Here is a 57,671-nt window from a genome sequence, read left to right as displayed (position 1 = left end):
GCAATGCCTTTTGCCCAATGGCATTATCCTTTTGAAAATAAGGATTTATTTGAAAAAACTTTTCCTGCTGATTTCATTTCCGAAGCAGTAGACCAAACGCGTGGCTGGTTCTATTCACTGATCGCCATTTCAACACTCCTATTTAATAAACCGGCATATAAAAATGTAATAGTCCTAGGCCATGTACAAGATAAAAATGGCCAGAAGATGAGTAAATCCAAGGGAAATGCAGTGGAACCAATGGCCGCGTTAAAAAAACATGGTGCCGATGCAATCCGCTGGTATTTTTACGAAAACAGTGCCCCTTGGCTGCCTAACCGTTTCCACGATGACGCAGTGCAGGAAGGACAGCGCAAGTTTTTAGGCACATTATGGAACACCTACGCATTTTATGTGCTTTACGCTAATATTGATAAATTCGTTCCTTCCGAACATAAGCTTGATTATGCTACTCTGTCAGTAATGGATAAATGGCTGCTCTCACGTTTAAACACCCTGATAAAATTTGTCGATGAAAATCTGTCAGCTTATCGCGTTACAGAAACAGCCAAAGCATTACAAGACTTTGTGGATGAACTGTCAAACTGGTATGTACGCCGCAGCCGTGAACGTTTCTGGGGAAAAGACATGACCCAGGACAAAGTTAATGCTTATATGACTCTTTATACAGCATTATCCACCTTTATCAAGCTGGCTGCCCCTATGATTCCTTTTATAACAGACACCATTTATCAAAATCTCGTAAGAAATTCTTATGCTGATGCCAAGGAAAGCGTTCATTTGTGCGATTTTCCTAAAGTTAATGAAACTTATATAGATAAAGATCTGGAAAAGAATATGCAGCTTGTATTAGAAATAGTTTCATTGGGACGTGCTGCACGTAATACTGCAAATATAAAAAATCGGCAGCCTATAGGACAAATGTTTGTGAAAGCACCGTTCATTTTAAATGATTTCTATAAAGCAATTGTTGCTGACGAACTCAACATAAAATGCGTCGATTTCACAGATGATATGGAAAAATATTTATCCTACAGCTTTAAACCGCAATTTAAGGTGCTCGGCCCTAAAGCGGGCAGACAGATCAATGAAATCAAGAAAGTATTGGCTACGCTTAACGGTCATGCTGCCAAAGATGAGCTGGATAAGACCGGTACTTTAAAAGTAACATTAGCCTCCGGAGATTTCACACTTACCCGTGAAGATGTAGAAGTCTCAGTGACCCAGACCGCCGGCTTTGCTACTGAATCCTACAATAAGGTTACCGTTGCTATTGCCACAACACTTTCGCCCAAACTGATAGAAGAAGGTTTTGTCCGTGAAGTTATCAGTAAAATACAGACCATGCGCAAAGAAAATGGTTTTGAGGTTACTGACAGGATAAAAGTTTATGTGAACGGCAATGAAAAGATTGCTTCTATTGTAAAAGATAATTGTGCTGAGATACAAAAAATTGTTCTTGCCACTTCGATAGAAACGGGCAAGACAGACGGATTCTCCAAAGAGTGGAATATAAATGGAGAAAAAGTTATTTTAGCCATAAAATAAAAAAAGAGCCGTACCGCCCGTTACAAGATGGGCAGTACGGTTTTCTTTTTTGCCATTGAGCTTAAAAAACCTTCAATACGCTTATTTATAGTGTGGTTTTACCTTGCAATATAAGGCATATATAAAATTAAAAATAATTATTTTAGAAAAATAAATAAATACTTGCAAAAAGTCAAAAAGTCAAATATAATATACTATAATATAAGTAAGATTTGAAGGTGGTTTTTATGAGTAATATAGCTGATCTTATTGAACACTATATATTGCAGCGTCTCGCTGCACAGCAAAATTGTAATGTAATATTGAAACGCGCAGATATAGCTGATGTCATAGAATGTGCTCCTTCGCAAATCAGTTATGTTTTAAACACACGGTTTACTTCTGATAAGGGATTCATAGTAGAATCGCGCAGAGGTCTCGGCGGGTTTATAAGGATAACACGTGTTCCATTACAAGATTTGGTTTATGGTGATTTAATCAATAAAATAAATAACGAGACCACTGTAAAAGACCTTCATAATATGATAGATTATATGTTAAAGCACAATCTGATTAAAAACAGGGAAGCTGCTCTAATCTATCAGTCATTCAACAATATTTACAATAAGATTTCAGCATCAGACAGGGCGAATTTTCTTCGTTCTTTGTTCATAACTCTGGCTGATTTTACAGAGGAGGAATAATAATGTTATGTGATAACTGCAAAAAAAATGATGCTTGTATCCATATCACTCAGATAAATGGTAACAATAAAATTGATCGTTATCTCTGCGAGGAATGCGCTGCTAAATATGGCGATTTTATAATGCAGGAACAGTCTGAAAACCAATCGGAATTTTTTTCCGTCAATGATTTTCTTTCCGGTATTTTCCATAATTCCTCACAACATGATACCAAAAAGACAAATGCTAATGAACCTTCCGCAGGAGAAGAAGAATATACATGTCCTTCCTGTGGTATGACATATATGGATTTTACACGTTCTGGTAAAATAGGCTGCAGTACATGCTACAGCACATTTAAGACTAGATTGGAACCATTATTGCGACGTATCCATGGTTCCAGCAAACATACCGGAAAAATCCCCCATCGTGCAGGAAAAACATTAAATATACAGCAGGAACTGTCCTTGCTCCGCAAACAGATAGAAACATATGTAAACAATGAAGAATATGAAAAAGCTGCGCAGGTACGCGATTGTATCCGGCGGCTTGAAAAAGAAATCAAGCCTGAGTGAAGGGAGGTTTTAAGATGATGTTGAATAATATCTTTACAGACAATAACATTGCATGGCTGGACGGTAAAGGAACAGAAAGCGACATTGTCCTATCGAGCCGTATTCGCCTTGCTAGAAATTTCAAGGATCTTCCTTTCCCTAACAGAGCTTCATCAGTCCAGCTGGCTGATGCCAAAAACAGACTTTTAAGCGTTCTTGATGACATATCAGCATTTACTAAAAATAATTATATGTGCCTTGATATGGATAAACTTACTGATTTACAAAAGAGAGTGCTCGTTGAAAAGCATTTTATAAGTAGAAATTTCATTAAACACGTGGAATCAAGAGCTTTGATTATAAGTGCTGACAGTAATATTTCCATAATGGCTAATGAAGATGACCATTTGCGTATCCAATGCATGAAAAGCGGCCTTGATCTATCTGAACCGCTTGAAATAGCTTTCCAAGCCGATGATTGCATTGAAAAAACATATGATATTGCCTTTGACGACAACATGGGTTATCTCACCGCCTGCCCCACTAACTTAGGAACAGGCCTACGGGCTTCAGTCTTGCTACATTTACCAGGACTGGCTGCCACTAACCAGATTTCTAAGATAGTAAACATCTCCCCCCAATTAGGGCTTGCTGTAAGGGGACTATATGGCAATAATGCTCTTGGTAATCTTTTTCAAATATCTAATCAGCTTTCACTTGGTTTTAGTGAAAAAGAATTAATTGAAAATTTATCGCGTGCTGTCCAGGAAATCGTTTCGCATGAACATGAAGCGCGAAGAGCTCTTATGGCATATGCTGAAGACAAAGTTTGTGACCAGGCATGGCGTGCCTTAGGAATATTAAAATACGCACGCAGTCTTTCGGACAGGGAACTTTTGTCACTGGCCAGTAATGTCCGCATCGGCATAGATGAAAAAGTAATCACCGGAATTAATGCCGAAGTCTTCAATAGGCTTATTGTTGCCGGACATACTAATTATCTAACAAATTTACAAGAAAAAGAAAATATGTCTCAGCGGGAAATTGATAAAAAAAGAGCTGATATCACCCGTGAAATAATTGCTGACAGCTCATCTGATAAGGAAGTGATTTCTCATGAATAACAATAAATTGACTTTTAGTGCGGAAAAGGTATTAGAGCTCGCTAATTATGAAGCAAATAAACAACGTTGCGGTTATATCGGTACAGAGCACATTTTACTTGGCCTTGCTCGAGAAAAGAAAGGATTGGCGGCAAAGGTTCTATCTTCACTTGGTATAACAAGGGATATGGTTAAGAGCCGCTTAAATAATATTATTATCATTCCGCCAATAATGGCAGGTGATCCTCTGGCCTATACACCATTGGCAAAAATGGTAATGAACTTTGCGGAAGACGAAGCAATAGAACTCGGTCACGACTATATTGGCACTGAACATATTCTGCTCGGCCTCATTCGCCAAGATGATGCTATAGCCTCTAAAATCCTTGTATCACTGGGTGTAGACCTCGATATCGTCCATTCAACAATTATGGATATGATCAATAATGGTCAGCATGATACGGAAGGTAATGTTGGTGACCAAACAGAAAATGACAGTGATCTCGTTTCTAAAAAGACCCCTTTCTTAAATCGTTATTGCCGAGATCTAAAAGCACTCGTCCTGAAAGACAAAATAGATCCTGTAATTGGCCGTACTAAGGAAATTGAAAGAGTTATTCAGATTTTGCTGCGCCGCACTAAAAATAATCCTGTACTTATAGGTGAACCTGGTGTTGGTAAGACAGCTGTTGCTGAAGGTCTGGCACGGCGTATGACAGAAGGTATAATGCCTAAAATACTTGCCAACAAGCGGATAATGAGTCTCAGCATGACTTCGTTGGTAGCCGGTGCCAAATATCGCGGTGAATTTGAAGAACGCTTGAAAAACATTATTGATGAAATCACACAAACCGGTAATGTTATTTTGTTTATAGATGAATTGCATACATTGATTGGTGCAGGCGCTGCCGAAGGGTCAATAGATGCTGCAAATATTTTAAAACCAGCTCTATCCCGTGGTGAAATACAGGTGATAGGTGCAACAACCCTCAATGAATACAAAAAATACATTGAAAAGGATTCTGCCCTTGAAAGACGTTTCCAACCTATTTTACTTGATGAACCAACAGAAGAAGATGCGATCAGTATCTTAATGGGCTTGCGCAGCAAATACGAAGAATTCCACCAAGCCAAAATAACGGATGAAGCAATCAAGGCTGCTGTTAAGCTTTCTGCTCGGTATATCAATGATCGTTACCTACCTGATAAGGCTATTGATTTAATGGATGAAGCTGCCTCCAAAGTTCGTTTGGCAACTATTTCCTATCCTGTAGAATTAAAACAGTTTAAGGAACAGCTTGATAAACTTGACCTTGCTAAAAAAACGGCTATAGATGCACAGGATTTCGAAAGGGCTGCCCATATCCGGGATGAAGAAAGCAAGATAAAAGATAAACTCAAAAATGCTGAAGAAGAACTCAAAGCTAAAGAAGAAAAGCAAATTCTCGTCACCGATGATGATATAGCAGATGTTTTATCATCATGGACAGGAATTCCTGCAAGACGCATGGCCGACAAAGAAGCCAAACGCCTTCTGCATATGGAAGACACTCTCCATAAACGCATAGTTGGGCAGGAACCTGCTGTCACAGCTGTAGCAAAAGCAATCCGCAGAGCCCGTGCCGGCCTGAAGGACGTCAAAAGACCAATCGGTTCGTTTATGTTCCTCGGCCCAACCGGGGTAGGCAAAACTGAACTGGCCAGATCATTGGCTGAAGTATTGTTTGGCGATGAAAACGCCATGGTTCGGTTTGATATGTCAGAGTACATGGAAAAGCATACCGTATCACGCATGGTGGGAGCGCCTCCCGGCTACGTTGGCTACGAAGAAGGTGGCCAGCTTACTGATACCATTAGAAGAAAACCTTATTCGGTTATTTTGCTTGATGAAATTGAAAAAGCCCATCCCGATGTCTTTAATCTGCTGCTGCAAATCCTTGAAGACGGACGATTGACTGATGGACAAGGCCGGACAGTTGATTTCAAAAATACTGTCATCATCATGACCTCAAATGTAGGAGCACAATTATTGAGAAAACATGCTTCTGCTATGGGATTCAACACGGGAGACACCGCAAAGGAAGACTTTGCCGCTCGTTCAAAAAAAATAATGGATGAAGTAAAAAATATTTTCAAACCAGAATTTTTAAATCGTATTGATGAATTGATCGTCTTTAAACCACTGGATAAAGACAGCCTCATGAAAATTGTGGATATTCTTCTTAAAGGCGTGACAAAACGGCTTAAAAATGTGGAATTAAACATAACTGTCGACGACCGTGCAAAACAGTTCCTGCTTGATAAAGGAACAGATGTGAAATTTGGGGCCCGGCCTTTAAAAAGAGCTATCCAAAAACATCTTGAAGATGAATTAGCTGAAAGCCTTTTACAAAAACGCTTTACCGCGGGAGATACCATTAAGGTTTCTTATGATGAAAAAGAAGATAAACTTTCTTTTTCCCGCCAGGAAATTCCCCCTGTAAAAGTAGCTGATGAATCTGCACAGGTAACTGCTGATGTTGCGTCTAATGAAGCTGCTCCAAACCTGCAAGATGAATGAACAAAAGAATCTTTTGCAAAAAAATGAGTCTGGTATAAAGAGAGCAGTAAATTTTTTATTAAATTTTCTTATCGCCTTATTATGGTTGGCGCGCTCTCTTTATAAGCTTATTGTTTCAAGTGTTCGCAAAAAAAACGGGAAACGGTGATGTCGTTGCCGAAAAAGAAAAGTGTTTTTATTTGCCAAAGCTGCGGGTATGATTCACCTAAATGGATGGGAAAATGTCCAGGATGCGGTTCATGGAATACGATGGTTGAGGAGATTGTAAAAACAGATACAAAGCACGGTTTAGCACTGGGCTTGAATGAGCAACCCCAACCTGCACAACTACTTTCAGATATTTCCTTGGCCAAAATGCCCCGCTTTTCTGCCGGTTCATCTGAACTTGACCGCGTCCTCGGCGGTGGTATCATACCCGGCAGTTTAGTGCTGGTGGTCGGTGATCCCGGCGTAGGTAAATCGAGTCTTAATTTACAGGTCTGCGCCCACGTTTCAAAGAAAAAGAGCGTCCTCTATATTACAGGGGAAGAAAGCCTTCAACAGATACGCATGCGGGCAGAAAGAATAAATGCATTATCTAATACGCTAAAGGTGCTCAGCGAAACGGATATGGAACGGATTAACGTGCATGTAAATGCTGAAAAACCAGAACTGGTTGTCGTTGATTCTATCCAGACTATTTTTCATCCCGATGTACAGAGTGCTCCTGGCAGCGTCAGTCAGGTACGTGAGTGTGCAGTTGAACTTCTACGCATAGCCAAAAGCAGCGGTACTGCTGTCTTTATAATAGGTCATGTCACTAAAGACGGGACACTGGCCGGGCCACGTGTTTTAGAGCATATTGTTGACACGGTACTTTATTTCGAAGGGGAACGCAATGCCCAGTTCCGTATTCTGCGGGCTATTAAAAATCGTTTTGGCAGTACAAACGAATTAGGGTTATTTGAAATGTGCGATACGGGATTAGTTGATGTTCCTGATGCATCTAAACTCTTTTTATCAGAAACAGTGCTGGGGTCAGGCATCGTTATAGCTCCTACTATTGAGGGCACACGACCTCTCTTGGTAGAAATACAGGCTTTAGTTGCCCCCACTCCCTATATACCACCGCGCCGCACTTCCGATTCAGTAGATATCAAGCGTATCCAATTATTGTTGGCTGTATTAGAAAAACGAATAAATTTAAGTATAGGTGCCTGTGACGTTTACGTTAAAGTAGCAGGCGGCATAAAGATAGACGAACCAGCGTGTGATTTGGCTCTATGTATAGCACTTGCCTCAAGTTTTACTAATAAAATCGTGAAGGAAAAGACTATTGTTTTTGGCGAAGTGGGTCTTGCTGGTGAAGTAAGGGCAGTAAACGGTGCCGATCTACGAGTCAAAGAAGCCTGCAAGCTCGGCTTCAAGCACATTATTATGCCGCAAAAGAATATAAATTCATTGGGAACTGTAAAAGACGTATCCGTTACCGGTGTAACCACTGTACGGGAAGCTTTAAAGGCAGTATTTTAAATACTGCCTTCCTCTTTTTTATTTACCATTTACAATATGCTGTTTATTTCCGTATTTTGTAGATAGAATTTAGGAATTATATATTTATTTTTGACAAAAGCTTTTTCATTTAGTATTATAAGTCTATTAATTCACATATTTAGGAATGCTTTTATCCGTAAATTTGGTCTTATATTATAATATGATTATTTTTCGATAATGTTCCAGATCCGTACTTTAGTTTGAGAACGGATCTAAATTTTTATGATTATAGTTTATTATTTTGGAGATGAGTCTGTGTTAGAAAAAATATTACGCGTTTTAATAGTACTACTTGCTGCTATATTCGGTTTAGCGCTTATGCAGTTGATCAGTCCACTAATAGCCCTTGTGATAAGCACCGAATATCTCAATATCAATCTCGACGTTTTTGGTATTACTCTGGCACATTTGATAATAGGCTTGTGCGGTATTATTATTGGCGGAGTTATCGGCTATATAATTTCTCCCTATTTGATAATTTTATTAAAACGTTTTTCAGTATGGGTAGAAAATCAACTTAACAAAATGAAAATCCATGATGTTATTGCCGGTGTATGCGGGCTTGCTATCGGTCTCGTAATTGCCAATCTTCTGGGTGTAGCTTTTTCGGGAGTGCCCATAGTGGGTAGTTACCTGCCAATTGTCTTTAGTATTGTTCTTGGTTATCTGGGAATACATATAACAATAAAGAAACGCAACGAAATCGTAGCACTATTTCCGCGTTTGTTTAGAGAGCAGACAAAGGAAAAGAAAGCTATTGTAGAAAAACCAGTCTTAGTTGAAAATTATAAATTACTTGATACGAGTGTTATAATAGATGGGCGTATAGCTGACATCTGCCAAAGTGGTTTTATTGAGGGAACATTGCTAATTCCTGTATTTGTACTGGAAGAATTACAGCATATCGCTGATTCTTCTGATCTTTTAAAAAGAACAAGAGGGCGCCGCGGTCTTGATGTTTTAAAAAGAATCCAAACTGAATTTAATATGTTTGTCAAAATTGATGAACGTGATTTTGACGATATAAGTGAAGTAGATTCAAAGCTTATAAAACTTGCTCAGGTTGTAAACGGAAAGATTATAACCAATGACTATAACTTGAACAAAGTAGCCGATTTGCAGGGTGTTTCCGTACTGAATATCAATGAATTGGCAAATGCCTTAAAACCTGTAGTAATCCCAGGCGAAATGATGACCGTCACGATAGTAAAAGATGGTAAAGAGCAGGGACAGGGCGTGGCATATCTTGATGATGGCACAATGATCGTAGTCGAAGGCGGCAAAAAACATATGAATACTACGCTTACTGTTGCAGTGACATCGGTTTTACAAACTGCGGCGGGAAGAATGATTTTTGCAAAACCTAAATAAGGACTGCTTTCAGTAGCGATTATATAGAAGTTAGCTTATAATGACATACGAACTTTATATGGATGAAAAATCTGTTTGCTGATATATTAAAGTCAATAAGCTGCGGTGGTGATGCCGCAGCTTTTTTGAGAAATGAAACATAAGAAGGGTGATATAACGTGATAACGGCTATTTTTCCAGCCGCTGGAAAGGGTAAACGTATGGGGGCTCCTTTCAATAAAGTTTTCGCTGCTTTATCTGATAAACCTATCCTTATACATACGCTTTTAAGTTTTTCACGCTGCAGCGCTGTTGATAATTTTATTGTAGTGGCGGCACCGGATGAAGTGGAACCGGTAGCAAAGGTTTTGCATTCTCTGCCGGGAATTAAGCCTTGCAAAGTAGTCGCAGGTGGAACGGAGCGCCAGTATTCTGTTTATAATGGACTGCGCCAAGTTTCTCCCAAAACGGATATCGTGCTTGTCCATGATGCTGCAAGACCGCTCATCAGCCCCAATGTAATAAACAATGTCATTAGTGAAGTCGTCCGTTCTGGTGCAGCTGTTGCAGCTGTTCCAGTAACAAATACAATAAAGGTCATTGGTGATGATAATATGGTAGTGAACACCCCGGACCGAAATACGTTATGGATGATGCAGACACCCCAAGGGTTCAAAAAGGATTTGCTTGTTGGCGCGCACGAACAGGCACGGCAGGACGGCTATCTTGGCACAGACGATGCCAGCTTGGTCGAACATATTGGGCATCCGGTCAGAGTAGTTATGGGCGATTATAAAAATATTAAAATAACTTCACCGGATGATCTTATATACGCAGAGGCCATTCTCGGCAAAAAAGCTGTTTCAAAAGTTAAAGCAGAAGTTTCTGTAGCTATTTCTAATGCTTTTGAAGAAATGAAGGCAAAAATATTTAAGACGAGGATTTAACATGATAAGGATAGGGTCCGGTTACGATGTACATAGATTAGTGAATGACCGTAAGTTAATTATCGGCGGGGTAGACATCCCTTTTACCAAAGGACTGCTTGGCCATTCTGATGCAGATGTACTACTGCATGCAATTGCCGATGCTTTATTAGGCGCGGCCGCACTTGGCGATATTGGTCGTCATTTTCCCGACACTGACAAGGAATATGAGGGAATTTCCAGCATAATCCTCCTACAACGAGTTGCTGAACTGCTCGCCAAAAATAATTTTATTATTTGCAATATAGATTCCACTATAGTTGCCCAAGCTCCTAAAATGCTGCCCCATATTGAAAAAATGCGCATAAACATTGCAGCAGCTTTAAACATCAATATAGACCAGATAAATGTAAAGGCAACTACAGAAGAAAAGCTGGGCGTTACCGGCAAAGGTGAAGGAATATCGGCAAATGCCGTAGCACTTATCAAAACTAACGGAAATACATTGTAGTATAATGGTATTTCTGCTAAAATATACTATACAAGTATTATTTGGAGGTAATAGTTAAATGTCAGAACAAATCAGGGTTCGCTTTGCTCCGAGCCCGACCGGACCCTTTCATATCGGCGGGGCACGCAGTGCGCTTTTTAACTGGCTGCTTGCTAGAAAATATCCCAATGGCAAATTTGTGTTGCGCATTGAGGATACCGACAGAGTAAGATCAAGTAAAGAATCAGAAGAAAATATAAAAGAGTCATTAAAATGGCTTGGTCTTGATTGGGACGAAGGCGTTGATGTCGGTGGTGATTATGGGCCATATCATCAAATGGAACGCCTTGATATTTATAAAAAATATGCACAACAGCTTTTAGATGAAGGCAAAGCGTACTATTGTTATTGTACGGAAGAAGAAATTGCCGCAGAACGCAAAGCTTTAATGGCAGAAAATAAAATGCCTATTTATCAGGGACACTGTCGTCACCTCACTGCTGAACAAATAGAAGCATACAAGGCTGAAGGCAGAAAACCGACAATAAGATTTCGTACACCAGAAAATAAAACAGTAGAATTTGAAGACATGGTACGCGGTCATATGCAGTTTGATTCAAATGGTGTTGGCGATTTCGTCATTGTAAAAGCTGATGGTATTCCCGTATATAATTTTGCAGTGGTAATTGATGATGCCTTAATGAAGATTTCTCATGTTATACGCGCAGAAGAACATTTATCCAATACACCAAGGCAGGTTGTCTTATACGATGCGTTGGGCTTTAATGTTCCGACCTTTGCCCATATTTCTTTAATATTGGGTAAGGATCATTCCAAAATGAGTAAACGGCACGGTGCTACTTCCGTTGAACAATATAAAAATTTAGGTTATTTGCCCGAAGCCATAGTCAACTTTTTAGCACTTTTAGGCTGGGCACCACAGAATGAACAAGAAATTTTTTCTATTGATGAACTAGTGAAAGCTTTCTCAATGGACCACGTTGCTAAAAATCCAGCTGTATTTGATATAGATAAACTTAATTGGCTAAATGCCCAGTATATGAAAAAATTGTCTACAGAAAAAATTACAATGATGGCTATCCCGCATCTTGTTGCCAAAGGGTATTTAAATGGTGCTTTATCTACTGCGGAAATGGCACAATTAGTCCGTTTTACAGAAATTATACGTGATCATTTAAGTTATGGAGCACAATTCTTGGAATTTGCTGATCTCTATTTTAATGATGATATTGTCGTTAAAGATGATGAAGCCCAGAAAGTGCTTGCTGATGAAACAGCTCCCGCAGTTATTAAGCTTTTTAAAGAAAAATTGGACAGTGTAGAAGATTTTGATGCTGCACATATTCAGCCTATCTTTAAACAAGTAACCAAAGAATTAAAAGTAGGCGGTAAGAAAGTTTATATGCCGCTGCGTATCACTATAACAGGACAGATGCACGGTCCTGATTTGGCAGGAATTATTGAAGTATTAGGCCGCGACAGAGTCTTTAAACGTATTGATAAAGTGATGCCTTTATAATTTATTATTATGGTACCTGCCCTTATTATATTTATGTATTCAGCTGAAGGCATATTATACTTTAGTGGTCTTTGTTACAGCTGGAAAAGTCCTAAAACAGATGGAGATTTATTTTAGTGGGAAACCTAAAGGTGTGGCCTAAAAACAGTTTACTGTGTTTTTTTGCGCACCTTTTTCTTTAGGAGAATGCTATGAAATTATTGCATATGTTAAGAAAAGATATCAGGGTAGTTTTTGAACGTGACCCTGCGGCTAAAAGTGTTTTAGAAGTGGTTCTATGCTATCAGGGGCTTCATGCCATCTGGCTTTATCGCATTGCCCACTGGTTTTATTGTCGTAATTTTATACTTATTCCCCGACTTATATCAAATTTTGCCAGATTTCTTACCGGCATAGAAATTCATCCCGGAGCTACTATCGGACCAGGACTTTTCATTGACCACGGAACAGGAATTGTTATAGGTGAAACAGCTGAACTTGGCCGCAATGTAACCTTATATCAAGGCGTCACTCTCGGTGGTACAGGGAAAGAGAAGGGTAAGCGTCATCCCACCATTGGTAATAACGTAGTAGTTTCCACTGGTGCAAAGATTCTTGGTTCTTTTACGGTTGGCAACCACGCCAAAATTGGTGCCGGCTCTGTGGTTCTTAAGGAAGTTCCCGCCTATGCCACAGTAGTAGGGATTCCAGGGCGTGTTGTATTGATGAGAGGTAAACGCGTAAACGATCCTACGCTATCAAATGAAGTCATAAAGAACAAGACTATGTCTGCCGCAATGAAAAAAGAAATGGTCGAAGAGCTTGATGTAGATCTGGCACATGACAAGCTGCCCGATCCTGAACTTGATATGATCAAAGCACTTTTAGAAAAAGTTAAAAATCTTGAAGAAAAAGTAATAAAATTGGAAAAAGAAGTGAATACGAAAAATGCTAAAAGTATATAACACATTAACCAGAAGAAAAGAAGAATTCAAACCGGTTATTCCAGGGCAGGTAAGTATATATGTCTGCGGCATAACACCATACAATGATTCACATATCGGCAATGCCCGTCCATTTGTTACTTGGGATGTCATAAAGCGTTATTTCCGTAAACTCGGCTATAAAGTAAAACACGTACAAAATTTTACTGATGTCGACGATAAAATAATACGTGCAGCAAATGCCAACCATATGACTTGGAAGGAAATTTCTGATAAGTATATCGCAGGCTATTTTACTGTGATGGATAAGCTCAATATTGAACATGCTGATGTATATCCGCGTGTTTCAGAAAATATGAGTGACATTGTCAAAATGATTGAAGGACTCGTCAATAAGGGTGTCGCTTATCCTCTTGACGGAGATGTTTATTTCAGTGTCGAAAAATTTGCAGGGTATGGTAAGCTCAGCGGCCGCAAACTTGATGATATGCAGGCTGGGGCACGTGTAGAAGTAGATAGCCGTAAACACCATCCTATGGATTTTGCCCTATGGAAGACAGCAAAACCTGGTGAACCATCCTGGGACAGCCCTTGGGGAAAAGGACGTCCTGGTTGGCATATTGAATGCTCTACCATGTCTTTAAAATATTTGGGCAAAACTTTCGATTTTCATGGCGGCGGCAGTGACCTTATATTTCCGCATCACGAAAACGAAATAGCCCAGTCCCAGTCATATTGCTGTGATGATCATTCCTTTGCCCGGTATTGGCTGCATAATGGTTTCATCACAATAAACCAAGAAAAAATGAGTAAATCGCTGAACAATTTCTTCACTGTAAAAGATATTTTAAAGAAATACCCAGCCGAAGTATTACGCTACTTCCTCGTAGCGACTCATTATCGCAGTCCGCTTGATTTCAGTGACGAACGCTTGAAGGAAGCTGAAGCGGGACTTTCCCGCCTGAGCAATGCCAAAGACAGCATTTTAGAATTGTTGTCCACTGATGCCGCTGATTCATCCAGCGCAGCTTCTCTGGTGCAATTTGCCGAAAAAGCAAAACAGAATTTTTACAGCGCAATGGAAGATGATTTTAATACAGCACTTGCACTCGCTGCTATGTTTGATCTGGCCAAAAAAATAAATGTATATTACCAATCCGTAACTGCCGGTACTATAACTGCCGACAAAGAAAATCTGCGCAAGGTACTTTCGATATATACTGATATGACTGACATCCTTGGTATTTTGCAGACAAAGACTGATAATACCGGTGACAGCCATCTTGTCGATGCTTTAATGAACATATTGATTTCTATTCGTCAGGATGCCCGTAAAAATAAAGATTGGGCAACTGCGGATAAATTGCGTGATGAATTGAAAAAAATTGGCATTACCATTGAAGATTCGCCTACAGGGGCGCGGTGGAAAAACTGATGCGTTTTGCTCAATATAAATATTTGTGTGAACATATATTTGAAGCAGATGAGTCGGGTAATATCAAGCAGCATTACGACAAAATCGAAGCTGCATCACTACCGCCGCTTGTTCTCGCATATATAGGCGATGCTTATTTTCATCTTTTTGTGCGTACCCGGCTCTTATTCTTTGAAAAGAACAAAGTGCATATTCTCAATGATTTCAGTGCCAAAATAGTATCAGCGACATATCAGGCTTATGCTTATAGAAACCTGCAAGATGAACTTACCGCTGAGGAAAAAGACATCTTTCGCAAGGCCTATAATGCTAAGTCACATGCCCCACGTGTTGCCAGTATTGTTGATTATCATACCAGTACAGGAATTGAAGCAATTATTGGCTATTTACAACTAACTGCGTCTGAAGAAAGACTTCGTTTATTATGTGAAAAGTCTTTTCAACTGATTATCAAAAAAATCAGGCAGGAACAATCTTCAACTGACCAATAAGTTTCATTATAAATTTAATATTTAGCAGAGTAAGTGATTGTGCGTCAAGTGTCGAGTGAACGGGGAGTTGTCATTCGGACGAAAAGCTTTAGGCTTGCGGTACATTCATTGCATCCCGCTGCTGCATCAAAGAAAACATCTTGATATGCAGTGACGTCATGCTAAACATATGGAGGTGTTTTTTTTGTACAATTTTAATTCTAAAATGATTGTATTAAGCGGTATATTCATTGCCTTAATTATTATTTTTACTCATGTATTAGCTATACAGACACTATTCTTGCGAATAAGTTTTGGTTTCTTGCCTTTAGCTGTTTATGCCAGTATCTGTGGTCCATTATACGGAGCTTTTATTGGCGCCCTTGCCGATATATTAGGCTGTTTAATTTTTTCACCGGGGTTTTATTTTCCTGGATTTACCATCAGTACTTCCTTAAGCGGTTATATATATGGGTACTATTTTCACGACAAACCAGTTTCTCTAAAAAGAATATGTATTGTTTTCATATTTTTATTTTGTTCCGTGGACATGTTGCTCAATACATTTTGGCTCAGCCTTCTTTACCACAAAGCAGCAACGGCATTTTTACTAAGTCGTTTTATAAAGAATATTATTTTCTTACCAATTAATATTATTGTCTTTAGTGTAGTATATAAAGCCATCCAAAAATATTTACAAAAAAATTTTGTCATACTGAACAAAAAATCTTAAAAGCATTTTTCAGTACGACAAAATTTACATTTCTTAAGCAAATTTCACTTGAGTTGTTTTATTATTATTCATCTTGACATTTTATTTCTATTCCCGAATGCTTATTTATTTTGATATAGCCTTTATTGCGGAATTTACCTAATATATTAGTTATAGTTTGACGGCAAGCACCGATCATATCCCCCAATTCCTGATGGGTTAAATGATAATTAAGGCGATATGTTTTCTGCTTATAATCTTTATCATCAGCAAGATAATAAAGCAGTTTGGCTAATCTGCTTTCAGTATCAGAAGCCAGCAGCGTTTCCAGCCGAGAATAGGACTTATTGATATATAAGCATAAAAGCCGTGTTACATTATAAGCCATTTCAGCATCTTGTAATAAAAGCTGCTTAAAGTCTTCCCCCGCTATTTTCCATACAACGCAATGGCTTATTGTTTTAGCAAAAGCGTTATGCTTTTTATTTAATAATATGGCTGGCAGGTCTATAAGTTCATTTTTTTTATTTATTGAAATTATAATTTCCTTGCCGTCGGCAGTATTGTAATAGCATTTAATATAGCCTTCATGGATATAATATATATAATCTGCCGTACTGCTTTCAGCAAAAACTATCTTATGGGGAGGTAATGAAATAATACAGGATATTGATTCCAACTTTTCTAATTTATTGTCTAACCAGTTTAAATCCTGCATTACTTCCACACTCCTTATATTAAAAAAGCCGCAGGAATGCCTTTATGGCAATCATGCGGCTTGCAGTTTACTGCTCAGCATTTGTTAAATAATAAAATTTTTTATGGCAGCTTTTATTTCATCAACTTTATTTAATCTAATTAATACTGCTTTAAAACAAGACGGGGATATTCAGGTTCAATGCCTGGATATCCCCGTCTGCAGTCTTCTGCTCAACGTAGTATTCATTGATATTAGGATATAGTATATTACAATTCAGCTTTAATGTAAGTCGTTTGGGCGACACCCCTTTAAACAATAGCCATATTAAGAGACTTGTAAAAAGAATCGCACTTATTTTACGACAATATAATCGGCATTTTGTTGCACTTTTTCTGTAATATCCTGACCTATACCGGGAAGTTCAGGTACAGTATAGCGGCCATGCTGCGGCTGATAATTATACAAGCATAATTCCTGATATTCTGGTAGCAATGTCTTTTGATGGTGCTCATGTATGCAGAAATTAGGAATAGCTGTTTCTATATGTAAAGCCGCTGCTTCGGCTACGCCGGTGCCAGCAACATGTGCTTGCACCGTCACTTCATAGGTATGCGCCATATCAGCTATTTTCTTAAACTCAGTAAAACCACCGCATGATCCTAGATCGGGCTGAATTACATCGATAGAACGATCTTGGAAAAAAGGCAGATACCCCCAGCGAGAATATATTCGTTCACCCGAGGCTATAGGAATATTTATTTTTTCTCGTGCTTTTTTCAGTAAAGATGGATTTAATGGTGTATTTATTTCTTCGTAAAATAAAATATTATACTGTTCTATTGCTCTGGCAAACTGAATAGCGCTAACCAAGTCAGTGTTTGCATGATTTTCAATAATTATATCGACATTTTCACCAACAGTTTGTCTAATTATTGCAACGCGTTCAACACCCATACGTATAATATCATTTGTCAAAGGTCCTTCTAAACGAGAAATTTTCTTACCTGTCCGATCATGGGCAAGTACATCTATTTTTATAGCATCATAACCTTCGGCAACAGCTTTTTCAGCTTCAACGGCATATTCTTCTTTAGCACCCCTGGCACCACGTGTTTTTCCCCAGCCAAACTGAAGCTGTGAAGCATATACCCGCAAATCTTTATGGCATTTTCCTCCCAGCAATTGGTATACAGGAACATTTAGTGCCTTACCTTTTATATCCCATAAGGCTATATCAAGTGCTGATATCCCAGAAAAAATCACTGTTCCACCGCCTTGCCCCCAAAAGGTTTTTTTAAATATTTTTTCCCAAATTGCTTCCGTATTAAACGGATCTTGGCCGATTAAAAGACCAGCAAAATCTTTTATGACACCAACAGCTCCACTTCCACCTACACCATAAGCCATACCGGCTTCACCGACACCATAGATTCCGCTGTCGGTTGATATTTTTACAAGAATAGGACGTTGACCGGATTGTGGCAGTTTATGTACATGGAATATTTCTATTTGTGTTATCTTCATAATGATTTCCTCTTTACTTTATATTATATATTCAATACTATTTTCCGCATTATCAGTAATAATATGTTCTAAAATAAGTTTTTCAAAATATGTAAAATTACTGTCAGTGCTTACACGCGGTCTGGACAGAGTGATTTTTTGATTTAAAGTTATCAAACCATCCTCTATCAAGACAACACGATCGGCAAGATAGACAGCTTCACTTACATCATGTGTGACAAACACTGCTGTAAATCCCTGCCGTGCCCAAAGATTTTCTATCAACTTTTGCATGTTAATACGTGTAAGTGCATCCAATGCACCAAGCGGTTCATCAAGCAACATCACCTTAGGTGTTCCTGCCAAAGCACGTGCTAAAGCGACACGTTGTTTTTGCCCACCTGATAGGGCAGACGGCCAAGCCAGTTCCTTTTTATCAAGTCCAACTGCTTTCAATGCATTCAAGGTTTTCTGTTTATCTCTATCCTTGGCTCCCAGCATGACGTTTTGGAATACATTTTTCCACGGTAACAATCTTGCTTCTTGAAATAGAAACCTTACTTCTGGATTTATGGCAGAAATTTTTTTATTATTTATTACCACTTCCCCGCCAGAGGGTTTTTCCAATGCTGATATAATACGCAGCAATGTGCTTTTCCCACAACCGCTTTTTCCCACAAGGGCAACGAATTCACCCGGCTCAACAGTCAAATTAATATCTTTGAGAACAGGTGTCTGGGCAAATGATTTAGTAATATTTTTAAGCTCTATTTTATATCCAGGCATCTGTTATTCCTCCTGATAATTTGGATTCCAACGAAGCAGATATTTTTCTATCGCTACAGCGATAAAATCTGATATACTGCCAAGAAGCGCATATATTATTAGACTGAGTACTATTACATCCATCATCATCAGTTCACGGGCATTTGTCGCCATATAACCTATCCCTGATTTGGCAGCTATTGTTTCAGCGACTATAAGCGTTAGCCACATCCGTCCAAGCGATTGGCGCACCCCTATCATTATCGAAGATGTTGCCCCGGGAAGGATAATATTTTTAAACATTTCAAATGCCGAAAAACCGTAAATTTTTCCCATTTCTATCAGTGACTTGTCTATAGAACGAATGCCATGAAAGGTATTTAAATATATAGGGAAAAATGTACCAAGTGATATAAGCACTAATTTTGAACTTTCCCCAATGCCGAACCAAATCAAAACTACAGGCAGCATTGCCAGATGAGGTACATTACGAATCATCTGAATCGGTGTATTGAGAATTTTTTCAGCTAATTTAAACTGTCCTGTAGTAATCCCCAAGATAAATCCAATACTGCCTCCTACTAAGAGTCCCAATAAAGCGCGTATGGAACTTATTTGCAAATTTACCAATAGTGTCCCATCCTGTATTAGACGAATAGTTGTATGGACCAATTCAAAAGGTGTAGGAAAAAGGCGAGTAGAAATTTTACCATCTGTCAGATAAAACCAAAGTATAACAAAAACAATAGGTATGCTCCATGCCATTAACGAATCCGCCAATTTATTTTTCAAAAGCTTTATGGTCTTATTACTCTTAGTATTTTTTAAATTTTTTGATGGCGTCATTGAAGGATTTGTCAAATAACTCATTACTGTTGATCTCCTTTTTCAATAATCCTAAACTACCAAAAGTATTTATTATATCCTGTTCAGAAGAAATTGTTGCTGCATCTACGGGAGCCACCGTAACATGGACTTGCTGATTTTCTTCTTCAAATTGCTGCAAAAAGTCTTCGGGTTTTTGATTTATTTCTGCGCTATATATTTGTGCCCATTTTTTCGGATTTTGACGAGCCCATTCATTCGCTTCGTGGAAACGTTCCAAATAATCTACTATAGCAGCATGTTTGGCGGGATCAGCGATTGCCGCGGGTGTAGCATACCAATAAAAATCACCAGAAAGTATATCCTTAGCAGAAAGCAATGTTTTAGCCCCCTTCTGATGACCAATACGCACTGCATTGCCGTAACCGGCCAAGGCATCAATATCTCCTGTAAGAAGTGCTGATAAGCCGTCAGAAGTAGTCATCGCCGTTGCGTCAATATCGTCCCATGATAATCCGGCACTTTGCAGCATTTTAAATAAAAAATATTGGGCAGTTGTACTTTTGGCATAGGCTACCTTTTTTCCTTTTAATTCACTTATGGAACTAGTTGTAGAATCTGGGCCTATTAACAATTCCTGATTTAATGTAGGGCCTTTTCTTACAGCAATTATTTTAAAATTCCCACCATTATTAGCTTGAGATGAAAAAATTGGTGGTATTTGGCTGCCCGTTCCCAAATCAAGTTGGTCAGCAACCATAGCTTCCATTACCAGATTACCACCCTGCATAGTATTATATTCAACCTTGTAGGGAGTATCATCTAATCCAGCAGCTTTGATTATAGACTGCGCGTTCTTCCCCTCAGCCGCACCAATTTTTAATGTTACCGCTGATAAATCAATATCAGATTTATTGGTAGGTGTGAATGCTTGCGAGGTTTTACTACTGGTTCCCATATCCTCGTCACTACAACCGGCAAATAAAATTGATGAAATTATGACAATAAAAATGAGCCAAACTCCTTTTTTCATAAATATCCTCCTTTTTACGTTTACATCCTTATATAAAAATGAAATAAAAAAAACACATATAAATAAAAAAGCTGGCTAATAAACTTAGCATCCTTTATTAGCCAGCCTTCAGTTTTCTGATTGACCGCATTGTTTCAGTTATATTTAGATGTATACGCCTAGAATAAACAATAAAAAATAAAAGGCCAAAGCATGCCTATGCACGCCTTGACCTTTAGTTTTCTAATTAGTCAATATATTGTGGAAGATGATATCATGTATTTTTGATCATGTCAAGAAAAGTTTTTTCAAATATTAGCTCAACCTATTCTAACGATGTGCTATACATGGAAAAGTCTTCTTAATAAAAGTTAAGTAAATTGAAAATATTTTTTATTATACCACATTCGCAGCTACAATATTGTCGTGTATACGACAATATTGTAGCTTTTTTTATATTTAAATTAATTTCTAAAATTATGTTGACAAATAGCACTAATGTGCTTTATCATTTTCTAAACTAAAGTCAACTAGAAAACTAGAGGCTAATTCCAGATGCATGGGTCCCTGGTCTTTTTTAGTTGTTATTCTATACTGGTATTCTGGTATACCAATATAAAACAACCGCTATAAAGAAAAGGAGTTTTTATGTTTGCAGAAATAGATAGAAGAAAAATACAGGGTTTTGATGGATTTTACCACAAAATTGTGGAAGATATCAAAAAACTCATTGTCCAAGGCAGTCTTAAAGCCGGAATGAAGTTACCGTCTGAACGCGTTTTAGCAGAACAATTTGGTGTGAGCCGTGTTCCGGTGCGGGAAGCTTTAAAGACATTAGAATTCATGGGAATCGTTCAACATGTGCGTGGCGATGGTGTATATATTCGTTCTGTCCAGATCCATGATTTATTGCAGCATGTGGAATTTGCTGTACAGGATAACACAGCTGATATACAGCAGACCCTCGAAGAATTGTTCGAAGTGCGTGAAGCAATCGAAGTAAAAGCCGCACAGCTTGCGGCTATACGCAGAACTGAAAAAGATCTGCAAATTCTTCAAAATGCCGTGTTTGCCATGGAAAATGACGTAAAAATGCACCGCAACCACAAACAATCCTCAATGGATTTCCATTCGGGAATAATTAATGCTTCGCAAAATAAAATCTTATGCCGAATCAACGAAGCGCTTATTAACCTGCACTGGTTATCCCGGCAAAAATCTGCTGAAGAAGGCGGACGTGGTTCGATCGCCTTGGACTTCCATTCTAAATTACTGGAAGCTATTAGACAAAAAGATGCATTATCAGCTGGCATACTTATGAAAGAACATTTGCTCCAAGCTAAGCGGGCATTGCTGCACAATGCCCCAAAATAGTCTGCTGGTGCACTCATAATATTAAGGAGGAGTCATTATGAACAAGAAACTTGAACAATTAAGCTGCACTGATTGCGGTGTTTACAACTGCCGATACGGAGATAAAAAGTTTCCAGGTTTTTGTTTGACTACAAAGGATAATGGCGATCATCCTATTAATGATGATATCGAAGAAATCAAACATAAATTGCAAGGAGATAACCAAGATGCTATTGTCGCCAGAGCTTCAGCGCAAGTAGAAGGTCTTTTTTATGGTAAATTAACACGCGTAGAAGAAATAATTGAATTTGCAAATCGTATTGGCGCAAAAAAGATTGGTATTGCTACCTGTGCCGGACTTATTGAAGAAGCTAAAATTTTTGCAGAAATCCTTACTGTCAAAGGTATTGACCATTATAGTGCCATTTGTAAAGTCGGTGGTGTAGACAAAGCTGAAATAGGTATAAAAGAAGAACATAAAATACACCCCGGTAGTTATGAAGCTATGTGTAACCCGATCTTGCAAGCCCGTATTTTAAATTACCATAAAACTGATTTAAATGTAATCGTGGGCTTATGTGTAGGACATGACTCTTTATTTATAAAATATTCAGATGCGCTGGTTACAACACTTGTGACTAAAGACCGCGTAACTGGACATAATCCTGTAGCTGCCTTATATACAGCACATTCGTATTACAAACGGCTGCTGCAAAAATGATAAATTATTCTTGCTCCCAGATATAAGTTCTGTGATGTAACTTGTAAAATCCCTGCAATTTTAAAAATGTGTTTGAAAGAATTATTCATAGTTATATGTTAATTATAATATTTGCTGACTGGAAAACCGGAAGCATAAAACATCAATTATAATGTTTTATGCTTCCGGTTTTATTTATAACCACATACCAAAATATATCGCGAAGGAATGTACTGCCAGCTATCATTTGCTTAAAACATATTTAAGCTACTACGAAAGGACGGATTTAATTATGAAAAAACGCATTTCATTTTATTTTTTGTTAACGATTATTATGGGTGTTATAGCACTGGGATGCTCATCTGAAGAAGCTTCTAAACAGGCATCGTCTTCTGACGCAAACGTACGCGAAATTTCAGTAGGCGTCGGTTCCAATTTTGAACCATATGCCTATATTGACAATGATAATCAGCCTGCTGGATATGACGTAGCTGTGCTGAAAGAAATAAATCGCAGATTACCACAATATCAATTTAAATATCAATCAATCGAATTGAAAAATCTGCTGTTGAGTCTGGATGCAAAAAAGATCCAAATAGCTACACAGCAATTCGAAAAAAATCCCGATAGGGAAGAAAAATATTTATTTACTAATGAAGGCTTCGCTAATTATGACAAACGTCTTGTTATAGCCAAAGGACGGACTGATATAAAAACAATTGACGATTTGGTTGGGAAAAAGGTTGGCTGCGCACAGGGAAGTAATACTGCTGCAATACTGGAAAAATATAATCAGACACACCAACAAAAAATAAATATTGTCTATGTCCAAAATGCCAGCAGTGCTGTCTATGATGATATAGTAAACGGTCGTCTTGACGCAGGTGTCATGACAAGGAAAACATTTAAGCGCAATCAAGAAGCCTTTGGTGATGGACTTGATATTGTCAATGACAGTCTCTTTAGTAAATCTGAAGCATATTTTATTCTCAGTAAAAATGAAACTCAGCTGCGTGACGATATTGACAAAGTATTGAAGGAAATGAAAGAAGATGGCACTTTAAGTAAATTATCCTATGAATATACAAATTCTGATTATGATGTCGAATAATATCACAATCAGCAGGAGGTTTGACTATGGGAAGTCTTTTTGATATACGGTTAGTTTTTGAATATTTTCCCCTGATCTTTTCCCGCTTCCCTATTACATTACTGATCGTGGTCGTCGCAATCGGTGCTGGATTGGTACTGGGTTTATTTATTGCCTTGGTGAGAATGCGTAAAGTTCTACTATTGAACCAATTTGCTATTCTTTATGTATCGTTTGTCCGCGGTACGCCGATCATTGTCCAGTTATTTATTATTTACTACGGGTTTCCTCTTTTATTAGAGCAAGTAGGAATTGATATTACCCAATGGGAAAAAATATACTTTGTTCTAGTCACTTATGGTTTAAATAATGCTGCTTTTATGTCAGAAATTATTCGTTCCGCAATTTCCAGTGTGCCTGACGGTCAGCGGGAAGCAGCTTATTCTGTTGGACTTAGCCGTTGGCAGGCTCTTCGCCGGGTAATACTGCCACAAGCTTTTTTAAATGCTTTTCCGGTCTTCGGCACAAGAGTAGTCAATACTTTTGAATCCACTTCGCTGGCATTTACATTGGGTATCCTTGATATGGTGGGACAGGCGCAGGCTATCGGCAGCCGTACCTATCACGAGCTGGAAGGTTATGTGGTACTTGCCATTATTTTCATTGCAATAAGCATGATACTCGAAAAATTATTTGTCCATGCGGAAAAAAGATTTATTCAGCAGAGGAGGTAGCAGCATGGTTTTTGATTTTCACTACGTAATTACATCTTTTATAACGGCTGTCCATTATATTCCTGTGACACTGGCTTTATCATTGATACCGTTATTTATAGGGATTGTATTTGGCACTTTAATTGCTGTTTGCCGTAAATTTAGGATAAGATTTATCGCTCCGCTCGCAGATATTATCATTCCAGTAGTAAAGGGAATACCATTAGTCCTTCATTTATTCATAATGAATTTTCTTATTCTTAAACCGTTTGATTTATTGGCCCAATATTACGCTTGGGCTGATGTCATAAGATTTATGGATAAAGTCTATATTGCTATAATTGCCATCTCTATTTATGCGGTCATCATCATATCGGAGACAATGCGCAGTGCACTTATGTCTGTAAGCGAGGGGCAGTATGAAGCTTGTTATTCAGTTGGCTTAACTCGTTGGCAGGCGTTACGGCGCGTGGTTTTACCGCAGGTTTTCCCCGTAGCAATTCCTGTACTGGGCAATAATCTAATAGGGCTTATCAAAGGTTCTTCGGTAGTATATCTTATAACCGTCGTTGATGTCATGAATGGTGCCCTTACGACTGCCCAAATAAATTACCGCTTTTTAGAAGCTTATATTGCAGCAGCACTTATTTATTGGGGAATATGCCTTTTGACAGAACGCCTTTTTGCTGTCTGGGAAAACCATATGAAAAAATATCAACTGGGATCTGCTAAAAACAATCTTCGACAAGAGGTGTTATAGATGATTGAACTTAAAAATGTCCATAAAGCTTTTGGTAAAAATACGGTTTTAAAAGGTATTAATTTAAAAGTAAATAAAGGAGAAGTTGTAGTAATTCTCGGTCCCAGTGGTTCGGGTAAAACGACGTTGCTGCGGTGCATCAATTTTCTAGAATCGGCTGACGATGGTGAATTAATCATTGGCGATACTAAAGTTGATTTTAAAAATGCTACCAGCAAAGAAATATTAGCTGTTCGCCGCCGCACAGCCATGGTATTTCAAAATTATAATCTTTTTAACAATATGAATGCTATCGAAAATGTTATGGAAGGTTTGGTAACCGGCCGAAAAATGCCAATTGGCCGGGCACGAGAGATTGCCAAGCAGGCTTTAGACAAGGTAGGCCTAAAGGATAAATATGAGGCTTATCCGCTTCAATTATCAGGAGGACAACAGCAGCGGGTGGGGATTGCCCGGGCAATTGCCCTTAATCCCGATGTAATTTTATTTGATGAACCCACTTCGGCACTTGATCCTGAGTTGGTCGGTGAAGTGCTCAGTGTAATGCAGGCTGTTGCCAAAGAGGGAATTACGATGATCGTCGTGACTCATGAGATGTCTTTTGCTATGGATATTGCCCAGCATATTATCTTTATGGCTGATGGAAATATTGTGGAGGAAGGCTCTCCTAAAGATATTTTCACTAATCCCAAGGAAAAACGCACTAAACAATTCCTTGAACGTATTCTTCCAAGATGGAATTATTCCATATAACAATTATCGATTAATTACAGGTAAAACATAAGTGGGGATAAAATATGATAAGAGATTTTGACCAGCTCCATAAATACGATAAACTATTTTCTAACAAATGGAATTTACGTGAAGAAAAAACACACGAAAAGGATATTTTGCCTATGTGGGTGGCTGATATGGATTTTGAAACAGCGCCGGCTATTGAAGCAGCTATAAAAGAACGTGCTGATACAGCCATTTATGGTTATGCCTCTGAAACTAAAGAATATTTTGAAGCTGTTTGCAAATGGTTTTCCGAACGTCATAATTGGCATTTTTCTGCAACAGATATCGTATATACCGCAGGTGTAGCAAGTGCACTGGTAATAGGCTTGCATACTTTTTCCCAAAAAAATGATGGTGTCTTGATTTTAACACCGGTATATCATAAATTTTTTCAAATAATACACAACACACAAAGAACGCTTGTACAAAGTCCCCTTTTGCATACTGATGATGGCTATGCAGTCAATTTTACTGACTTCGAAGATAAAATAAAAAAATATCGACCTAAAATATTTATTCTTTGTAATCCGCATAATCCGGTTGGTAAGGTATTTACTAAAGATGAATTAGAAAAAATGGCTCAAATTTGTTTTACCTACAATGTAATGATTTTTTCTGATGAAATACATGGTGATCTTGTCTTCGAAGGGAAAAAATATACACCATTGGCTTCACTTTCTCCTGAAATTTCTGAGCGGATTATTGCGTGCACTTCTCCTAGTAAAGCCTTTAATTTGGCCGGGTTGCGCAGTTCAAGCATAATCATCAGCAATAACGATATCCGTAAAAAATTCAAAAATACAATTGATTTTTTCGGTTATCCTAAAATAAATTTATTCTCTTTACCGGCGACTATTGCTGCCTATACACAGGGAGCGGCCTGGCTGGATGAAGCATTGTCATATATTGAAGCAAACAGAGATTTCGCTTTAACATATTTAAAACAACACCTGCCTATGCTGCAAGTCCATAAACCACAGGGAACTTATTTCCTTTGGCTTGATTTCCGGGCATATGCTATGAGCAGTAAAAACTTGGAACAATTTTTATTACATACCGCCAAGGTATGGGTAAATCAAGGTTATGCTTTCGGTGATGACGGGATCGGTTTTGTGCGTATGAACATTGCCTGTCCACGCAGTATTTTACAAAAAGCTTTGCAACAAATTAGAACAGCACTTGCTACTTTGCCTAAAAAAACTGTTAATAAATAACAGACAAACCATTACCAAAATAAAAAACCGCAGTCAATAATCTTTCCTTATTGAAGGAATACATTATTGACTGTGGTTTTAATTTTTAATTATAGCTATTTAGTGTATATCAAGTACCTGCATAAATTTATGATTCGGCTATATTTTTAAGCGGCAGAATACCTATTCTATTAACAAAAGCCGTAAATTTTTCATTTTCCAGTGCATTTTTTTGGTAAAAACGAAGAATCTTCTCTAGTACAAATTTTATTTCACTGCTGGCAGTAAGGTCTTTTAGTTTTTCGGCAAAATGGCCGTCACCGTCTAACGTACCGCCCGCCCATACAGTAAAAGCATCTTCTACTCCATTTTCCGTTTTAACTCTGCCACCCTGCAAGCTGATATCGGCAATATGTTTCTGCCCACATGAATTTGGGCAGCCCGTAATGTGAATGCGTACCGGTACGGGCAAGTGGATTTTTTCATCAAGGTAGTTGGCAATCTGCCTAGCTGTATCTTTAGTGTTGACAATGGCTAAATTGCAAAATTCATTACCTGTGCAGGCTATAGTATAGCCAAGAAAATTTTTAGGTGTTACAGGCAATCTCTTAAAAATTTCTTTTTTTATTAATGAAGGAATGCGTTCATCGTCTATCCCGGAAATTATTATGTTTTGTGATAAAGTTGTACGAAGTTTTTTATCCCCGTACGTTTCAGCTATGGAAGCCAGTTCAGCCAGATCAGCAGCTTTTATTTCGCCCAAGGGAATATTTAGCCCGATAAAGGTTTTTCCCTGCTGTTTTTGTGGATGTATACCATAATAATAAGCAGCGTTCCAGGAAACTGTTTTATCAATGCCGCTTTCCAATAACGGACCTGTAATTTCAGTTATTTTATCCCGAAATTTATCTACACCCCAATCATCGAGCAGAAATTTTAGCCTTGCATGTGTTCTTCTTTCACGATAGCCATTATCACGAAAAATAGTGCATACAGCTTTTGTTATTTGCAAAACTTCGGTTGGTTTAGCGAAAATATTTAGCTTTTTTGCCAGATGCGGTGTACTGGAAAGACCTCCACCAAGCCAAATATGAAAACCAAGTACTTCTTTCCCATCAATATTTTTACTTGCAGGCGTGAATGCTATGTCATTTATTTGTGCGTGTGCAGCATTATGTACACTACCTGATATTGATATTTTATATTTCCGCGGTAAATTAGAAAAATCTCTATTCAAAAGGAAAAAATCATTTACTTCCCTGACAAGGGAACTCGTATCAATTAATTCTTCTTTATCTATTCCGGCCAAGGGATTCCCTACTATTGAGCGGGTACAATCACCGCAAGCTTCGAATGAACTCAAGCCACAAGCATCGAGTCGCCTAAAAACATCAGGGATATCTTCTATCTTTAACCAATGAAATTGGATAGAACCACGTGTAGTGATATTTGCTATGCCGCGTCCGTATTTTTCTGCAATCTCCGCTAACACTTTAGCTTGTTCTGCACGCATAATTCCCGAGGTCATACGCACCCTAAGCATGAAATATCCGTTTTTTGGTTTTTGTTCATAAACGCCAGCCCATTTAAACAATCCCATATCATCGGCATCTATACTATCATATCCTGTTTTTGCATATTTATTGACAATAGTATCAATAATATCCAGGCCATCTTTTTTTAATTTTACTTTCTCAACTGCGTTTAATTTTTTATTTTCAGTCCAGATAGCTTTATAAGACATAAACACACACCTTCGCAAATTTTTCTTCTAAGACTATTTTCCAGATAAAAGACCTGTTTTTTCCAAAGCCTGCTGCAGGTCACCGATAATGTCTTCAATATCTTCGATGCCAACACTAAACCGGAAAAAACCTTTATGGAATTCTTCTGGATAGAGATACTGCCGTTCATCATTTTCGCCCAAAAATACAATCAGGCTTTCATCATGTCCCAATGATACAGCAGAAGTAATAACTTTTAAATAACTGACAAAACGGTTATGCGTTTCATGGTCAGCATCCAAACCAAAGGACAATACCCCGCCAAAACCTGGTGACATTTGCTTTTTGGCTACAGCATACCCTTTATGTGATTTTAGACCTGGATATGCCACAAAACGTACACAATCGAGTCCTTCCAGATATTCAGCAACCTTCTGCGCATTTTTATTGTGCTGTCTCATTCGCAGTGGCAGTGTGACCGATCCCCGCATGATCAGCCAGGCATTAAAAGGACTGATTATACCGCCCAGATTTATCTGCGCCTGTGCCCGTATGGTATCCAAATATTTTTTCTGGCCGATGATTGCCCCCCCTAGAGCATCACCATGTCCATTTATATATTTTGTAAGGCTTTCTATAGTAAAATCAGCACCTAATTCAATTGGACGTTGGTTAAATGGAGATGCAAAAGTATTATCTACAGAAAGCAACGCATTATTTTCATGTGCGATATCGGCAATTCTTTTAATATCGGCAATTCCCAAAGTTGGATTTCCCGGTGTTTCAATGTGTATGAGCTTTGTGTTCGGTTTAATCACTTTTTTTATATTTTCTGGATTAGTAGTATCGACTATAGAAGTTTCTATGTTAAATTTATTATTTAAAAGCTCATTAAATAATCGGTATACTGCTATATAGGTCACACTGGAAAAAATTACGTGATCACCGCTTTTAAGCAATGAGAAAAACAGGCCGGAAAGTGCAGCAACACCACTAGCTAAAACAACGCAATCCTCGCCTCCTTCAAGCGATGCTAATTTTTCCTGAAGGTATTTTTGATTATTTCCACCATTGCGGGTATAAATGCTTTTATCAGCACTACTCCAATTCATATCAGATGGATCGTATGGCAGTTCATAACTGTTCGCCATCGTAATAGGCCGCTTGATCGCGCCTGTTTCAGCATCTACATCATTTCCTGTATGGACAGCCCGTGTCTGAAAACCATATTCACGTCCATATGTTCTTTTTGCCATATTTATCAACCTCTTTATTTAAAATTTTTCCTAAAAAGAAAAAGGCCGGAGCATATGTTGTGTATACATATACTCCGACCTTTAGTTTTTCTAATCAGTCAACGTAATTATCACTGTTATGATGATATCATGCACAGCTTTTTATGTCAATTGCAAATTTATGGCACCAAACCTGTATATCCCATATCTGCATAACCATTTTAGAACTTATATGTTTTCGGTTCTCCAGAAAAAGAGTATATAGTTGCGGTTACGTCTTTCAAATAGAATACCTGCATATTACCATCATTGACAGCATATCTGTCTGCTAAGGTAGGAAAAGCATCCAGCATTGACTGTTGTGCTTCTAAGCGGGGATCTTCAACAGGCACAGCATCTATACGTATCCATTTATCTCTTCCATGTAATGCACTTATTTCTATTTTCGGATTACTAATCATCTGCTTCGAAACATCTTTTTTCTTACCTGTTTGAATATAAATTTTACCTTCAAATATATGAAAAGTAGTAAAAGGGCGCACACGTGGCTGCTGTGCTTCTTTATCATATGTAGCAATAAAATAAGCTGGGCATTTTCTTACAAAATTATACACTTCTTGAACATCCTGCATAGGTAATTCCTCCATTAATCCATAAATGTAATTTACTAATAAATCTTAATACCATTATAACAAATTACTTATCCAATAAAAATAGGGTATTTTACCATAGTAAGTAACTGCATAGATAGGTAAGTATCCATATAGTTACTTATAAACAAATTAACAATATAACAAAAAAAACGTAAAAAAATCTAATAATGTCGTAATAACGACTTACATAATCGGATTTATATACTATATTAGATGAATAAACAAAACAGCCTTGTAATATAGCACAACTGCTGAGCAGATAACTGCAGGCCATGGATATTTTGAGTGTATTCTAAATATCTATGGCCTGTTTTTGTGCTATATTCAAAAAGCCATTGTTTATTTTATTAAACACTATTGTCAAATAAGGGAGGAAAGATTGATGAGTTATAAAATAGCAGCAGCTTCCTCTGACGGAGAAAGGGTGGATCGTCACTTCGGTCATGCGGATCTATTTTATATCGCAGAAGTTGCGGATGATGAAACTTATCAGCTTACAGGGAAAAGGACTTTAAAATCGCCGTGCCGTCACGGAATCCATGACTTGCAGGAAATGCAAAAAGCAGTAGAGGTCATAGCCGATTGCCGATATGTCCTTTGTGAAGCGATTGGTGCAGGTGCCGCAACGGTGTTGGAACAGTGCCGCATTACTCCACTGGAAACAGATGAATTGATTACGAAAGCAATCGAAAATATTATTTTGTATAGAAAACGGTTCAAAAAAATGCAATGCGCTGCACCTACTACCTGAATCAGATTATTGGTAATGAAAGAAGTGAAAAGATATGAGAAAAGAAGCTGTATATAATCTGCATCCATGTTTTGGTGCCAGAAATAATCGAGGCAGAATGCATCTGCCGGTATGTCCTGGCTGCAATATTTTTTGCCGTTTTTGCGAACGCAGTATCAATAAAGACGAAAATAGACCAGGAGTTGCGGCGAAGGTGATCACACCACAGGCAGCTTGTGACTACGTGGAACGGGCTTTAGTATTTTGCCCTGACATCACAGTTGTAGGCATAGCTGGCCCGGGTGATACACTGGCTACCGATAATGCGATAGAAACCTTTAAACTTGTCGGCAAAAAATTCCCGAACTTACTAAAATGCATGAGTACCAACGGTTTGTTGCTCAAAGAAAAGCTGCCTGACCTTTTGGCTGTGGGTATCGACACGCTAACTGTTACCGTGAATGCTATAGATCCATACATTGAAGCACAGCTTAATGACGGAATCATTTATCACGGTAAAAAAATTATGGGTGCAGAAGGTGCTGAAATACTGATCCATAACCAGCTTGCCGGTATCGAAGCCGCAGCAGCAGCAGGAATAACGATAAAAATAAATACCGTGTTGGTTAACGAAATAAATAGGTTTCATATAAAGGATGTAGCTAAAGCTGTAGCAAAATGCGGCGCGATAATTTACAATATCATACCGCTTATTCCACAGCATAAGTTAAAAGACTTTTCCGCTCCAAACTGCGCTGATATAGAATCGGTTCGCCATGAAGCCGGCAAATACATTGATGTGTTCAGGCATTGCCAGCACTGCCGGGCAGATGCAGTTGGTATCCCGGGTAAAAATAATTTCAGCCGACAAGTTTACCTTGGTGAAATGCAGCAACGGGAAACTTTTTCACATGGTTAATAAATAAGTTAAAGGAGAAAAATTTTTATGGCAGATAAAAAGATTCGGCAAATCGCAATATACGGAAAGGGTGGTATCGGCAAATCTACCACTACCCAAAATTTAACTGCGGGCTTGGCTGAACAAGGCAAAAAGGTTATAGTTGTTGGCTGCGATCCCAAAGCAGATTCAACGCGTCTTTTATTAGGAGGACTTGCACAAAAAACAGTTCTTGATACATTAAGGGAAAAGGGACAGGATTTTGATCTTAACAGCATTGTGAAAGTAGGATTTAAGGGCATACGCTGCGTAGAATCCGGTGGTCCGGAACCAGGAGTAGGTTGTGCCGGCCGCGGTATCATTACATCAATAGGTCTGCTGGAACGAATGGGTGCATATACGGAAGATTTGGACTACGTCTTTTATGATGTTCTAGGTGATGTTGTCTGCGGCGGGTTCGCTATGCCAATCCGTGAAGGCAAAGCCAAAGAAATATATATTGTAGCCAGTGGAGAAATGATGTCTCTCTACGCAGCCAATAATATTTCCAAAGGTATCCAACGATATGCTCTCAAAGGCGGCGTACGACTCGGCGGAATCATTTGCAACAGCCGCAATGTAGATAGAGAAATAGAGCTGCTTAGGGCATTTGCCAAAGAACTAGGAACACAGCTTATTCACTTTATTCCACGTGATAATATAGTCCAGCATGCTGAAATAAGGCGTAAAACGGTTATCGAATATAAGCCGGAATCAAAGCAAGCAGAAGAATACAGAATTCTGGCTAAAAAAATAGAAGAAAATAAATTGTTTGTAGTGCCTAAGCCTATGGAACCGGAAGATTTAGAAAAAATTCTAGTAGAATACGGCCTATATGACACTGTTGAAAGTAATTACGCTATTTAAGTTTATGAAATATGAGGTAAAAAAAATGAAAAGCATGGTAAAAAGTTGTTGTATAAAAAACTGTATGTGTAATATGTGTAAATTAAAAATGGGGACATTGCGACTTCTTTCAAGTGGATAACTATATTAAATAACTGCTTAATATATGGTCAAAGAAAGAGGCAAGTAATGCATGCATTTACTATGTCTTATTTTTTTACCCTTTTATAGGTTTTAAAGCGTAATTTGGTATCGTATTTTGCTAAAACTTAAAAGTGTTTCTTGTAAAGGAAGACTCGGGTAATGTGCCAGTCGAATGGAGGAGATTGACGATGGCAGAGTTTATTAGAAGAGCAGGACAGGCTTTAGCAATGGACATCTTGCCGATTGGTGAAGGAGATTTAGAATGGAAGGATTTATTAGGAAAATTAATGAGCGCTTTATTGATGCATCAGGGGTAATTCTTTTCTTATTATTATGGGAATTTTTACCACGTGCAGGAATTGTTGATGGTCAATTTATTCCACCTTTATCAAAAGTAATTGAAGCAATTGTTAGATTGTTTTTCGTCGAACATTTACTGCTGCATATTGCGGCAAGCCTTCAGCGAGTATTTATTGGTGTGGCTTTAGCCATAATTTTAGCTGTACCAATAGGATTTGCTTTATCAACTTTTAAAAAAGTCGCCGTTTTTTTACGACCCCTTTTGAGAATAGGCAGCCAGATCAATGCTTTTGCATTATTTCCAATCTTCATTTTGATATTTGGTATTGGTGAAACAGCAAAAATTAGTATTATTTTTTGTGCTGCCTTTTGGCCGATATTATTTACAACAGTAGCTGGGGTCAGCCAAATTGATCCCTTATATATAAAAAGTGCAAAATCAATGGGTGCCGGCCACTTTACGATATTTAAAGAAATATTGCTGCCCGGCACAGCCCCATTAATCTTTACAGGCATTCACCATGGAACTACACAGGCGTTCCTGATGCTGATTGCTGCCGAAATGATTGGCGCTAAAGCCGGTTTGGGTTGGATTATTCTGAACTCGACAGCCAACAGCCTGATGCCGCGCTTATTTGCGGCTGGCATTATCATTGCCTTACTGGGAATGCTTTTAAGTTATCTAATTCATTGGTGGGAAAAAATTATTTTATTTTGGCAGGAAGATGCAAATGTTAATTAAATTCAGCGGGGAATGTTTAAGGGCATAAGGAGGTTATTTTTTATGCAAACGATGGTAAAGGCTATTTCTATCCAAAAAGACCGCTCAATAAAAACTCATTTTTGGAGTTTGAAAGTAAAAAAGTTTATTGTTCCCAATATTTCTGTCGTATTATTTTTGCTTACTTGGGAATTTCTTGTAGATACGGGAATCGTCAAAGATACTTTTGTCGCCGCCCCTTCGGTGATGGCAGGGACTATCTTACAATTATTTGCCAATGGTGTACTTTTAGGTAATATAGGCATCAGCCTTTTCCGCGCTATCAGCGGCTTTATTCTTGCTAGTGTAGTAGCTGTCCCGCTTGGTTTTTTCCTTGGCGGCACATTTCGTATATTTCAACGGGCAGCAACACCGATGGTTCGATTGCTTAATGCAGCTAATCCATTTGCACTTCTACCTGTATTTATCCTATTGTTTGGAATCGGTGAGCTGTCAAAGGTCGCCATTATCTTTTGGGTATGCTTATGGCCAATTTTATTAAATACCATTACCGGCATACGTACTGTAGATCCTTTATTGATTAAATCAGCACGTTCTATGGGTATGCAAAAATGGGCACTTTTTTTTAAAGTTATTTTACCAGCAGCGAGTGCCTCTGTTTTTCACGGACTTAAAATGAGTTGCGGGACAGCTTTCTTTATGCTGATCGCGGCTGAAATGATTGGAGCCAGTACTGGTTTGGGCTGGATGGTCTGGAATGCACAGATAAATTACCAAATACCTAAATTATTTGCAGTCACCTTTATTATTTCCGCACTCGGGTTATCCCTGAATTATTTATTTGCCAGAATAGAAAGGCACATCCTTTCATGGCAGGAAAATGTGTCGGAATATTAGACAGAAAAGCTGTCACAAACTTAATTAGTAGAAAGGATTGCGATTATGCGCATGAAAAGAGGGGTAAAAAATTTTTTAGCCGGCATACTAGGCGTAGTAATTGTTGGGGCAGTATTTTATGGGGCAAATAACAGCGATCAAGTCCAGGGGGGCGGCCAAGCAGCCGCTGCTGATAATGATGGTTTAATACCGATAAAGACCTGGTCACAGACAGATTGTTCATCAACGCCATGGGTTGTAGCTGATAAAAAAGGGTTTTTTGCAGAAGAAGGCCTCAAAGTGGTTTATACAGGTGATACCCAGCCAGCGCAACAAATTCCCTCCGTAATAAATGGAGATAACGATGTCGGCGGTGGTACACATCCTAATACCCTTGCTGTAGCTATTAACGGTGGTGCAAAAATAAAAGCTGTTGTTGTCGGTGGCATAGATCCCGCTCCAGACCTTGACCCAAAATTGCGCCATATGGCATGGTATGTTAGTCCGGAAAGCGGTATAAAATCATTCAAGGACTTGAATAATATTCAAGGAAAAGTCAAATTTTCTACAATAACTACTAATATATGTGCTGATTTTCTAGCCAACAACATTGCCGATAGGAATAATGTTGCACGAGATAAAATTGAATGGGTGACAATGCCTGATATTCAAGCTGTACAGGCAGTAAAACAAGGGTTGGTCACTGTAGCCGGCGTTCATCCGCCATATTATAAATCGATGGAAGATGCCGGTATGGTAAAAATTGCAGACAGTTTTGATGCCGGCCTTGGTCCGGAAGCTGGAGTTTCTTATTACTATTTTAGTGAAGACTATATTAAACAACATCCAGACACAGTCAAAAAATTTTCAAGAGCAATGGCTAAAGCTGAACGCTGGTCTAATGCAAACCAAGAAGAAGCCAGATTATTAACCGAAAATTGGATTCATGTTCCGGTTTCAGCAACGCATTATTATTATGGTGGTACAGATCTAAAACCACGCATGATTGACCCATGGATCAAAGATTTGGAAAATGCCAACGTAATTCCTAAAGGCAAGATCAAATCAGAAGATTTATTGGCCCTTGATCTGGCACAGTAATCTAGCTTGCAGATATATGTAATTGATAGATTGTACAAGGAGATGATAATGTATGGCTGATTCAACCAATGATGCCGTTCCGGCAAGTAGTGAATATGACAAAATTATTGCTGTCAATATAAATAGGATATACAAGGTACGGCAACATGATACAGAAGAATTAACGGAATTCCAAGTTTTAAAGAATGTAAATTTAACAGTAAAAAAAGAAGAATTTCTCGTTATTGTAGGACCGAGCGGTTGTGGAAAATCAACTTTTCTGGATATGGTTGCCGGACTGGCACAGCCAACCTCCGGTGAAATATATATGGATAAAAAATTGATTACAGGCCCTGCATTGGATCGTGGCATTGTCTTGCAAGGATATGCTTTATTTCCGTGGCGCAGCGTTAGGAAAAATGTAGAGTTTGGCTTGGAAATAAAAAATGTTCCTAAAAAGGAACGCGCTGAAATAAGCCAACGATTTATAGATCTAGTTAATTTAAATGGTTTTGAGGATCGTTATCCCCACGAATTATCAGGTGGCATGAAACAGCGTGTGGCAATTGCCAGGGCATTAGCCTATGATCCTGAAGTACTGCTTATGGATGAACCTTTCGCAGCAGTTGATGCACAAACGCGTGAGGTTTTACAGGGAGAGCTGCTGCGAATCTGGGAAAAGACCAAAAAGACTATTGTTTTTGTCACGCACAGTATAGATGAAGCCATCTTTTTAGCTGATAGGGTAGTAGTAATGGCCTCCAATCCGGGAACTATAAAAGATATAATCCAGATTGAACTTCCCCGCCCGCGCGACGGTATCAGAGCATCAACTGAGTTTGGTAAACTGCGACAGGAAATATGGCAGTTATTACAAGGCCAGCATATTTCAACAGAAGAATTACAAACAAATGAAAATTTGCATAATGAAGCGGTATAGTGTGCAAAGATTGCGAGGGAAATAGTGTGGTTACAAACTGAAAGCAAATTAAAACAGCTGCTGATCAAAAGTTCAGGCATTGTATTGTTTTTACTTCTCTGGGAACTGTCTACCCGCGCTAATTTAGTTGACACGCAATTTTTACCGCCAATATCAATAATACTGAATGAAATGGCACATTTACTAATGAGCGGTGAACTAGTCAATAACCTCCTTATCAGTTTATGGAGAATAACATGCAGCTTATCACTGGCTATAATCGCCGGTATACTGCTTGGTGTATTACTACAGGGCTGGTTCCCTCATTTGGTAAGACAAATGGACTCATTATTCAGATTACTAAGCCATGTGAATCCTTTTTCACTGTCACCCTTATTCTTACTGTTATTCGGCATAGGAGAAAAACAGAAACTGGCCATAATTGCAATTGTTGCCTTTTGGCCTGTCCTTTTTTATACAATTACCGGTGTACGTTATATTAATCCGGCGATTATAAAAACCGCCCGTTCAATGAAGGTGACTTTTGCAGCCATGTTTATAAAGGTATTAATACCTGCAGCTTTTCCGACAATTATGACTGGTGTGAGAATAAGTACCCAATTATCAGTATTCATGCTGACCGGCGTAGAAATGCTCAATGCCCGCACAGGACTTGGTGCAATGGTGCACGGCAGTGCAATGGAATTTGATATTCCGCGTTTATATGCCGGCGGTGTACTAATTATTTTATTGGGTATTGTGTTGATACAAATTTTTGCAGAGATTGAAAGGGAAATACGTTTTTGGTATGAACCGGTCAAAGAGACAAAACAGGGTCTGCACGAAACATCAACAGGCAGAGTAAGCTGGCATAGATATTGGATACCATTGATAGTAGGTGGTGCATGTAGTGTTATTGTCTTTGGTAGTCAGCTAGTGCAGCAACAGACTTTACAACCAATGCCAAAGATGGGACAGAGCTCACATAGTTCTGGTACAGATAATGGCATGGAACAGCATATGAATATGGATATGCATATGCATGATAAAGATCATGATGAACAAAATAGTGATATGAACCAGCATATGGATATGGATAAACATGATCAAAATCAAGATGAACAAAATAGCGATATGAACCAACATATGGATATGGATAAGCATGACCAAGATCAAAACGAACAAAGTAGCAATATGAACCAACATATGGATATGGACAAACATGATCAAGATCAAAACGAACAAAATAGTGATACTAACCAGCATATGGATATGGGACAAGATGACGATGATGATACGTATAGTGTTATGTTACATCCGAGCGGTGGTACATGGCCATAAAATAGCATCTGCTGTCACCTAAAAATATCACTTTCGCTAATAATGGACAAATATATGAAAATTGATGAATTTACAGGTGAGCACCATGCAAATAGAACATGTGCAAAAATTTTTCGAGAATAAGGTTTTTATATTACTTTTTATAGTAGTTTGGGAAATATTGAGTAGAAGTGGTTTGGTTAATAATTTATTCTTGCCACCCTTTTCAAGTGTTTTAGAAACTATATGGCAGCTACTCATTAATGGTAGTTTTTCGGCAAGTGTTCTAATCAGCCTGCAAAGAGCTGTACTAGGTTTTGTAGTGGGTGTGCTTATCGCAGTACCATTAGGATTTTGGTTATCTGTATGGCCGCGTGGATTGCAAATGTCTATCTGGCCGCTGCTCAAAGTAGCAGAACAGGCTAACCCATTTATTTTATTTCATGTGGTTATCTTATTTGCAGGGATAGGTGAATTTGCAAAAACTATCATTTTAAGCTGGGTATGCCTTTGGCCTATACTTTTCAGTATTTGTGATGGCATCAAAAATGCTAATACTGACATACTTAAAGTTGGTGCTTCATTTGGCCTAAGCCGTTGGCAGCTGTTTTCTAAGATCACTATACCGATGGTTATGCCGTCACTATTTACAGGACTGCGTATCAGCGCAGGTTATGCGTTTTTCTTACTGATAGTTATAGAAATGATGGGTTCTAACTCAGGTCTTGGCTGGTTTGTTTTATCCAACCAGGAAAATTATAATATCGACCGGATTTATGCTGGGGCAGTGACAATTGCCGTTTTAGCCGTCTTCATCGATTTTATTTTGAAATCAATTGAAGCGAAGCTATTGTCACATCAATACCCGGAAATTATTAATTAGTGTTGCTGATGGGAGTGATTAGTGTATGGCAGTTTACAAAGATATGCCTGAAGTTGAAATCAGGGAGAGAAGACTAAACGCGATTCTTTCCTATCAGGGTGATGCAGAAACTCTTAATATCCAATCTAAAAAGAGAAAAGTTAAATGCCCTGGCAGTTCTTACAATCAGTGCAGCCAATGCGCTGAAGGATGCGCGGAAACAATAACCTACCATGTCATCGGGGCAGCAGTGGTTAGCCATGCGCCAATTGGTTGCAGTATCGGCGTGTCACCACGCCATATTTTAAGCCGGGCAGTATCTAAAAATCGTGGTCTACCTGAACATAAGGTACAGATGATCAGCAGCAACATAAATGAAGAAGACACTGTCTATGGTGCTTCTAAAAAATTATTTGCAGCAATATATGAAGCTGACCGCCGCTTTAAACCTAAGACCATTTTCCTCCAGGCTTCCTGTGCCTCAGGTATCATTGGTGAAGACATGGAAAGCATTGCTCGGCAGGCAGAAGAAAAATTGCATTATCCAGTTGTTCCGGTATATTGCGAAGGTTTTAAATCAAACATATGGTCCACAGGTTTTGATGCTGCCTTCCACGCAGTTTTACGCAGGCTGGTAAAACCAGCGCAGAAAAAACAACATGATCTGGTAAACATATTTAACTTTGCCGGTTCAGACACATTTATCCCTTTTTTGCATAAGCTTGGTTTACGTGTAAATTATTTAGTGCCAATGGCCACCTTGGAGCAAATTGCTTCTCTTACGGAAGCTGCCTGCACAGCGCATATTTGTGAAACGCTGGCTACATACGTAGCTGCGGCATTGGAAGAACAATATGGCGTCCCCGAAGTAAAAGTACCACCACCATTTGGTATTAACTGGACTGACGGCTGGTTAAGGGAAATAGCTAAATACACCGATCGGTTGGATTTGGCAGAACAAGTAATCGCCCAAGAACATGAACGAATACAGCCAGAATTAGAAAAGCTCAGGACACAGTTGGCGGGAAAAACAGTTTATGTATTGTCGGGAGATGCTTTTGCCCATAATCTAGCCAATATTGCTAAAGACCTAAATTTGAAGGTAATTGGTTTAAGCACACTGCACCATGACTTACATTTTGAAACACCGCAACAGGTAAATACACTGGATGCATTAATTAAAAGTAATGGAAATATAAAAAATGTCACGGTATGCAATAAGCAGCCATATCGTATCCTTAAGTTATTGCAAGACATAAAACCGGACGTATTAATAGTACGCCATCCCAATTTAGCGCCCTTCGGGATGAAACTGGGAATTCCCACTTTAAGTGAAGGCGATGGAAATTACAGTATTGGTTATGATGGTGTTTTAAAATTTGGGCGGCGATTAATAGAACTATTAGCTGCTAAAAATTTGTTCAACAATATTGCCTTGCACGCCAAATTACCATACAGCAAATGGTGGCAGCAAAATAGTATTGTTAATTTTAATAATACACAGGATGGTGGGCTATGAGTGACATAATCGAACAACCACGTTATGGCTGTGCTTTAAGCGCACAACAGACCGTATTGGCAATTCCACGTGCTTTGCCAATCGTACATGCAGGGCCGGGATGCGCCTCCAAATCCTTTGCTTTTGCCGCTACCGGCGCCGGTTTCCAAGGTGAAGGATATGGTGGTGGTTCCCATATTTCCTCCACCAATACCGGAGAATCAGAAGTTATTTTCGGCGGTGAAACAAGCCTGGCAAAAGAAATAAAAGGGGCTTTACAAATTCTCGACGGCGATTTATTCGTCGTGTTATCCGGCTGCACCTCCGACATCGTCGGTGATGATTCAATAGCTGTAGCTGAACGCTTTGCCGCCCAAGGATATCCAGTAGTAGGAACGGAAACTGCTGGATTTAAAGGCAGTAGTTACTATGGACATGAAATAGTTATAAAATCCATTATTGAACAATTTATAGGTAGTGTGGAACCAAAGGTCCAGCGCGGCTTAGTAAATGTGTTCGCAGTAGTACCGTTCCAAGATCCCTTTTGGCGCGGTGATTTGGAAGAAATCAAGCGTGTTTTAACAGGAATAGGGCTTGAAGTAAATATTCTATTTGGCAACGGTTCAGCAGGAATTAGTGAATGGGCAAACATTCCCAATGCACAGTTTAACTTATTGATTTCGCCGTCGACTGGAATTGATATTGTCAAACTTTTACAAGAAAAATACGATACACCATATCTACAATATCCCTTATTGCCAGTTGGTGCTAAGGAAACCAGCCAATTCTTACGCGATGTTTCCGTATTTGCCGGACTCTCACCCATAAGAACTGAAAGATTTATCAAAGAAGAAGAAAAACGTTTTTATGATTACTTCATATCTGTATCAGATTTTATAGGTGAGTATTGGAACAATTTACCGGTTGATTTCTATACTGTGGGGGACAGTATCTATGCTCCGGGAATAAGTGCTTTTCTTGTCGATGAATTGGGACTTACGCCTAAGAAAATTTATTTGACCGATGAATTAAAACCGGAATGGCAGCAGATTATTACCGAGTCATTATCAGCACGTGACCGTAAATTGGTAACTGCTTTAACTTTCGAAAATGACGGAGGACGCATCGAAGCTGATATACGCCAAAGCGCTGATAAAGCAAAACGTTCAATTATTCTCGGCAGCTCCTGGGAAAAATTTCTTGCACTTGATATTGGCAGTCTTTATGCATATCTCAGCTTACCACTTGATGAAACAGTGATTTTAAATGATACCTATACAGGATATAATGGCGGTTTACATCTTATGAGTGAAATATATTCTGCGGTATTTAAACGCAAAACTGCTACCTCAAGATCAATTTTTTAATGAATAATGTTTAATTTATATACAAATAATGCAGATATAATTTTTTTGCTCGGCTACTAAACTGTTTTGGGGGAATAAATTTATTATGAAAAGATTAAAATCGTGGCTGCCGTTGCTCTCTGTACTTTTAGCTGTAGGAGTAGATCTTTGGCTGCCTGATTCACCTTTGCATACACCTACAAAAACAAAATATTTTTTATGGTTCCTTCTGATTTTAGGAATAATATTTATCATAAATATTATTCGCGATAATCTAAGAAAAACTAAAGATAAAAATTTTGCTAAACAGGCACCGTTTTATGCAGTATTAATTCTTTTATTGAATATATTTAATTTAGTTTCTAAAAAATATGCTTTACTGCCGGTCATATTTTTCCCATCGATAGACAGAGTATTTTCCGTCATTGTGGAAGACAGTGCTTTTCTGGCTACTTGTGTCTTCTCTTCAGCAAAGCTGCTTTTTGCCGGATTTGCTATCGGTGTTATTGCCGGTGTAATAACGGGAATTGCTGTCGGTTTTAATAAAGTAATTTCTTATTGGATCAACCCGCTGGTACGAGCGATCGGCCCCATGCCGCCGACTGCATGGATTCCAATAGTGCTCGTAGTGTTTCCAACAACTTTTGCAGGCAGTGTTTTTCTAATCGCATTATCTGTGTGGTTTCCTACAACTATAATGACAGCTGGCGGCATCCAAAATATTCCCAACGCCTATTTTGAAGTTGCCAGTACCTTAGGGGCAGGACGGTATTATCAAATTTTAAAAGTAGGCATTCCTGCGGCTATGCCGCAAATGTTTCTAGGAATATTTAACGGCGCCGGAATTTCTTTTGTAACACTTATGACAGCTGAACTGTTGGGCGTAAAAAATGGTATCGGCTGGTACATAAATTGGCAAAAGGACATGATGGCTTATGCCAATGTATACGCAGGCCTCATTATTATAGCGGTTAGTTTTTATCTATTGGTAATGCTGTTGTTCAAAGTACGCGACCGTATTCTGGTCTGGCAAAAAGGGGTCATAAAATGGTAGGCGCTATAGATATAAACTCAGTAATAAAAAAATTCACAACAGACGATGGCAATGAAATAACTGCCTTGGATGGTGTCGATTTAAATATAAAAGCCGGTGAATTTATTTCTTTAATAGGACCGTCCGGTTGCGGCAAATCAACTTTGCTGCGCCTCATTGCCGGTTTAAGCACACCTACTAAAGGAACGCTTTCTATGGATGGAGCCGGAATTGAAGGCACCTCCTATGAACGAGGCTTGGTATTCCAAAACGCGATGTTATTTCCCTGGCTCAATATATACGACAATATTGCTTTTGGCCTTAAAGCCAGAAATGTTTATCGCAAACATAAAGAAAGAGTAAGTAAATTTATTAATATGGTATCTTTGGCAGGATTTGAAAAATCTTATCCCCATCAATTATCTGGTGGGATGATACAAAGAGCAGGTCTGGCCCGGGTATTGATAAATGATCCCAAAGTATTGCTGCTTGATGAACCGCTAGGTGCGCTTGATGCTTTTACACGTATGAATTTGCAGGACGAACTTATCCATCTTTGGAAAAAAGAAAAAATGACAATGATACTGGTCACCCATGATGTAGATGAAGCAGTGTATCTTTCCAGCAGGATAGTGGTAATGACGCCGCGCCCGGCCAAAGTAGAAAAAATACTTGATGTAAATCTTTCTTATCCCCGAGTCCGCAGTAGTTCTGAGTTTCTTTATTTACGCACCCAAATATTAAAAATCCTAGATTATGCCGGAAAAACTGAAGACCCTGGTTACTTTATATAATTTCCATACAATAAATTGGGGAATGAAAGGAAAATGACAATGAAAAAAATATTATTGCTTTCTACTGCCTTAATTGTCCTGCTACTCACAATAACAGGCTGCGGCCAACAGAGCAAAGACACGGCGGCAGAAAATAATACTAATGATGATAACTTTGTCCTAAAAGTCGGTTATAGCGGGTCACTTTGCGAAGCACCCCTACATATGGCTATCGAAAAAGGCTTTTTTGCTGAAGAAGGGCTAAAGGTAGATCCTATAAAACTTGCTCCTGGCACGGCTTTTGAAAGTATAAGTTCAGGACAGACGGATGCCGGTTTCAATTTGATGGCAAACTTGATCCAACCATTGTCAAACGGGCTGCCCGTCAAGCTTACAGTAGGCCTGCATACTGGCTGCGACAAGGTTCTGGTTCCAAATAATGGAAAAATTAAAAGCATTGAAGATCTCAAAGGAAAAAGGATCGGCGTACCTAGCCTTAACAGCAGCCCGATAATATTTGCTAAACGCGTATTGGCTGCACATGGCATAGGTGTAACTGAAAAAAATATGGAAGTTGAATTTGTCGTATTTAGTGACAGCGAATTACCACTTGCCTTAGAAAAAGGAGCCATTGATGCAATTGCAGACAATGATCCTGTTGCCAGCATCGCTGCCGACAAATATGGTTTAAATATACTGGCTGATTCAGCAATGGATGCTCCTTATAAGGATCAATACTGCTGCGTAGCTTATGTGAGCAATAAATTGCTTGCCGAACATCCAGAAGCAGCCGCGCAATATACTCGGGCAATGATGAAGGCCAGCCGTTGGATACAAGCACATCCTGATGAAACAGCAAAACTACAGGTAGATAATAAATACGTTGCTGGTGATGCTGAAAAGAATGCAAAGATACTGAAAACCTTCAAGTATATACCATCAGTGCAGAAAGCTTATGATTCATTTACTACCGTGGCGAAAGAATTACAAGATATCGGCATGCTCGATAAAAGTGTTGATATAAATGCATTACAAAAAAATAGTTTCAAATTTTTTGATGATGTTAAGGATGAATAAACACTGCCTTATATAAACAAACATAATAAATAATAACGAAGGGACTTGAACCTATATGGCAAAAGGACGAATGCATAACTTAAATACTATTTTAATACATGGTGGCATAGATGGAGATAAAACCACAGGCGCAGTAAGTGTACCTATTTACCAAACATCGACCTATAAACAAATACGCCTTGGCAAAAATACTGGCTATGAATATTCCCGTACAGGTAACCCAACCCGTGAAGCACTGGAAAAACTTGTGGCGGAATTGGAACATGGTCGATATGGTTTGGCTTTTGCATCCGGTATGGCAGCTATAGCAGCTGTGTTTACCTTATTTTCCACTGGCGATAAAATTTTGATTTCCAAAAATGTCTACGGTGGAACCTTTCGTATCTTAGATAAAATTTTTATAAATTTTGGCATTACGTATCAATTCGTGGATACAGGAAACATTAAAGAAATAGAAAAAAATCTGACCAAAGAAGTTAAAGCTATTCTAGTAGAAACACCGACTAATCCTTTATTGGAAGTAACTGATATAGCAGCCGTAGCTGAAACGGCAAAAAGACATAAGGTATTGACAATAGTGGACAATACCTTTATGTCCCCTTATTTACAGCGTCCGCTTACCTTAGGTGCAGACATAGTGCTGCATAGTGCTACAAAATACCTAGGAGGGCATAGCGACCTTATTGCCGGAGTAGTAATAGCAAATGATGACGAATTAGCCCAAAAACTGTATTTTATCCAAAATTCTACTGGTGGTGTTTTGGCACCGATCGATTCCTTTTTACTGATAAGAGGAATAAAAACCTTAGGTGTGCGAATGGAACGCCATCAGAAAAATGCTGCCAAGATAGCAGAATGGCTAAAAGCACAAGATTGGGTAAAACACGTCTATTATCCGGGGCTGCCTGACCATCCCGGTTACGAAATACAAACCAGACAGGCAGATGGTGCTGGAGGAATGCTTTCCTTTGAATTACAGAAAAAATATGATTATAAGCTTTTTATAAATAATCTTAAAATAATTACCTTGGCTGAAAGTCTCGGCGGAGTGGAATCATTAATCTGCCAACCGGCTTCAATGACACATGCTTCAATCCCACCTGACGTCCGAAAGCGTATCGGCATTACCGACAGTTTACTTCGCTTGTCTGTGGGCATCGAGGACTATGAAGACTTGCTGGTTGATATAACGCAGGCAGCTAAAAAGGCGGAGGGCTGATATGAAATACTATAAAGGTATACATTCATTAATTGGCAAAACTCCACTCCTTAAACTAAATAATTTGGGAATACCGGAGAAAATAAATATTTTCGCTAAACTGGAATTCTGGAATCCAGGAGGCAGCGTCAAAGACCGTATTGGTGTATTTATCTTAGAAGCAATGGAAAAAAGAGGGGATATTAAACCAGGTGCCACTATTGTGGAAGCCACCGCAGGAAATACGGGGATTGGCATAGCCTTAGCGGCAATAAATAAAGGCTATAAAGTCATATTTGTTGTACCAGACAAATTTTCTTTAGAAAAACAATGCCTGATGAAAGCACTTGGAGCACAAATAATAAATACGGCACGCGAGGACGGGATGCTCGGCGCGGCTAAAAAAGCACAGGAAATAAAAGCGGGAATCCCCAATGCAGTCTCGTTTAATCAGTTTGACAATCCCGATAACGTATTAGCCCATTACCAAACGACCGGGCCGGAGATTTATCAAGACTTGGATGCCCAAATAGATTTCTTTATCGCTGGTGCGGGCAGTGGTGGCACCTATAGCGGTACCACCCGTTATCTAAAAGAAAAGATTCCCGGACTAAAAGGGGTACTGGCTGACCCTTTGGGATCAACTTTAGGTGGTGGCGAACATAAGGATTACGATATTGAAGGTATCGGCAATGATTTTATTCCTGCCACAATGGATATGGATCTTGTTGATAAAGTGATAAAAGTGTCTGACCAAGAAGCGCTGGAAGCAGTGCGGTTGCTGGCTAAGCATGAAGGTTTATTCGTGGGAACATCGTCAGGGGCAGCGTTATCTGCTGCCGTGAAACTGTCTAAAGAGATAACCAGCGGAAATATAGTGGTTATTTTCCCTGACCGCGGTGACCGTTATTTTAGTAAAAAAATATATGGATAAAGATATTATTCAATATTTGAGGATGCTTAAGTGCAAAGGAGCTAGCAAATGCAAAAAAAGATCAATTTAGATATTTCGGAGGTACAGCCACGCGAACAGCGTTTAGGCACTATTATCGCCTGGGATGGTGATATAAAGGAACTACACCGACAGTCCAATTTTTCAGGCAGGGCAGCAGGCTGCGGCAGCGGTGATGGCTGCCGGTTATGTGAATTGCAAGGGCCTTTTTCACAAGGGTCGGTGTGTAGTGAACAAATGGTTGAATGCCAAGCCGGTAATGTACGGGATGCGGTTTTAATACAGCACTCGCCAATAGGCTGCGGTGCTGGACAGGTTCCATATAATTCTATTTATCGCAATGGACTTTCGATGCGGGGACATAAGGTAGAAAATATCCGCATAATCAATACAAACCTAACGGAAGAAGACATGGTTTTTGGTGCGTCAGATAAACTGCGCAGTGCTATTGATGCCGCTTGGCTACGTTATAAGCCCAAAGCTATATTTATTGCCACCTCCTGCGCAACAGGTATCATTGGCGAAGATATTGAAAGCATTGCCAGGGAAAAGCAGGAAGAGCTGGGCGTACCGGTAATCCCCATGGCCTGCGAAGGTTTTAGGTCAAAACACTGGAGTACAGGTTTTGATGCTACGCAGCATGGCATTTTAAGACAAATAGTCCGTAAAAACCCACACAAACAGGAAGACCTTGTCAATGTAATCAATTTATGGGGCTCGGATGTATTTACACCGATGCTTGCAAATCTAAATCTCAAAGTAAATTATGTTATAGATTTGGCTTCCGTCGATGATTTGGCGAGAATGTCTGAAGCGGCAGCAACAGTTGGTTTTTGCTACACTTTGTCATCTTATTTAGCCACCGCGCTAGAACAACACTTTGGTGTCCCCGAAGTTAAGGCACCTATGCCGTACGGTTTTTCTGGCACAGATGCATGGCTGCGAGAACTGGCCCGTGTAACACATCGGGAAGAATTGGCGGAAAAATACATTGCCAGCGAGCATTCCAGGGTTCGTCCACGCATCAAAAAATTAAAAGAAAAATTAAGAGGCGTAAAAGGCTATGTAGCCACTGGCTCCGCATATTCACATGGTTTGATACAGGTTTTGCGGGAACTGAATGTCGAAGTGAACGGCTCTCTGGTCTTTCATCATGATCCAGTCTACGACAGCGGTGATGATAGAGAAGATTCACTCGGCCATTTATTAAAAAACTATGGTAATGTAGAAAACTTCCATGTCAGCAATCGGCAGCAATACCAACTGTATGCCTTTTCGCAAAAAGTACATCCAGATTTTATGCTCATCAGGCATAACGGTCTGGCTCCACTCGCTTCAAGGCTCGGTATTCCGGCAGCCCCTTTAGGTGATGAACATATAGCCATTGGTTATCAGGGAATAATTAATTTGGGAGAAACCATATTGGATATCCTAGCCCGTAAAAAATTCCATAACAGTATTAAAACCCATGTGAAATTGCCCTATACAGATTGGTGGCTAAAACAGAAGGACGCATATATTCTGGCACGATAAATAAAAAAATGATTTGAAAGATAGAGAGGTCTAAATATGGAGACATGTAAAAATACAAAATTTACTTCCATTAACCAAGTTCGCTATGGTTGTGCTTTAGGGGCGTTCCATTCTGTTTCTGCCATTCCGGGGGCTATGCCCATCGCCCATTGCGGCCCGGGCTGTGTTGACAAACAATATATGAGCCTTAGTTTTTATAATGGTTTCCAGGGCGGCGGCTATTCTGGCGGAGCTGTTATCCCCAGCTCCAATCTCCAAGAAAACGATGTTGTTTTCGGTGGGGCAAAACGTCTTCAAGAGCTGATCGAAGCCAGCCTAAAAATACTTAAAGCAGATTTATTTGTCGTTTTAAATGGTTGTATTGGCGAATTGGTCGGTGATGACACCGGTGCAGTCGTCGATTCCTTCCAAAAACAGGGTATTCCTATCGTGAATGCAGAGACAGGCGGATTTAAGGGAAATAATTTTATCGGCCATGAGATAGTAGTAAAAGCAATAATCGAACAATTTGTTGACAAATACGCCCAGCCACATGAACAAAAGCAAAAAGGACTTATAAACGTATGGTCAGAACTGCCTTTTCAAAATACTTTTTGGCGCGGTGACCTTGCAGAACTTAAAAGAGTACTCGAAGGCGCAGGCTTTGCCGTTAATATTCTCTTCGGCAATACAGCAAACGGCGTCGAAGAATGGAAAAGCATACCAAAAGCCCAATTTAACTTAGTGGTTTCTCCGTGGCTGGGACTTTCCATTGCACAGTATTTGGAAGAAAAATATGATCAGCCATACTTGCACATTCCTGTTTTACCTATAGGTGCTGACCAGACAGCTGATTTTCTCCATAAAGTAGTGGATTTTGCAGGAATAGATAAGCAAAAAGTTGATCAATTTATAGTTGCTGAAGAAAAAAAATACTATTATTATTTAGAGCATTTTACAGATTTTTATGCAGAATATTGGTGGGGGCTGCCTTCTTCTTATGCCGTCGTGGGAGACAGTGCCTACAATTTAGCAATAAATAAATTCTTAGTAAAGCAACTGGGCTTAATTCCAGCCATACAGATTATTACAGATAATCCACCGGAAAAGTACAGGCAAGCCATTATTGAAGAATACAAAAACTTAGATACTGATGTTTCGACTGATGTCACTTTTTTAGAAGACGGTTATGAGATCAATACCATATTGGAAAAAGTAAATTATGGACATCGCCCGCCTATAATTTTTGGCACTACCTGGGAACGTGATACCAGCAAAAAATTGGGTGGCAGTATAGTGGAAGTTGGTTTTCCGGCTTCCTATGAAGTTGTTTTAGATCGGACCTATATTGGCTATCGTGGTGCACTAAGTCTCTTAGAAAAAATATTTACTACCGTTATAAGCAAGTCGGCATAATTTTAGCAATAAAGGAAGGATTGACGTGAAGAAAATAGATCTTACTATGCCGGAAGTAGAAGTCAGGGAAACTCGGCTTGGTTCTATAACAAGTTTCCAAGGCAGCGCAGGAGAGTTGGTAAAATGCTCTGGCCACGGCAGAATACAAGGTAAAAAACGAACATTCAGCCAGTGCATTGATTGCTCCATAAGTAAGGCCGCATGTATGGTAACACTTATCCAGGATGCCGCAGTTATCTGCCACGGCCCCGTAGGGTGCGCATCATGCCTGCACGAATTTGCATTCACTTACAGAGTCAATGCACCTTTACGCAATGTAGCACATCCCACCCAGCGAAGAATATTTTCTACAAATATAGGTGAAGAAGAAACCGTATACGGTGGCGGCGATAAACTGGCAGAAACAATCAGGGACGTCTATAAAAGGACACAGGCAAAAGCAATTTTCGTATTGTCTACATGCGCTGCAGCTATCATCGGTGACGATATAGAAAGTGTGACAAATGAGCTGGAAAGCGAATTGGGTATCCCTATTATAGCTATTTTTTGCGAAGGCTTTCGTTCTAAAGTATGGACCAGTGGTTTCGATGCTGGCTATCATGGTATCGCCCGCAAATTGATAAAACCGGCTAAAACACATAAGCAAGATGTCATAAACGTTATTAATTTTTGGGGAAGCGATGTATTTACCCAATGGTTTGCAGCCTTCGGTGTAAAACCCAATTATATAACGCCTTACTCAACAGTAGAAAGCCTTTCCCATTCTTCAGAGGCAGCAGCAACTATTCAGGCATGCCCCACTTTAGGCTCTTACCTTGGTGCCGCATTGGAGCAAGAGTTCGGTGTCCCAGAGATCAAGACTCCACCACCTTACGGTGTCCTCCAGACTGACAGATGGTTTCGCGAATTGGGAAGGATTTTGGGCAAAAGTGAAATTGCCGAACAAATCATAGCAGAGAAAAAAGCGACATACTTACCGCAGCTAGAAAAAATAAGGGCACGTTTAGAGGGAAAACTGGCCTATGTTACCGCTGGAGCCGCCCATGGTCATGCATTATTGTCTGTGCTGCGCGAATTAGGATTAAAAGCTGTAGGTGCAGCGATATTTCACCATGATCCCATCTATGACAGCAACACCCAGAAGGCAGATGCCTTAGCTCAGACTGTACGTGACTACGGTGACATTCCCAACTACAATGTCTGTGATAAACAGGAGTTTGAACTTGTAAACATGCTGCATCATTTACAACCAGATGTGCTTTTGGCGCGGCATGGCGGTATGACGCTCTGGGGAGCGAAGTTTGGCATTCCGTCACTGCTCATCGGTGATGAACATTTCAGTATGGGCTATGAAGGACTTATCAGATATGGTAAAAGGCTTATTGAAGTCATTGAAAATGATGAATTTGTAAAAAATCTTGCAAAACATACAGCCAACCCTTATACCAACTGGTGGTTGGAGCAGGAACCATATACATTTCTGAAAGGAAAAAAATAATGGCAGGCAAAATGATTGAACAAGAACGCTACACCTGTGCAATAGGTGCGTTACAGAGTGTTGTTGCCATCCCCAAAGCACTGCCTATACTGCATTCAGGACCAGGCTGCGGCATGATGGTTAGAGGTTTTTTTGAACGCTCTACGGGTTATGCTGGCGGAAGTACTTCGCCATGTACTAATTTCAGCGAAAGTGAAGTTGTCTTTGGCGGGATCGATAAACTACGAAAAATAATCACCAATTCTTATAAAATTTTAAACAGTGATTTACAGGTTATCCTTACAGGCTGTACAGCAGGCATTGTAGGCGATGATATAGACAGCCTTGCCAACGAATTTCGTGAAATCGGGCGACCGATAGTCACAGTGGAAACCGCTGGTTTTAAAAATAATAACTTTGTGGCGCACGGTGATGTGGTAAACGCGATAATAGACCAATACACAAATAAATTTATTGATGAAAATCCGGTACGCAGCGAAAAAAGAACAGTTAATTTATTTGCATCAATACCTTACCAAGACCAATTCTGGAAGGGCAATTTGAGAACTTACAAGCACCTTTTAGAACAACTTGGGTTTAAAGTACATATTTTATTTGGACCGGAATCTGCCGGAGTTACAGAATGGCAGCAAATTCCACGAGCAAATTTCAATGTACTGGTATCTCCCTGGTATGGGCAAAGTATTGTCGAACATCTCAAAAATATATACGGACAACCGTTTTTTAAGTTCCCCCATATACCAATAGGGGCAAATGAAACAGAGAAATTTTTGTATACACTGCTGTCATTTGCAGAAGAAAATGACACACCGCTAGATTATAAAAAAGCAAAGCTTTTTATAAAACACGAAAGCGCAGCCTATTATGAAGAACTGGATAATCTAGCCACTTTTTTATTGGAATTCCGCTATGGATTACCCAATTATGTCCACATCATCCATGATGCGGGATACGTTGTCGGTTTGGCAAAATTTCTCTTACACGAAACAGGCATAGTCCCCAAAGAACAATTTATAGTTGATAACACGCCAGAGAAATTCCAACAGGATATACGCACAGATTTAAAAGGCATATCCACTAAAAAAAATGTTCCTTTACTTTTTGAACCAGATGCAGGTAAGGTACAAAATATTATCAGGGATATCACTTATGACGGCAGAGGACTCCTTATCGGCAGCGGCTGGGACAAAGAATTGTCCAAAGAAAAACATTTCGATTTTTTATCGGCCTCTGTACCATCACCTTACCGGTTAGTCTTATGCACCGGTTATGCAGGCTTCCATGGTGGACTCAGAGTCATGGAGGATATATTTAATACAGTATTGGCAAGTTATCGATAATGGGATAACAATAATTTTTAAAGGAGAAATTAATTTGGCTAAAACAGATTATGGCTTTGAAACGGCACAAATACACGCTGGTTATAATTCTAAAGAACATAATTATGCCGTTTCACCACCGATTTACCAATCGGCAGCATATGATTTTGCCAGCGTACAGGATGCAAGGAACTTATTTCAATTCAAAGAAGCAAAATGCGTCTATTCACGTGTTGGCAATTACACAGGAACAATACTCGAAGAACGGATAAAAGTTCTGGACGGTGCTTCTGGCGCTCTCGCTGTCGGGTCAGGTATGGCAGCGATCACTTATACCTTGCTCAGCCTAACCGAAGAAGGCGGCAGTATACTAACGACACCTTACCTTTACGGCGGTACAGCAGACAGTTTTAAAAAGATTTTCCCAAGATTCCATGTCAAAATAAATGTGGCCAAAAATATAGAATCACCGCATGAATTGGCTAAAGAAATACAGCCTGATACCAAGGCCATCTATGTAGAAAGCATCAGTAATCCCAATGGTGTATTGCTGGATATTGAAGCTTTGGCTAAAATAGCGCATGACAATAAGATACCGTTGGTAGTAGATAACACAGTAGCCACACCGTATCTATTTAATCCTCTAAAACATGGTGCTGATATCGTAGTATATTCTGCAACTAAAGCATTGAGCGGCCATGGAAACGTTATTGCAGGTCTCATACTAGAAAGCGGTACCTTTGACTGGAACAGTGGTAAATTTCCCTACTTTGCCAAAAAACATTGGACATTACGCGATGAAAACAACAAACCGCGCAGTTTTCTGGAAGTTTTTCCCGATGCACCATTTTGTTTCCAAATAAGACGGCACTATCTGGCATATTTAGGAGCTTCACTTTCGCCGTTTGATTCTTATTTAGTATTGCTAGGCCTTGAAACATTATCAGAACGCGTACACCGGCAGACGAAAAATGCTGAAAAAATAGCAGCCTTCCTGACACAAAACGAACATGTCGAATGGGTTCGCTACGCAGCTTTACCAGACAGTCCTTATAATAAACTAGCTAAAAAATATTTTCCTAAAGGTGTAGGCGGACTGTTGGCTTTTGGTTTCAAAGGTACTGATAAACAATTAGAAACATTTATAGACAGCATTAAATTATTCCATTACCATGTAAATATTGGTGATGTGCGTTCATTACTGGTAAACTCTCCACAGACTACACACGGAGAATTAGAACCGCATGAAAAGGTAATAGCTGATATACCAGAAAATCTGATTCGTTTGTCAATCGGTCTTGAAAATCCAGAAGACCTCATAAATGATTTAACACAAGCATTTACTAAAGCATTTCAGTAAAAACATATATAATGTAAATTAGATTTAAAGGATCACCTTGATAATTAAAAAAGGGTGATCCTTTAATTGTGCGAACCATGTTTACCTTTTAGTTAATAAAATATGGATACCTGCCATCATATGTACTTCTAAAAATTAACAAACAATTAACATTAACTTATGTTTTAGTGTGGTTACTGTATACTTGAAGCAATTTAAAATAAGATTTTTGTACATAAAGTGTATTTAATACGATGCAAACGTTATCATATTTCCCTGTAAAATACAAATTGCGTTGACAAGCAAGAAATTTATGACTATTATAGATTATATATCGCATTTTAATAATACTGAACATTTGATAAACTACGGGCTGTTTAAATAACCAGGCTTTAGCATAACCAGACAGTTTGTTCCAAAATTATCAATGGCATATTATAAAAATTGGCTGAGAAGGAGGGCTGTTGAGGCGATATTAAATAAATAAGATATATTGGGATACTGTTTTTGTTGAGGGGAAATAAGAGCTTTTGATGGGAAATTTTTCACTAATGATTACATTGGCTGTATGCTGCACAAGGAATAAATAAATTGATTGTGCCTTTTGCGGTAATTGAAACACGTAATTAGTTTATTGACAAGGGAATTGTGAGGTATGCTTAACAGGAGGTTGAGTTAGTCTAATGAAAATAAAAAGAATGAAGGCAAGATTGCTGTTGTTTTTTTTGCCGGTAATATTAGTAATTTTGATTTTATTAACAGGAATAAGCTATTATTTTTCTAGTCACGCCTTGACTAAGGATGTTCAAGATAATGCATCGACAGTCGGGACTGACTATGGCAACAGTATCAAAGACAGAACAGAATACGATTTTGTCCAACTCGAAGGTATTGCTGGACTACCTGCTATCAAAAATCCCGGAGATAAACAGGCAATCGTAGCCATCCTTGCCTCCGTGAAGGAACGGGCAAGTGATTTTGATGGGATATTTTACATTAACCCGGACGGCAGTGGCTTTAACAGCGACGGCAAAGAAACGAATATAAGTAAGCGTCCATTTTATAAAAAAGCAATCGATACAAAGAAAAAAGTTCTTTCAGATCCAATAGTCGGCAATTTAAGCGGTAAATTATCTGTTGTCCTTGCCATACCCGTTTTAAACAACAATCAAGTTGTCGGTTTAATAACAGGAACCGTACCCATGGAAAAATTAAGTGCGGTTATGGATTCTGTTAAATTTTTACAGACGGGCTATGGGCAATTAATTGATACTACAGGAATGCTTATCGGTGATCCGAAAAATCCTGAAAGAGTCGGCAAAGTTAATCTCCTTGGAGCAGATACATCTTCAGGTGCCGATAACGGTCAAGGAAAAATCGATCCCCAATTAATTGCGCTGTTACAAAACAGCATAAAATCAGGTGCACAGGAAACCGGTACATATTATGCGGATAATGTTGAACGCTTTGGGATAGCTACACCAGTCAGTATGCCTGGCGGACAAAACTGGGTAATGCTAATCTCGGCACCGCAGGCAGAAGGAATGGCAAGTGTCCATCAGCTTTCCTTAGTGATGCTCGCAGGTTCCATATTCTGTATTATTTTGGCAATTATTACCGTCCTCTTCATCGCCAAATTAATTACCAAACCAATAGAAACACTGAGAGATGAATGTATGCTTCTGGCAGAAGGCGATCTGACAGACAGGCAAGTAGTCATAAATAGTGAAGATGAATTAGGCCAACTCGGTAATGGTTTTGAAAAGATGAAGGCTAATTTCCATATGCTGATCAATCAAATAAAAATACAGACTGAACAGCTGGCCGCTTCAAGCGAAGAATTAACTGCGAGCGCAGACCAATCCGCCCAGGCAGCAACCCAGGTGGCTACCTCCATCACCAAAGTGGCAGAAGGCGCCGAAGAACAAACGAATGCAGCCAATAAATCAATGTCTGCTGTTCAGCAAATGTCTGAAGGCTTACAGCACGTCGCTGAAAGCAGTGACAAGGTCGCTGATAAATCAGCCAACACAGCTAAAAAAGCAGACGAAGGCAGCTTAGCCGTAAATAAAACCATTAAGCAGATGACCAACATCGAAAAAGCTGTAAATGATGCAGGCGATGTTGTTAAAAAACTCGGCAACAGTTCATTGCAGATTGGCCAGATAATAACAACTATCTCCGAAATAGCCAGCCAAACAAATTTACTTGCTTTAAATGCAGCCATTGAAGCGGCAAGAGCCGGCGAAGCAGGCAAAGGATTTGCCGTAGTTGCGGAAGAAGTAAGAAAGCTTGCGGAACAATCACAAAATGCCGCTGACCAAATCAGCCAATTAATTGCCTCCATCCAAGGCGATATAGATAAAGCTGTATCCTCAATGGAAAATGGCTATAAGGAAGTCGAATTAGGTTCACAGGTAGTAAATGAAGCAGGAAGCGCATTTGCTGAAATCATGTCTTCTGTAGATGCAGTATCAGAACAGATTAAGGAAATATCAGGAGCTATTGATGAAGCTGATGTAAAGAGCAAGGCAATCACAGAAGCTGTACAAAGAATGGATGCTTTGAGTAAAAGCACTACGGAACAAACACAAACTGTTTCCGCTGCCACTCAGGAACAATCCGCATCTTCTGAATCTATCGCCTCGGCAAGTGAAGAACTGGCTAAGCTTGCTTCTGAACTACAAGCTTCCATTCAGAAATTCCGCGTTTAAATAAAATTTTTATTTAGCATTAATACATCTTGAAAACAATACAGTAAGCATATATCTGCTGCCAAAAATAATTTTTTACGGTTGGAAATATGTGAAGTTGTGAAATACAAAAAAGCTGGGGAAAATATTTTAATGTTTTTCCCCAGCTTTTTTTGTTTAAAATGTATACTGAACTTCTTTCATGGAGTATATGTATTTTTTTATATAATCTGGTATAATAATTGGAGTATATTAATTTTTTTAACCTAACCCGCAAGAAGTCCGCTACCTCTTAGGTGGGGGATGAAGGCGAGTATGGCGAATTTACGCAAGTAATTGAGTCACACGATTGCTTTTGTCTTATTCGGAAATACGTAGAAAATCAAGGCAGGTGATTATTGTGAATAAGGCATACCGATACAGACTTTATCCAACCACTGAACAAAAAATAATGTTTGCTAAGACTTTCG

53 protein-coding genes and 1 riboswitch (1 of these 54 running past the window's edge) are annotated in these 57,671 nt (G+C 39.1%); of the genes, 45 read left to right on the top strand and 8 right to left on the bottom strand.

Going from position 1 to position 57,671, the window contains the following annotated elements; translation table 11 throughout:
* The 14 genes from ileS to EDC37_RS09730 form a co-directional block, all read left to right on the top strand.
* A protein-coding gene (gene ileS / locus EDC37_RS09795; protein WP_132550849.1) for an isoleucine--tRNA ligase crosses the window boundary here: on the top strand, nucleotides 1–1,548 show its 3' end. It extends 1,563 nt beyond the left edge of the window; only the last 1,548 of its 3,111 coding nucleotides appear in the window; the start codon falls outside the window, past its left edge; its stop codon occupies nucleotides 1,546–1,548.
* A 227-nt stretch (nucleotides 1,549–1,775) separates the two neighbouring features.
* The gene (locus EDC37_RS09790; protein ID WP_132550847.1) at nucleotides 1,776–2,231 is read left to right on the top strand and encodes a CtsR family transcriptional regulator; all 456 of its coding nucleotides are present in this window, start codon (nucleotides 1,776–1,778) and stop codon (nucleotides 2,229–2,231) included.
* A gap of 2 nt (nucleotides 2,232–2,233) precedes the next feature.
* The gene (locus EDC37_RS09785; RefSeq protein ID WP_132550845.1) at nucleotides 2,234–2,785 is read left to right on the top strand and encodes a UvrB/UvrC motif-containing protein; all 552 of its coding nucleotides are present in this window, start codon (nucleotides 2,234–2,236) and stop codon (nucleotides 2,783–2,785) included.
* Between the two features lie 14 nt (nucleotides 2,786–2,799).
* Nucleotides 2,800–3,888 carry a protein arginine kinase gene (locus tag EDC37_RS09780; protein WP_132550843.1) on the top strand — a complete coding sequence of 363 codons (1,089 nt, stop codon included), beginning with the start codon at nucleotides 2,800–2,802 and terminating at the stop codon, nucleotides 3,886–3,888.
* Nucleotides 3,881–6,427, top strand: a complete 2,547-nt coding sequence (locus EDC37_RS09775; RefSeq protein ID WP_132550841.1) for an ATP-dependent Clp protease ATP-binding subunit — start codon at nucleotides 3,881–3,883, stop codon at nucleotides 6,425–6,427. The genes EDC37_RS09780 and EDC37_RS09775 overlap by 8 nt, the downstream gene beginning before the upstream one ends.
* Nucleotides 6,428–6,580: 153 nt before the next feature.
* Nucleotides 6,581–7,939 (top strand): DNA repair protein RadA, encoded by a 1,359-nt coding sequence (gene radA, locus EDC37_RS09770; RefSeq protein WP_424449994.1) that lies wholly within the window; start codon nucleotides 6,581–6,583, stop codon nucleotides 7,937–7,939.
* Between the two features lie 276 nt (nucleotides 7,940–8,215).
* Nucleotides 8,216–9,331 (top strand): PIN/TRAM domain-containing protein, encoded by a 1,116-nt coding sequence (locus EDC37_RS09765; protein WP_132550837.1) that lies wholly within the window; start codon nucleotides 8,216–8,218, stop codon nucleotides 9,329–9,331.
* Between the two features lie 158 nt (nucleotides 9,332–9,489).
* Nucleotides 9,490–10,257: a 2-C-methyl-D-erythritol 4-phosphate cytidylyltransferase gene (gene ispD, locus EDC37_RS09760; protein WP_132550835.1), complete on the top strand. Its 768-nt coding sequence runs from the start codon at nucleotides 9,490–9,492 to the stop codon at nucleotides 10,255–10,257.
* Between the two features lies 1 nt (nucleotide 10,258).
* Nucleotides 10,259–10,747: a 2-C-methyl-D-erythritol 2,4-cyclodiphosphate synthase gene (ispF, locus tag EDC37_RS09755; RefSeq protein ID WP_196589796.1), complete on the top strand. Its 489-nt coding sequence runs from the start codon at nucleotides 10,259–10,261 to the stop codon at nucleotides 10,745–10,747.
* A gap of 58 nt (nucleotides 10,748–10,805) precedes the next feature.
* Complete coding sequence (gene gltX / locus EDC37_RS09750) at nucleotides 10,806–12,266, top strand: glutamate--tRNA ligase (RefSeq protein WP_132550833.1); 1,461 nt, start codon at nucleotides 10,806–10,808, stop codon at nucleotides 12,264–12,266.
* A gap of 191 nt (nucleotides 12,267–12,457) precedes the next feature.
* Entirely contained in the window at nucleotides 12,458–13,210 is a 753-nt protein-coding gene (gene cysE / locus EDC37_RS09745; RefSeq protein ID WP_132550831.1) for a serine O-acetyltransferase, read from the top strand.
* The gene (cysS, locus tag EDC37_RS09740) at nucleotides 13,194–14,624 is read left to right on the top strand and encodes a cysteine--tRNA ligase (RefSeq protein WP_132550829.1); all 1,431 of its coding nucleotides are present in this window, start codon (nucleotides 13,194–13,196) and stop codon (nucleotides 14,622–14,624) included. Before cysE ends, cysS begins: the two co-directional genes overlap by 17 nt.
* A complete protein-coding gene (locus tag EDC37_RS09735) occupies nucleotides 14,624–15,115 on the top strand; it encodes a Mini-ribonuclease 3 (RefSeq protein WP_132550827.1) in 492 nt (163 codons plus the stop codon). Before cysS ends, EDC37_RS09735 begins: the two co-directional genes overlap by 1 nt.
* A 23-nt stretch (nucleotides 15,116–15,138) precedes the next feature.
* A riboswitch (THF riboswitch) is annotated at nucleotides 15,139–15,238 on the top strand.
* A 61-nt stretch (nucleotides 15,239–15,299) separates the two neighbouring features.
* Nucleotides 15,300–15,827, top strand: coding sequence for a folate family ECF transporter S component (locus EDC37_RS09730; protein ID WP_132550825.1), 528 nt, complete (start codon nucleotides 15,300–15,302; stop codon nucleotides 15,825–15,827).
* 64 nt (nucleotides 15,828–15,891) lie between these two features.
* On the opposite strand, the gene EDC37_RS09725 is transcribed toward EDC37_RS09730, so the two are convergent.
* The 5 genes from EDC37_RS09725 to EDC37_RS09705 all read right to left on the bottom strand — a co-directional run bounded on the left by EDC37_RS09725 (nucleotide 15,892) and on the right by EDC37_RS09705 (nucleotide 20,632).
* Nucleotides 15,892–16,524 carry a Crp/Fnr family transcriptional regulator gene (locus EDC37_RS09725; RefSeq protein ID WP_132550823.1) on the bottom strand — a complete coding sequence of 211 codons (633 nt, stop codon included), beginning with the start codon at nucleotides 16,522–16,524 and terminating at the stop codon, nucleotides 15,892–15,894.
* Between the two features lie 333 nt (nucleotides 16,525–16,857).
* Nucleotides 16,858–18,030, bottom strand: coding sequence for a mandelate racemase/muconate lactonizing enzyme family protein (locus EDC37_RS09720; RefSeq protein WP_132550821.1), 1,173 nt, complete (start codon nucleotides 18,028–18,030; stop codon nucleotides 16,858–16,860).
* 18 nt (nucleotides 18,031–18,048) lie between these two features.
* Nucleotides 18,049–18,795 (bottom strand): ABC transporter ATP-binding protein, encoded by a 747-nt coding sequence (locus EDC37_RS09715; RefSeq protein WP_132550819.1) that lies wholly within the window; start codon nucleotides 18,793–18,795, stop codon nucleotides 18,049–18,051.
* Nucleotides 18,796–18,798: 3 nt separating this feature from the next.
* A complete protein-coding gene (locus EDC37_RS09710) occupies nucleotides 18,799–19,644 on the bottom strand; it encodes an ABC transporter permease subunit (protein ID WP_231039986.1) in 846 nt (281 codons plus the stop codon).
* Complete coding sequence (locus EDC37_RS09705) at nucleotides 19,589–20,632, bottom strand: ABC transporter substrate-binding protein (RefSeq protein ID WP_132550817.1); 1,044 nt, start codon at nucleotides 20,630–20,632, stop codon at nucleotides 19,589–19,591. Before EDC37_RS09705 ends, EDC37_RS09710 begins: the two co-directional genes overlap by 56 nt.
* A gap of 627 nt (nucleotides 20,633–21,259) precedes the next feature.
* Between EDC37_RS09705 and EDC37_RS09700 the strand changes: the two genes are divergently transcribed.
* The 7 genes from EDC37_RS09700 to EDC37_RS09670 all read left to right on the top strand — a co-directional run bounded on the left by EDC37_RS09700 (nucleotide 21,260) and on the right by EDC37_RS09670 (nucleotide 27,221).
* Nucleotides 21,260–21,985: a FadR/GntR family transcriptional regulator gene (locus EDC37_RS09700; RefSeq protein ID WP_132550815.1), complete on the top strand. Its 726-nt coding sequence runs from the start codon at nucleotides 21,260–21,262 to the stop codon at nucleotides 21,983–21,985.
* 37 nt (nucleotides 21,986–22,022) lie between these two features.
* Nucleotides 22,023–22,685, top strand: coding sequence for a DUF1847 domain-containing protein (locus EDC37_RS09695; RefSeq protein ID WP_132550813.1), 663 nt, complete (start codon nucleotides 22,023–22,025; stop codon nucleotides 22,683–22,685).
* A 271-nt stretch (nucleotides 22,686–22,956) separates the two neighbouring features.
* On the top strand, nucleotides 22,957–23,775 hold the full coding sequence (locus EDC37_RS09690) for a transporter substrate-binding domain-containing protein (RefSeq protein WP_132550811.1): 819 nt from the start codon (nucleotides 22,957–22,959) through the stop codon (nucleotides 23,773–23,775).
* Nucleotides 23,776–23,801: 26 nt separating this feature from the next.
* On the top strand, nucleotides 23,802–24,488 hold the full coding sequence (locus EDC37_RS09685) for an amino acid ABC transporter permease (RefSeq protein WP_132550809.1): 687 nt from the start codon (nucleotides 23,802–23,804) through the stop codon (nucleotides 24,486–24,488).
* A 4-nt stretch (nucleotides 24,489–24,492) separates the two neighbouring features.
* The gene (locus EDC37_RS09680; RefSeq protein ID WP_132550807.1) at nucleotides 24,493–25,227 is read left to right on the top strand and encodes an amino acid ABC transporter permease; all 735 of its coding nucleotides are present in this window, start codon (nucleotides 24,493–24,495) and stop codon (nucleotides 25,225–25,227) included.
* A complete protein-coding gene (locus EDC37_RS09675; protein WP_132550805.1) occupies nucleotides 25,228–25,980 on the top strand; it encodes an amino acid ABC transporter ATP-binding protein in 753 nt (250 codons plus the stop codon). It begins immediately after the preceding gene.
* Between the two features lie 44 nt (nucleotides 25,981–26,024).
* Nucleotides 26,025–27,221: a MalY/PatB family protein gene (locus EDC37_RS09670; RefSeq protein ID WP_132550803.1), complete on the top strand. Its 1,197-nt coding sequence runs from the start codon at nucleotides 26,025–26,027 to the stop codon at nucleotides 27,219–27,221.
* Nucleotides 27,222–27,348: 127 nt separating this feature from the next.
* On the opposite strand, the gene EDC37_RS09665 is transcribed toward EDC37_RS09670, so the two are convergent.
* The 3 genes from EDC37_RS09665 to EDC37_RS09655 all read right to left on the bottom strand — a co-directional run bounded on the left by EDC37_RS09665 (nucleotide 27,349) and on the right by EDC37_RS09655 (nucleotide 30,791).
* Nucleotides 27,349–28,944 (bottom strand): nitrite/sulfite reductase, encoded by a 1,596-nt coding sequence (locus EDC37_RS09665; protein ID WP_132550801.1) that lies wholly within the window; start codon nucleotides 28,942–28,944, stop codon nucleotides 27,349–27,351.
* A 33-nt stretch (nucleotides 28,945–28,977) separates the two neighbouring features.
* Nucleotides 28,978–30,180 (bottom strand): trans-sulfuration enzyme family protein, encoded by a 1,203-nt coding sequence (locus tag EDC37_RS09660; protein WP_132550799.1) that lies wholly within the window; start codon nucleotides 30,178–30,180, stop codon nucleotides 28,978–28,980.
* Nucleotides 30,181–30,380: 200 nt separating this feature from the next.
* Nucleotides 30,381–30,791, bottom strand: a complete 411-nt coding sequence (locus EDC37_RS09655) for a pyridoxamine 5'-phosphate oxidase family protein (protein ID WP_132550797.1) — start codon at nucleotides 30,789–30,791, stop codon at nucleotides 30,381–30,383.
* Between the two features lie 403 nt (nucleotides 30,792–31,194).
* Between EDC37_RS09655 and EDC37_RS09650 the strand changes: the two genes are divergently transcribed.
* The 24 genes from EDC37_RS09650 to EDC37_RS12635 all read left to right on the top strand — a co-directional run.
* Nucleotides 31,195–31,563: a NifB/NifX family molybdenum-iron cluster-binding protein gene (locus EDC37_RS09650; RefSeq protein WP_132550795.1), complete on the top strand. Its 369-nt coding sequence runs from the start codon at nucleotides 31,195–31,197 to the stop codon at nucleotides 31,561–31,563.
* A 34-nt stretch (nucleotides 31,564–31,597) separates the two neighbouring features.
* A complete protein-coding gene (locus tag EDC37_RS09645) occupies nucleotides 31,598–32,461 on the top strand; it encodes a radical SAM protein (RefSeq protein WP_132550793.1) in 864 nt (287 codons plus the stop codon).
* Between the two features lie 42 nt (nucleotides 32,462–32,503).
* On the top strand, nucleotides 32,504–33,346 hold the full coding sequence (nifH, locus tag EDC37_RS09640; protein WP_196589800.1) for a nitrogenase iron protein: 843 nt from the start codon (nucleotides 32,504–32,506) through the stop codon (nucleotides 33,344–33,346).
* Nucleotides 33,347–33,657: 311 nt separating this feature from the next.
* Nucleotides 33,658–33,786 (top strand): hypothetical protein, encoded by a 129-nt coding sequence (locus EDC37_RS12630; RefSeq protein WP_269140868.1) that lies wholly within the window; start codon nucleotides 33,658–33,660, stop codon nucleotides 33,784–33,786.
* On the top strand, nucleotides 33,732–34,511 hold the full coding sequence (locus tag EDC37_RS09635; protein ID WP_132550789.1) for an ABC transporter permease: 780 nt from the start codon (nucleotides 33,732–33,734) through the stop codon (nucleotides 34,509–34,511). The genes EDC37_RS12630 and EDC37_RS09635 overlap by 55 nt, the downstream gene beginning before the upstream one ends.
* A gap of 42 nt (nucleotides 34,512–34,553) precedes the next feature.
* Nucleotides 34,554–35,387 (top strand): ABC transporter permease, encoded by an 834-nt coding sequence (locus EDC37_RS09630; protein ID WP_132550787.1) that lies wholly within the window; start codon nucleotides 34,554–34,556, stop codon nucleotides 35,385–35,387.
* Between the two features lie 45 nt (nucleotides 35,388–35,432).
* Nucleotides 35,433–36,467, top strand: a complete 1,035-nt coding sequence (locus EDC37_RS09625; protein ID WP_132550785.1) for an ABC transporter substrate-binding protein — start codon at nucleotides 35,433–35,435, stop codon at nucleotides 36,465–36,467.
* 52 nt (nucleotides 36,468–36,519) lie between these two features.
* Complete coding sequence (locus EDC37_RS09620; protein WP_132550783.1) at nucleotides 36,520–37,386, top strand: ABC transporter ATP-binding protein; 867 nt, start codon at nucleotides 36,520–36,522, stop codon at nucleotides 37,384–37,386.
* Nucleotides 37,387–37,410: 24 nt separating this feature from the next.
* On the top strand, nucleotides 37,411–38,706 hold the full coding sequence (locus EDC37_RS09615; RefSeq protein ID WP_132550781.1) for an ABC transporter permease: 1,296 nt from the start codon (nucleotides 37,411–37,413) through the stop codon (nucleotides 38,704–38,706).
* Between the two features lie 85 nt (nucleotides 38,707–38,791).
* On the top strand, nucleotides 38,792–39,568 hold the full coding sequence (locus EDC37_RS09610) for an ABC transporter permease (protein WP_165874501.1): 777 nt from the start codon (nucleotides 38,792–38,794) through the stop codon (nucleotides 39,566–39,568).
* A gap of 25 nt (nucleotides 39,569–39,593) precedes the next feature.
* A complete protein-coding gene (locus tag EDC37_RS09605) occupies nucleotides 39,594–41,066 on the top strand; it encodes a nitrogenase component 1 (protein WP_132550777.1) in 1,473 nt (490 codons plus the stop codon).
* A complete protein-coding gene (locus EDC37_RS09600) occupies nucleotides 41,063–42,412 on the top strand; it encodes a nitrogenase component 1 (RefSeq protein ID WP_132550775.1) in 1,350 nt (449 codons plus the stop codon). Before EDC37_RS09605 ends, EDC37_RS09600 begins: the two co-directional genes overlap by 4 nt.
* Before the next feature lie 85 nt (nucleotides 42,413–42,497).
* Nucleotides 42,498–43,445 carry an ABC transporter permease gene (locus EDC37_RS09595; RefSeq protein WP_132550773.1) on the top strand — a complete coding sequence of 316 codons (948 nt, stop codon included), beginning with the start codon at nucleotides 42,498–42,500 and terminating at the stop codon, nucleotides 43,443–43,445.
* On the top strand, nucleotides 43,439–44,218 hold the full coding sequence (locus tag EDC37_RS09590; protein ID WP_132550771.1) for an ABC transporter ATP-binding protein: 780 nt from the start codon (nucleotides 43,439–43,441) through the stop codon (nucleotides 44,216–44,218). The genes EDC37_RS09595 and EDC37_RS09590 overlap by 7 nt, the downstream gene beginning before the upstream one ends.
* 39 nt (nucleotides 44,219–44,257) lie before the next feature.
* Nucleotides 44,258–45,274 carry an ABC transporter substrate-binding protein gene (locus EDC37_RS09585; protein WP_231039988.1) on the top strand — a complete coding sequence of 339 codons (1,017 nt, stop codon included), beginning with the start codon at nucleotides 44,258–44,260 and terminating at the stop codon, nucleotides 45,272–45,274.
* 55 nt (nucleotides 45,275–45,329) lie between these two features.
* Nucleotides 45,330–46,493 (top strand): trans-sulfuration enzyme family protein, encoded by a 1,164-nt coding sequence (locus tag EDC37_RS09580; RefSeq protein WP_231039989.1) that lies wholly within the window; start codon nucleotides 45,330–45,332, stop codon nucleotides 46,491–46,493.
* A 1-nt stretch (nucleotide 46,494) separates the two neighbouring features.
* Nucleotides 46,495–47,406, top strand: a complete 912-nt coding sequence (locus tag EDC37_RS09575; RefSeq protein ID WP_132550768.1) for a PLP-dependent cysteine synthase family protein — start codon at nucleotides 46,495–46,497, stop codon at nucleotides 47,404–47,406.
* Between the two features lie 48 nt (nucleotides 47,407–47,454).
* On the top strand, nucleotides 47,455–48,957 hold the full coding sequence (locus EDC37_RS09570; RefSeq protein ID WP_132550766.1) for a nitrogenase component 1: 1,503 nt from the start codon (nucleotides 47,455–47,457) through the stop codon (nucleotides 48,955–48,957).
* A 36-nt stretch (nucleotides 48,958–48,993) separates the two neighbouring features.
* A complete protein-coding gene (locus tag EDC37_RS09565; protein ID WP_132550764.1) occupies nucleotides 48,994–50,352 on the top strand; it encodes a nitrogenase component 1 in 1,359 nt (452 codons plus the stop codon).
* A 25-nt stretch (nucleotides 50,353–50,377) separates the two neighbouring features.
* Complete coding sequence (locus tag EDC37_RS09560; protein ID WP_132550762.1) at nucleotides 50,378–51,850, top strand: nitrogenase component 1; 1,473 nt, start codon at nucleotides 50,378–50,380, stop codon at nucleotides 51,848–51,850.
* Nucleotides 51,850–53,190: a nitrogenase component 1 gene (locus EDC37_RS09555; protein ID WP_132550760.1), complete on the top strand. Its 1,341-nt coding sequence runs from the start codon at nucleotides 51,850–51,852 to the stop codon at nucleotides 53,188–53,190. Before EDC37_RS09560 ends, EDC37_RS09555 begins: the two co-directional genes overlap by 1 nt.
* Nucleotides 53,191–53,224: 34 nt before the next feature.
* A complete protein-coding gene (locus tag EDC37_RS09550) occupies nucleotides 53,225–54,529 on the top strand; it encodes an O-acetylhomoserine aminocarboxypropyltransferase/cysteine synthase family protein (protein WP_196589798.1) in 1,305 nt (434 codons plus the stop codon).
* Between the two features lie 662 nt (nucleotides 54,530–55,191).
* A complete protein-coding gene (locus tag EDC37_RS09545; RefSeq protein WP_132550756.1) occupies nucleotides 55,192–57,222 on the top strand; it encodes a methyl-accepting chemotaxis protein in 2,031 nt (676 codons plus the stop codon).
* Between the two features lie 370 nt (nucleotides 57,223–57,592).
* The coding region (locus EDC37_RS12635) for a helix-turn-helix domain-containing protein (protein ID WP_207900827.1) at nucleotides 57,593–57,671 on the top strand (79 nt) is incomplete at its 3' end.

Source organism: Pectinatus cerevisiiphilus, assembly GCF_004341685.1.
Lineage (GTDB): Bacteria > Bacillota > Negativicutes > Selenomonadales > Selenomonadaceae > Pectinatus > Pectinatus cerevisiiphilus.
Note: the sequence above shows the minus strand (reverse complement) of the source record. Positions and strands in the feature narration are given on the sequence as shown.

Bases quoted from the DNA above. Each gene is read 5' to 3' on its own strand.
- EDC37_RS09790 (WP_132550847.1), top strand. From the start codon at position 1,776: ATGAGTAATATAGCTGATCTTATTGAACACTATATATTGCAGCGTCTC.
- EDC37_RS09785 (WP_132550845.1), top strand. From the start codon at position 2,234: ATGTTATGTGATAACTGCAAAAAAAATGATGCTTGTATCCATATCACT.
- EDC37_RS09780 (WP_132550843.1), top strand. From the start codon at position 2,800: ATGATGTTGAATAATATCTTTACAGACAATAACATTGCATGGCTGGAC.
- EDC37_RS09775 (WP_132550841.1), top strand. From the start codon at position 3,881: ATGAATAACAATAAATTGACTTTTAGTGCGGAAAAGGTATTAGAGCTC.
- ispF (WP_196589796.1), top strand. From the start codon at position 10,259: ATGATAAGGATAGGGTCCGGTTACGATGTACATAGATTAGTGAATGAC.
- gltX (WP_132550833.1), top strand. From the start codon at position 10,806: ATGTCAGAACAAATCAGGGTTCGCTTTGCTCCGAGCCCGACCGGACCC.
- cysE (WP_132550831.1), top strand. From the start codon at position 12,458: ATGAAATTATTGCATATGTTAAGAAAAGATATCAGGGTAGTTTTTGAA.
- cysS (WP_132550829.1), top strand. From the start codon at position 13,194: ATGCTAAAAGTATATAACACATTAACCAGAAGAAAAGAAGAATTCAAA.
- EDC37_RS09735 (WP_132550827.1), top strand. From the start codon at position 14,624: ATGCGTTTTGCTCAATATAAATATTTGTGTGAACATATATTTGAAGCA.
- EDC37_RS09725 (WP_132550823.1), bottom strand. From the start codon at position 16,524: ATGCAGGATTTAAACTGGTTAGACAATAAATTAGAAAAGTTGGAATCA.
- EDC37_RS09720 (WP_132550821.1), bottom strand. From the start codon at position 18,030: ATGAAGATAACACAAATAGAAATATTCCATGTACATAAACTGCCACAA.
- EDC37_RS09715 (WP_132550819.1), bottom strand. From the start codon at position 18,795: ATGCCTGGATATAAAATAGAGCTTAAAAATATTACTAAATCATTTGCC.
- EDC37_RS09710 (WP_231039986.1), bottom strand. From the start codon at position 19,644: ATGAGTTATTTGACAAATCCTTCAATGACGCCATCAAAAAATTTAAAA.
- EDC37_RS09705 (WP_132550817.1), bottom strand. From the start codon at position 20,632: ATGAAAAAAGGAGTTTGGCTCATTTTTATTGTCATAATTTCATCAATT.
- EDC37_RS09700 (WP_132550815.1), top strand. From the start codon at position 21,260: ATGTTTGCAGAAATAGATAGAAGAAAAATACAGGGTTTTGATGGATTT.
- EDC37_RS09695 (WP_132550813.1), top strand. From the start codon at position 22,023: ATGAACAAGAAACTTGAACAATTAAGCTGCACTGATTGCGGTGTTTAC.
- EDC37_RS09690 (WP_132550811.1), top strand. From the start codon at position 22,957: ATGAAAAAACGCATTTCATTTTATTTTTTGTTAACGATTATTATGGGT.
- EDC37_RS09685 (WP_132550809.1), top strand. From the start codon at position 23,802: ATGGGAAGTCTTTTTGATATACGGTTAGTTTTTGAATATTTTCCCCTG.
- EDC37_RS09680 (WP_132550807.1), top strand. From the start codon at position 24,493: ATGGTTTTTGATTTTCACTACGTAATTACATCTTTTATAACGGCTGTC.
- EDC37_RS09675 (WP_132550805.1), top strand. From the start codon at position 25,228: ATGATTGAACTTAAAAATGTCCATAAAGCTTTTGGTAAAAATACGGTT.
- EDC37_RS09670 (WP_132550803.1), top strand. From the start codon at position 26,025: ATGATAAGAGATTTTGACCAGCTCCATAAATACGATAAACTATTTTCT.
- EDC37_RS09665 (WP_132550801.1), bottom strand. From the start codon at position 28,944: ATGTCTTATAAAGCTATCTGGACTGAAAATAAAAAATTAAACGCAGTT.
- EDC37_RS09660 (WP_132550799.1), bottom strand. From the start codon at position 30,180: ATGGCAAAAAGAACATATGGACGTGAATATGGTTTTCAGACACGGGCT.
- EDC37_RS09655 (WP_132550797.1), bottom strand. From the start codon at position 30,791: ATGCAGGATGTTCAAGAAGTGTATAATTTTGTAAGAAAATGCCCAGCT.
- EDC37_RS09650 (WP_132550795.1), top strand. From the start codon at position 31,195: ATGAGTTATAAAATAGCAGCAGCTTCCTCTGACGGAGAAAGGGTGGAT.
- EDC37_RS09645 (WP_132550793.1), top strand. From the start codon at position 31,598: ATGAGAAAAGAAGCTGTATATAATCTGCATCCATGTTTTGGTGCCAGA.
- EDC37_RS12630 (WP_269140868.1), top strand. From the start codon at position 33,658: ATGGCAGAGTTTATTAGAAGAGCAGGACAGGCTTTAGCAATGGACATC.
- EDC37_RS09635 (WP_132550789.1), top strand. From the start codon at position 33,732: ATGGAAGGATTTATTAGGAAAATTAATGAGCGCTTTATTGATGCATCA.
- EDC37_RS09630 (WP_132550787.1), top strand. From the start codon at position 34,554: ATGCAAACGATGGTAAAGGCTATTTCTATCCAAAAAGACCGCTCAATA.
- EDC37_RS09625 (WP_132550785.1), top strand. From the start codon at position 35,433: ATGCGCATGAAAAGAGGGGTAAAAAATTTTTTAGCCGGCATACTAGGC.
- EDC37_RS09620 (WP_132550783.1), top strand. From the start codon at position 36,520: ATGGCTGATTCAACCAATGATGCCGTTCCGGCAAGTAGTGAATATGAC.
- EDC37_RS09610 (WP_165874501.1), top strand. From the start codon at position 38,792: ATGCAAATAGAACATGTGCAAAAATTTTTCGAGAATAAGGTTTTTATA.
- EDC37_RS09605 (WP_132550777.1), top strand. From the start codon at position 39,594: ATGGCAGTTTACAAAGATATGCCTGAAGTTGAAATCAGGGAGAGAAGA.
- EDC37_RS09600 (WP_132550775.1), top strand. From the start codon at position 41,063: ATGAGTGACATAATCGAACAACCACGTTATGGCTGTGCTTTAAGCGCA.
- EDC37_RS09595 (WP_132550773.1), top strand. From the start codon at position 42,498: ATGAAAAGATTAAAATCGTGGCTGCCGTTGCTCTCTGTACTTTTAGCT.
- EDC37_RS09590 (WP_132550771.1), top strand. From the start codon at position 43,439: ATGGTAGGCGCTATAGATATAAACTCAGTAATAAAAAAATTCACAACA.
- EDC37_RS09585 (WP_231039988.1), top strand. From the start codon at position 44,258: ATGAAAAAAATATTATTGCTTTCTACTGCCTTAATTGTCCTGCTACTC.
- EDC37_RS09580 (WP_231039989.1), top strand. From the start codon at position 45,330: ATGGCAAAAGGACGAATGCATAACTTAAATACTATTTTAATACATGGT.
- EDC37_RS09575 (WP_132550768.1), top strand. From the start codon at position 46,495: ATGAAATACTATAAAGGTATACATTCATTAATTGGCAAAACTCCACTC.
- EDC37_RS09570 (WP_132550766.1), top strand. From the start codon at position 47,455: ATGCAAAAAAAGATCAATTTAGATATTTCGGAGGTACAGCCACGCGAA.
- EDC37_RS09565 (WP_132550764.1), top strand. From the start codon at position 48,994: ATGGAGACATGTAAAAATACAAAATTTACTTCCATTAACCAAGTTCGC.
- EDC37_RS09555 (WP_132550760.1), top strand. From the start codon at position 51,850: ATGGCAGGCAAAATGATTGAACAAGAACGCTACACCTGTGCAATAGGT.
- EDC37_RS09545 (WP_132550756.1), top strand. From the start codon at position 55,192: ATGAAAATAAAAAGAATGAAGGCAAGATTGCTGTTGTTTTTTTTGCCG.